Here is a 57,671-nt window from a genome sequence, read left to right on the forward strand (position 1 = left end):
CGGTGACGCGGGCGCCCATGGCTGCCATCGCGACTGAAAATCCGCCGGCGTAACAGTAACCGTCAAATACCGTGGGTGACTCAAAGCGCTCGATCAGGCCAGCCAGCAGGGCGCGGGCGTCGCGCTGGTCGTAAAACCAGCCAGTTTTTTGGCCACTGGTTAGGGTGGTTACAAAACGCAGGCCGTTTTCTTCGAGCGTGATTGCTTCGCCGTCGCCACGCAAGGTTTCGACCGTGTCGGACAAGCCTTCGTGAACACGCTGGGGCGTGTCGCCGCGCAAAATAATGGTTTTCAATTCGACCAGACGGTCCATCGCTTCCAGCAAAGGCGCCCGCAAGGCTTCGATGCCGGCGGTGTTGATTTGCAGACTGACGGCGTCGCCATACAGGTCGGCAATCAGGCCGGGGATGCCGTCCGCTTCGGAGTGGATCCAACGGTAATAGCCGCCTGGGTAGACCACTTCACGGGTTTCCATGGCGCGTGCCAACTTGGCCTCGAACCAGTCGACATCAATGACCGCTTCGGGGTTGGTGTCCAACAGGCGAAAGGCGATCAGCGCGTGGCGGTTGTAGGTTCCCATGCCCAGCAGCTCGCCCTTTTCGGTTTGAAGTTGGCACAGGGTGCCGGGCTCGAGGGTTTTGTTTTCCGCCAGCGCGCGAATTTCATTGCTGAACACCCAGGGGTAGCCCAAGCGGATGCGGCGGTCGGTTCCGGGGTTCAAAGTCAGTGTAGGGCGGGTCATGGTCATTCCTTTAAGTAATGGCACAGGATACTGACTGCACGGAGCTGTGGCGAGTCCGATCTGGCGTCGGCATACTGTAGTTGCAAAGGAGATAACATTGACGACCTATAACGCCGAGAGCATCGAAGTCCTAAGTGGCCTGGAACCGGTTCGCCGCCGTCCCGGTATGTACACCGACACCACGCGCCCCAACCACCTGGTGCAAGAAGTTGTCGATAACTCCGTGGACGAGGCCATGGCGGGCCATGCCGACCGTATCGAGATTGTGTTAGCGGCCGACGGCAGCGTTCGCGTTACCGATAATGGCCGTGGCATGCCGGTTGATATTCACCCCGAGCACGGCGTGCCGGGCATCGAGTTGATTCTGACGCGATTGCACGCGGGCGGTAAGTTCTCCGGTAAAAACTATAAATTCTCCGGCGGTTTGCACGGCGTCGGCGTCAGCGTGGTCAATGCGCTGTCGACGCGGGTCGAAGTGCAGGTCAAAAAAGATGGCAACCTTTATCAAATGGGGTTCGCCAACGGCAACGTGGTCGAGCCGCTGGCGATCGTCGATTCGGTGGCCAAGCGCGCTCGTGGCACGGTGGTGACCTTTTGGCCGGATGTCAGCTTTTTTGACTCGCCCAACTACGCGATCAAATCGCTGAAGCACTTGCTGCGCGCCAAGGCGGTGCTGTGTCCGGGCCTGACCATTGATTTCAAATCCGAATCAAAGCCGGATGACAATGAAGTCTGGTGCTTTCAAAGCGGCCTGCTGGAATATCTCAGCGAAGCACTCGGTGACCAGTACATTGTCCCTGAGGCACCATTCGTCGGTCAGTTCGAAGGCAAAGAAGAAGCCGTCGATTGGGCCCTGACGTGGCTGCCCGAAGGCGGCGACTACGTCACCGAATCCTACGTTAACCTGGTGCCGACGGCGCTGGGCGGCACCCACGTCAACGGCTTGCGTACCGGATTGACCGACGCGTTGCGCGAATACTGTGAATTTCGATCCTTGTTGCCCAAGGGGTTGAAGCTGGCGCCGGAGGATTTGTGGGATCGCTGCGCCTACGTTATCAGCGTTAAAATGGACGACCCACAGTTCGCCGGTCAAACCAAGGAACGGCTGAGTTCGCGCGCGTGTGCCCCCTTTGTCAGTGGCGTCGTCAAAGACGCCTTTAGTTTGTACCTGAACACCAATCCGCAGGTCGGCGATGCGCTCGCCGAGTTGGCCATTTCGGCCGCCCAAAGCCGCCTAAAGGCGCGCAAGAAAGTGGCCCGGAAGCGCATCACCCAGGGCCCCGCGCTGCCAGGTAAGTTGGCGGACTGCTCCGGTGCCGACTCGATGAACGGTGAACTGTTCTTGGTCGAGGGTGACTCGGCCGGCGGCAGTGCCAAGCAAGCGCGCGACCGTGAGTTTCAGGCGGTGATGCCACTGCGCGGCAAAATCTTGAATACCTGGGAGGTCGATTCCAGCGAAATTTTGGCCAGCCAAGAAGTCCACGACATCGCGGTGGCGATCGGCGTTGACCCGGCCAGCGAGAACCTCGATGGATTGCGCTACGGCAAGGTCTGTATTTTGGCCGACGCCGATTCCGATGGCGCCCATATCGCAACGCTGTTGTGCGCGCTGTTTTGCCGCCACTTCCCGGCCCTGGTTAAGGCCGGCCACGTTTACGTGGCGATGCCGCCGCTATACCGCATTGATGCCGGCAAGGATATCTACTACGCCTTGGACGAGGATGAGCGCGTCGGTGTCATGGATCGAATCCAGGCTGAAAAGCGGACCGTTAAAATTGGTGTGACTCGCTTCAAGGGCCTGGGCGAGATGAACCCCTTGCAGCTGCGTGAAACGGTCATGGACCGTGACACTCGACGCTTGATCCAGCTGGTCATGGACGATGAGGTCGACGCCCATGCTGGGTTGGATTTGTTGCTGTCGAAAAAGCGCTCGGCCGACCGTCGGGAGTGGCTCGAATCATCCGGGCACTTGGCGGACCTGGCGTAGTCCTAGTACGCCTTGGTACCAAAGGGAGGTGCGAGTTTCGGGTGGGCGCCTAGACTTTCGGTCAAGTCAACGGAGGCACTATGCTCACTACTCAGCAAAAAGCGGTTCATCGAATGCTTGAAAAGGCTGAAGACCGCTATGGCACGAACCACCCCATATCCGAAGCGCTGCGGCGTCAGGCCGAACGTTTGAAGAAACAAAACCACCGAGTAAACCCCGAACTGACAGACTAGCCCTGTTCACAGTATTCTAGCTGCCTGTCTGAGGGGGGCTTGTGAGCACAACGATTGATTCATCCGGCGTAGAACGTCAAACCCTGCGGGATTACACCGAAAAAGCGTACCGCGACTATTCGATGTACGTGATTTTGGATCGCGCCCTGCCACACCTGGCTGACGGCTTAAAGCCGGTTCAGCGCCGTATTATTTACGCCATGAGCGAGCTGGGTCTGTCGTCACAGTCCAAGCACAAAAAATCCGCGCGTACGGTCGGTGATGTGTTGGGTAAGTTTCACCCCCACGGCGACAGTGCCTGCTACGAAGCCATGGTGCTGATGGCGCAGAGCTTTAGCTTTCGTTATCCGCTGGTTGACGGCCAAGGCAACTGGGGCTCCCCGGACGATCCAAAATCATTCGCCGCCATGCGCTACACCGAGTCGCGGCTGACGCCTTTTGCCAAAGCGCTGTTGGCTGAGTTGGGGCACGGCACGGTCGACTGGCAGCCCAACTTCGACGGGTCGCTTAACGAACCGAGCTTATTGCCCGCCCAGGTCCCCGCGGTGCTGCTCAATGGCGGCACCGGTATTGCGGTCGGCATGGCGACCGATTTGCCGCCTCACAATCTGACGGAAGTGGTGTCGGCTGCGGTCGCGCTGCTTGAAAATCCAGGTCTGGAAGACGATGAGCTGTACCGTCTGATTCCGGGTCCGGACTACCCGACGCCGGCGGAAATCATCACCCCGGCGCACCAGATCCGACAGATCTACGAATCCGGTCGCGGCAGCATTCGAACGCGGGCTATGTGGCACATTGAAGACGGTGAAATCGTCGTCGATACCCTGCCGTGGCAAGCGTCGCCGGCCAAGATCTTGGAACAGATCGCAGCCCAAATGAATGCCAAAAAATTGCCGATGTTGGTCGACTTGCGCGATGAGTCGGCACACGAGACGCCGATTCGATTGGTGCTGGTGCCGCGCTCAAACCGCGTCGATTTGGACGCGGTGATGAATCACCTGTTTGCGACCACGGACTTGGAGCGTAGCTACCGCGTCAACATGAACGTGATTGGCTTGGACGGCCGTCCGCGGGTCATGAGCCTGCGTAAAATTCTGACCGACTGGCTGATCTGGCGCCGCCAAACCACGCGTCGCCGTTTGCAGCACCGCTTGGATAAGGTCATGGACCGGCTGCACGTGCTGGACGGTTTGCTGGTTGCGTACCTGAATATTGACGAAGTCATTCGCATCATCCGCGAGGACGAGGACCCGAAACAGTCACTGATGGACAGCTTTGGGCTGTCGGTCATTCAAGCCGACGCCATTTTGGATCTGAAGTTGCGCCACTTGGCGCGCCTAGAAGAGATGAAAATCACCACCGAGCAGTCGGCCTTGGATGACGAGCGCAACCGCCTGGAGGCCCTTTTGGGGTCGGAGCGTCGCCTCGGCACGCTGATGAAAAAGGAGCTGCTGGCCTGTGTCGATGCATACGGCGACGAGCGCCGTTGCCGACTGGTAGAGCGCAGCGAAGCCCGTGCCTTGCGCACCGAAGAGTTGATGCCGTCCGAACCGATCACCGCGGTATTGTCCGAACAGGGCTGGGTGCGTGCGGCAAAAGGCGGCGACATCGATGGCGCCAGCCTCAATTACAAGTCCGGTGATGGCTTTCAGCACCAGTGCTCGGGCAAGTCCAACATGCAGTTGGCGATTTTGGATTCAACCGGCCGCAGTTACAGCATCCCGGCGCATGGGTTACCCAGCGCGCGTGGCCAGGGCGAACCACTGACGGGCAAGGTTAGTCCGCCGCCAGGGGCGCGCTTTGTCGCACTGGCGTTGGCGGACAATGACCAGCGATGGTTGTTGGCATCCAAAGCTGGATTCGGTTTCGTGACCACGCATGAACAGCTGCTGTCGCGCCACAAAGCGGGTAAGACGCTGTTTACCTTGCCGGAGGGCATTGCGCCTTTCGCACCGGTCCCGGCACAGCTCGAAGGCTGGGTCGCGGTCGCTACCAGCGACGGCTACCTCTTGGTGTTCGACATCATGGAGCTGCCGGAACTGAGCCGGGGTAAGGGCAACAAGCTGGTCAAGTTGGCCAATGGCGCCGCCGTGGTGAGTGTGGCTTTCTTGGCCGGTGAACACAATTTAGTTATCACCGCCGGCAAGCGCAGCATGACCCTGCGCCCGGGTGACTGGGAGGCCTATCAAGGCCTTCGCGGTCGCCGTGGCACGCAATTGCCGCGTGGTTTACAGCGCGTTGACCAGTTGGGAGTCGAGTAATGCAGTTAGTGGTATCGGCCAATTTGAGTGCCGAAATGGCGGCCAACCCGGGGGTTCAGTTTCAGCCGCTGGAGGCCGATCCGGCGCTGGCGCACCAGGCGGCCTACACCGAGCATGACGACCAACTGGCGTTGACGCATGCCGAGTGCTTTCGACTGACCCGCGCCCAGGCGACGACGCCTGTGCGGTTGGCGCTGTTTGATATGGACTCGACGCTGATCCCGTTTGAGTGCATTGACGAGTTGGCGGTTGAAGCCGGCGTGGGTGAGCGCGTGGCCGCCGTGACGGAGCGCGCGATGGCCGGCGAATTGGACTTTGTCGCCAGTTTTCGTGAACGCCTAGGCTGTATCGCCGGGCTGGATGTGGCGGCAGTGGCGCGTATTAACGCGCGTTTGACGCTGATGGACGGGGCCGCGGCCTTGATGGCGGAAGCCCGCGCACGGGGCATTAAAACGGCGCTGGTGTCGGGCGGATTCGAGCCCTTTGCCGGGCCGATCGCCGCGCGCTTAGGCATGGATGAATTTCATTCGAACGTGCTGGACGCCACTGACGGCGCGCTGACGGGATTGGCGGTTGGGCATATCGTTGATGCCACGCGCAAAGCCGAGATATTGAGCGACATGGCTCAGTCCATGGGTCTTGAGCGTGATCAGGTCATGGCGGTGGGCGACGGCTCCAACGATTTAAAAATGATTGCCTTGGCCGGCAAAGGCGTGGCGTTCCGGGCTAAGCCCGCGGTGCGCAAGGCGGCGCCGCTTGCGGTCAATAGCCTGGGGCTGGACGCGTTGATCTGGTTGTGGCGTTGGGCGGATGCACTCTAGCCGCTAGATTTCTTCCTCAAACGCGAAGTTCATAGTGCTCTGGGGTGGCTGCATAAGGTGGCCCTGGACCAAATCAACGCCGGCTTTGTAAAGCAATGACAGAATCGCCGCTTCCTCGACCATCGGCGCGACCGCGCGGGCATCGGCGCGGTGAATCATTTCGACCAGCTCACGTAATTCGATTTGCTTTTGGGCGTCACGTTTGAGGCCTTCAATAAAGGATGGGTCGATTTTGACCCAGTCAAACGGCAGGTCCGCTAGCAGTCGCCCGGGGTCTGGTAGGTTGCCAAATTGTCCGCACGACAGCCCAAATCCAAGTGATTTCAGCGACTGTAAATGCAGCGCGCTGGTCTGTAAGTCGACCGCGATGTCGGTCTCGCGGAACTGTAAGATAAGCTTGGACTTGTCCGGCATGGAGCCGGCCGCGGCTTGAATGCTGTGAACCAGGTCGCCGGCCTGCAGGCTCGCCAGGGTTAGGTTGACGATCAATTGGGTATCCGGATGCATCGGCAAATGGCCCAGCAGTGCCTCGATGCTTTGATCCAACACGTACTGGTCGAGCATGCGACCAACATCACGCCGACCGGCGTCACGAATAAACAACCGTGCCGGTACCGGATTGCCTTGGTCGTCACGCATTTGGGTCAGCACTTCGTAGGTCTCGCCGACGTAGGCATTAAGCGCCACAGCCGGCTGGAAAAGCAGCTCGCATTGGTTGTTCGACAGCGCAGCCGCCAGAGCGCCCAGAGGGTCTTTGAGGGCGATTTCGCTGATGCTGGGTCGGTATAGGACGGCGTCACCAACTGCGGTCTCCACTGCCAAGCCGTAGGTGCGCTGGAGCAACGCCAGCGGATCGTCATCATCCGCGCCAATCGGCACGACACCGGCGCCAACGCTGACCCGCGGCAGGTCCTCGATCAGACTGTCTTTCATCAGCGGCGCCAGTGCTGACTTGCAGCGTTCCAGCGTGTCGGCTGCATCCAGTGACAACGAGACCAAGAAACAGTGGTCGTTGAGTGGCTCCGGCGGCGCGTCAAGTAAGGTTGCTAAGCGCGCTTGGACGGCGGTCATTAGGCTGGCGAAATCAACCAGCGACAGGCTGTGGCGCAGCTGTTCGGCCTGTTTGACTTCGAATGCCGCCAGTGTTTGCGGGGCGCTGGAGCCGATCTGTGTTTGCAGGCTGGCGGTGACCGCATCCAGGCCACTGGCGCGTACGCTGACTCGGGTGTCGGGCAGATCAGAGTATGTCAGCAAGCTGCAGGCTTGCCCTTGGTGAAACAGCGGTTGGTAGTTGACGCCGTCCAATTCTCCCGTGGCCTGGGTCAGGGCTGGCGTCAATACGGCCGTCGGCGCGACCTCGCCCGGGGCACGGCCAATCAGGCTGTGTGCCGGCGTGCCACGCCACTGGGCCCAGTGGTCGTTGGCGTCCAGACATTGATCCTCGCTGACAATGGCATAGGCGACCCGGTGGCGGCTGAGGGTCGCCAGCATTTCGCTGTTGCTGGCATTGCCCAGACTGATGTGGCGCCGGGCTTCGCGCATCAACCCGCGTCGCTTGAGCCCGCGAATGGCGATCGGCACCAGCGCGGCTAAATGGTTGGCTTGGAAGACCGCCTCGGCGCCGGCTTCAATCCAGCTGGCGCATTGGTGGGTGTTGGCGTCGGCAAAGATCACGGTGATCGCGTTGTGTTCGCGGGCCGCGGCCATCAGGGCCGAATCGGGTGGGCCCAACACGGCGATCAGGTCGGCGCTGTGCTCGTTGAGGGCATCGGCGCCGTCGCCAGCACTGGCGACCCAGCGACTGCGCAGCGACAAATCGCGGTCGCGCAAAAGCCCGGCCCACGCGAAACTGGTGGCTTCGCTGGGGGCGACGGCTAAGAAATTGACAGGACCTCGATGCAACATGCCACGCATGGTGCCATCGCGGTGCAACGCAAGATGTGCGCGGTTCGTCAGGACAGGCTAGAATGCGCGCCAAATTTACTCTTTTTGGAGCCGTCTAATGGCCAACTACTCGACCAACGAATTCAAATCCGGCCTTAAAGTGTTGTTGGAAGGCGATCCCTGCTCAATCGTAGAGAACGAATTCGTCAAGCCAGGCAAGGGCCAGGCCTTTAGCCGCGTCAAGCTAAAGAACTTGATGACCGGCCGAGTGTGGGACCGTACGTTCAAGTCCGGCGAGAGTTTGGAAGGCGCGGACGTGATGGACACGGACATGGAGTATCTCTACAACGACGGCGAGTTTTGGCACTTTATGTCGACCGACGGTTCGTTCGAACAGCACGGCTGTGACGCCAAGGCGCTGGGCGACGCGAAGAAATGGCTCAAGGAACAGGAAAAGTACATCGTCACGCTGTTCAACGGCGGTGTGATTGCCGTCGCCGCGCCCAACCACATCGATTTGGTGGTTGCTCAGACCGATCCGGGCATCAAGGGTGACACTGCCCAGGGCGGCTCAAAGCCGGCGACGATGGCGTCGGGCGCCAACGTTCAGGTGCCGCTGTTTATCGAAGAAGGCGAAACCTTAAAAATTGACACCCGCACCGGCAAATACATCAGCCGCGCGTGAGTCTGGACCTGTCGGCGCGCCTTCGGCTGCGCGCCGACACCTTTACCACCGCTCGGGAATTCTTCGCCGGGCGTGGCCTGATCGCGATTGACCCCCCGTGTTTGATGCCGGCCCCGGTGACCGACCCCAGCATTGAAGTGCCGCGGGCGGTTGGCCCGGACGGTCAGCACCTGGGGTACCTGCAAAGCTCTCCTGAATATGCCTTAAAGCGCCTGCTCGCAGCCGGCGCAGGGGATTGCTATGCCTTGACCCCGGCGTTTCGAGTCGACGAGCACGGCCCGCGCCACCGCCTCGAATTTACGCTGCTGGAATGGTATCGCCTGGGCTGGAACGACGCTCAATTGCGCGCCGAGGTCAGCGACCTGATGGGGGTGCTGTTGGGGTGCGGTACTGCCACCGAAATTCGCTACCGCGACGCCTTTATGGCGGCCACGGGCCTGTGTCCGCTGCATGCGCCGCTGCACGCACTGCGCGCCCGTGTCGCCGAGCGCTTTGACTATCAGGGCTCGCCGCTGTCACGGGATGATGCGCTGCAGATGCTGTGTGCACTGGAAGTTGAGCCGGGATTGGGGGCCACTGCACCCGAATTTTTGATCGACTACCCGCCCGGTCAGGCCGCGCTGGCGCGTACCCGGTTAGATGCGCAGGGTGATCGCGTGGCGGCCCGCTTCGAGCTGTTTTATCGCGGGCTGGAACTGGCCAACGGCTATTGGGAGCTGACCTGTGCCGACGAGCAGCGCGCGCGTTTCGAGGCCGACTTGGCCGAACGCCAGGCGTTGGGGCTACCGGCGGTGCCGGTGGACCAGGCGCTGCTGGATGCGATGCCGGGATTGCCTGACTGTGCCGGCGTTGCGCTGGGGATGGATCGGGTCATGCTGTTAAAGGCTGGGCGCAAGGACCTTGCGGAGATTGCCTTGTTCTAACCCATCAAAAGCCGCTATACTCCCGCGCCCCGGATCGTCCGGGGATTATCCACTCCTTGTCTGAGGCACCCGTCGACACGGCGGCAATGGCCAGACTTTAACCCATAGGGAGACGCAAAATGCGGCACTATGAACTGGTGTTGATGTTTCATCCTGATCAGTCGGAACAAGTTCCGGCCATGGTTGAACGTTACACAACCACAGTCACCGAAGCCGGTGGCGTTATTCATCGTCAAGAAGACTGGGGTCGTCGTCAGATGGCTTACAGCATCGATGACGTCCACAAAGCCCACTACGTATTGCTGAACATCGAAGCCAGCAATGAAGTAATGGACGAGTTGACCACGACCTTCCGTTTCAATGACGCGATCATCCGTCACATGGTACTGAAGACCAAAGAAGCGATCACTGAAGTGAGCCCGATCAAAGCTGCGGAAAGCCGCGCTGACCGTCGCGATTCACGTTCTGCTGCACCTGCAGCTGACGCTGACGAATCCACTGAGTCTGCTGACGCGCCTAGCGCTGACGCTGAATCTGCTGACAGCGCCGAGTAAGGAGAAAACCTATGTCACGTTATTTCCGTCGTCGTAAGTTCTGCAAATTTACAGAGGAAGGCATCAAAGAGATCGACTACAAAGACGTCGAAACTCTGAAAGCCTACGTTACTGAGACTGGCAAAATCGTCCCGAGCCGTATCACCGGTACTCGTGCACGTTACCAGCGTCAATTAGCTCGTGCGGTTAAGCGCGCGCGTTTCTTGGCTCTGCTGCCTTACTCTGACGCTCACAACAATTAATCGGCTTTAACGCCAATGCTGCTGGCTCAGACTCGACACAGTGAACAGCGCGCCGCTCTTTTGGGCTTAGCGCTGGGCTTTTTGCCATTTCTGTCATGGGTAGGAGCGGGCATCGCCGCTACGTGGGCGCTTCGGCGCGGCGTACTTGGCGCGCAATGGGCAGTTGCAGGGATATTAGTGCCGGGCTTGGTCCTGGCATGGCAAGGCGACGCATCCAGTTTAGTGGGTGGCGTTGTGTTGCTGGTGTTGATCGAAGCGTTGCGCGCAAGCGCACGTTGGGATCGAGTGCTACAGGTGCTGGTTGGTTTGGGGTTGCTTGCGACCTTGGCGATCGAGCTGCTGTTTAGTGCTCAGTTACCGCTGATCATCGACCTCGCAGGTGAGACCCTGCGGGCAATGGCCGGGGACTGGCTTGACCAGGTTCCGGACGAAACCCTGACGCGTGCGATCACGCAGTTGGTGGTGGGATCCTTGACCATGGTCAGTGTGACCTGGGCGTTGATGGCTCTCTTGGTTGCGCGCTGGTATCAGTCGCGCATCTGGAACCCAGGCGGGTTCGCGCAAGAAGTGCTGGCACTAAGATTGTCTCCTGTATTTGCAAGTCTGCTGGCGGCCGCTGTGGCCTTTGGTGGAATGCTTGGTATAGACGCGGGACGTTATGTTCCGGTGTTGGCGGTCCCATTGATCGCCGCGTCACTGTCACTGATTCACGCGTTTTTGGCGCGTTGGAAAGTGCCAGCTGGCGTGCATGCCATGCCCTATGTGTTGAGCTTGGTGTTGTTAAGCGTGGTAGTACCTATGTTGTTGGTGTTGGCGGTTGCGGATAGTTACTTCAACTTTCGCAAACTCCAAGCCCACAGCACACACGAGGATTCGTAAAATGGAAGTTATTTTATTAGATAACGTCGGCAAGCTGGGCGCTTTGGGTGACAAAGTCACCGTTAAGTCTGGCTACGCTCGCAACTTCTTGTTCCCTCAGGCGAAGGCGGTCCCTGCGACTGCTGACAACCTGACGGCATTTGAAGCGCGTCGCGCCGAGTTAGAAAAAGCTGCACAGGAAGCACTGGACCAGGCCAACGGCCGCGCTCAGACCCTGGAAGGCTTCAGCGTTACCATCAGCTCGAAAGCGGGCGACGAAGGTAAGCTGTTCGGTTCAATCGGTAGCCGTGATATCGCAGAAGCGATCACAGCCGCCGGTCAGGCGATCGAGAAGTCAGAAGTAATTCTGTCTGAAGGTCCTCTGCGTACTGTTGGCGAACATGAAGTTCGTTTGCAGCTGCACGCCGAAGTCAGCCAGAACGTTACGGTTAACGTCGTAGCAGAGTAACGGGTTCGGGACTGGGAGGCAGAGCGCCGCAAGGCTTCCGCCACCCAGCCCGCCCGTTCCTGGTTGCAACACCCACTCTCGTGCCCTAGGGCCGAGGGTGGCAAAAAAGCCCCGCTGACTTGGTCAGCGGGGCTTTTTGTTTTGTCGGTTGCGGAAATGAGTAATTCTCAGCGGCGTTAACCGTAGCCATATCGGCTTGCCTCAAAATAAAGTCCCGAGGCCTAATCGCGTCGGCGGCTGCCTCCCAGCGATTTGGTCTCGGGCTTTATTTCTAGTCGTGAGTCGGCCTCGGGCTTTATTTCTCGGCCCTTCGATCAATCGGCTGCCCCAGGCCCACCGGGTCACTGTCAGAAATAAAGTCCCGACCCCTAATCGCGTCGGCGGCTGCCTCCCAGCGATTCGGTCTCGGGCTTTATTTCTAGTCGTGATTCGGCTCAGACTTTATTTCTAGTCGTGATTCGGTCTCGGGCTTTATTTCTAGTCGTGAGTCGGCCTCAGACTTTATTTCTAGCCGTGATTAGGCCTCGGGCTTTATTTCTAGTCGTGAGTCGGCCTCAGACTTTATTTCTAGTCGTGATTAGGCCTCGGGCTTTATTTCTAGTCGTGATTCGGTCTCGGGCTTTATTTCTAGTCGTGATTCGGCCTCGGGCTTTATTTCTAGTCGCGATTCGGTCTCGGGCTTTATTTCTCGGCCCCTCGATCAATCGGCTGCCCCAGGCCCACCGGGTCTCTGTCCCTTAACCCCGCGGTGAACTCGATGTCCCTTTACCGAAAATAAAGCCCTTCGTTAACCTAGCAGTGAACTCGATGTCCCTTTACCGAAAATAAAGCCCTTCGTTAATCGAGCAGTGAACTCGACGTCCCTTCGCCAGAAAAAAGCCCCTCGCTTAAATCGTGTCGCCGTCCCTAAAATCCGTGGTGAACTCGACATCCCTTCACCAGCAATAAAGCCCGAGGCCGAATCGCTGGGAGGCAGCCGCCGACGCGATTAGGCCTCGGGACTTTATTGCTGGGCCCACTGACCAATAGCCTGCCCTAAACGCACCGGGTCACCGTGCGCTAAGTCGTCCCATTTCAGCGCACCCGGTTGTGTGCACAAAATCACCGTGCTGCCGAGGGCAAAGCGGCCCATTTCGTCACCACGCTTGAGCGACACCGGCGCCGGCGCTTGGTAGTCCCAGCGCTGAATATCGCGAACCGGCGAGACCTGGCCGTGCCAAACCGTGCTGATCGAGGCGACGATCATCGCGCCGACCAACACCATGGCGATTTCGCCGTGTTCAGTGTCAAACACACAGACCACGCGTTCGTTGCGCGCGAACAAACCGGGCACCGCATCGGCGGTCGCATTGTTGACGCTGAACAGCGCCCCGGGTACGTGAATCATCTTTTTCAGGGTGCCGTCGAAGGGCATATGAATCCGGTGATAGTCCTTGGGCGATAGGTACAGCGTGGTAAATTCGCCACCTTGCAGGCGCGCCGCCAAGTCATCATCCGCCAACAGGTCCGCAAGCGAGTAATCTTGGCCCTTGGCCTGTAAAACGCGGCCATTATCGGTGCGGCCTATCTGCGAAACGGCGCCGTCGACCGGGCTGATGCACAGTGCCCGGTCGTCATTGATGACGCGCGCGTCAGGCTTCAAGGAGCGCGTGAAAAAGTCATTGAAGTTGACGAACTCCCGGGCTTCGGTGCGCTCACATTCGTTCATCTCGACCTTAAAGGCGTGGATGAAGCGTTCGATCAAAAAGTTCTTCAGCGGCGACCATTCGGTCGTGGCCAGGAAGCCAACCAAACGTGACAGCAGGTGCTGGGGCAACAGGTACTGCAGGATAATAAATAGTTTAGTGATCAACGTTCTCGACCTTTTCGTGGGTGTTTGGGGGCGACCGCTTCGGCTGCCAATGCCAGGTAGTTGGCGTAACGCAGCTCAGACAGCTCGCCTGATTCGAGTGCGGCATGGACGCCACATTTGGGCTCTTGATCATGCACGCAATCGCGGAATTTACAGGACTCGGCGGCTTGGGCCACGTCTGGAAAGCCAATCAGGATCTGTTCACGGTGCAAGTCCGACAGGCCAAAGGCGCGGATGCCTGGGCTGTCGATTAGCCAGCCTTCGCTGGGCAGCTGATACAACCGTCCTTGACTGGTGGTGTGCTTGCCTTGGCCGCGCTCGTCCAGCTCGCCAACCCGCAGGTCTTGCTCGGGCAGTAACGCCTGGACCAGCGATGACTTGCCGACGCCGGATTGTCCGACCAGTGCACTGACGCGACCGCGCATGCATTCGATCAGTGGCGCCAAGCCTTCGACTGTGCGCGCCGAGGTTTCCAGTACCTGGTGGCCAAGGGCGGTGTAGGTTTCGACGAGTTCTTCGCGCAGGTCCGCCAATTCCGGTGCGACCTCGGTCAGATCGATTTTATTCAACACCACGACCGCTTCGATATCGGTCAAACGGGCAGCAATCAAAAAACGGTCAATCGTATCTGGGCCGGGTGGCGGCATCAGTGCGCCGACGATGAGCAGTTGATCTAAGTTGGCGGCCATGACGCGCTCGCCACCAAATGGGCTGGGTCGTGCTAGGCGCCGAGTTCGCGGTTCAATCGCGGTCACCAATCCCTCGCTGTCGCCGGGAATCCAGGCGACCCGATCACCACACACGATGTCGCTCAGGTTCGAGCGCAGGTGGCAGCGCTGAACGTCACCCAGGCGGCCGTCGATCAGTCGAGCCACTTCGGCTTGGGCGGCGTGGCGGGTAATGACAACACCGGGGATTTCGTCGCCGTCGAGGCCGTCCTCAACACGGTTGGCCTTTTTTTCGCTGCGGGCAAGCCGTTCGGCTTGGACTTTTTCGATGCGCCAGGCTTGGCGGCGGGTCAGCTTACGACCACTCATCGGCGAGATTTGATTTTGTGAACCATACTGAATCCGTATTAGTGAGGTTGCGACATATGCGCGGTTGGATAGGCGCGTGCGTACTCTGGGTTTGGCCCATGGTAGCGCAGGCGGTGGTTTTGGAGAATCAAAGTCAGGCAATAACGTCCGATGCCCAAATTTGGTGGGACGACAGTGGCGAGGTCACGATCAATGACCTGCTGCTCGGCGCGGTTGCGCCGCCGTGGCAAATGAACGATCGCGGTGAGCGCGCGTTCGGATTTCGTCAGTCCGCGGTGTGGTTGCGCTGGCCACTGGCACGTGGAGCCTCGGTAGACGGCGAGCGCGTATTGGTGGCTGAGTATGCGTTGTTGGACGAATTTGATGCGTTCTTAGTCGACGAATACGGGTCGCTGTTGGATCAACAGCGCACGGGCCGCTCGATTGCACTGTCCGAGCATCCGATTGCCAGCCGCAAGTTGGCGATGCCGCTGGCGATACCGTCCGGTGCCAGCACACTGTACGTGCGCGTTAAGAGCGACAGCGCGCTCAAGCTGCGAATGTCGCTGATGCCGACTGGCGAGTTTGCGGCCAAACTGGAGTCGAGCGCGCTGACTGGGGGCATTTTGTTTGGCGTGCTGTTGGCGGGCTGCTTTATCTATTGTTTGATGGGGATTGTGCTGCGGGCCTGGGCGCTGGTGGCGATTGGGTTGTATTTCGTGATGGGCGCAACCTGGCAGGGCATGTTGGAGGGGGCGTTCGCGTTGGCTTGGCCGGCCCACTTGATCATGCCGCGTGAACTGATTCCGATGCTGCTGTTCACCATGGCTGGGTGTGTGCACGCTTACCTGGTGCTGGCACGGCGTGAATTTGGCCGGCGCCCGACGCCGATCGATGCGGCTATTTTTGCCTGGGTGCTGGTCGGTGCTTTTGGTGCCTGGTACATGCCCTATACGCTGGCGACTAAGATCGGCATGTACACCAACGTTGGTATTTGGGTATCGGCGCTCGGCCTCAGCAGCCTAACGCGGGAATTTCCGCTGGAAACCCGGGTTCCGATTATCGCCAGCGCGGTGCTGTTTCTGGTCGGAGCCGGGCTGCTGACACTGGATACGGAAGGGGTCCTGTATCTGGGCGGGATGTCGACCGAGCTGTACGTGGTGACGGCTGTGCCACAGATGTTTTTGCTGACGTTTGGGGTCGCGCTGTTTGCGCGTGAACAGGTGCTGGAGCGGCGTGAGGCGGATGTGGCGCTGGCGCACCAGATCGATTTGGCGGCGGACGCCCGGGCCGAAACCTATGCCGCGGAGCGCCGCCGTGCGGACGATAACGGGCTGGTTCAAGAGAGCATGTCGGCGATTCGCGATGTCGCTAACACCGACCCTTTGACCGGCCTTGCCAACCGCGCCGCCTTGACCAACCACGTGCGCCTGCTCAACCGCTCCGGGATTGAGTCGATTGCGCTGGCGGTGTTCGATTTGGATCACTTCAAACGTCTGAACGACTCACATGGCCATGCCGTCGGTGACGATGCGCTGGTTAGCGTGGCAAAGGTGTTGAGTAATAGCTGTGTGCGACCGCTTGACTTTGTCAGTCGCTATGGCGGCGAGGAATTCGTCATGTTGCTACCCAATACTGGGCTGATCGATGCCGAAAACCAGGTCAAAGCGGTGTTGGAGCGGATTCGGTCCATTCATTTGATGCATGGCGACGTACGCGTTGCCCTGAGTTCCAGTGCCGGCTTGGCCCGCGAGGTGCTTGATCAGGCTGATGTGCCCTTTGAGGGGCTGTTTGCGCGGGCCGACGAGGCGCTATACTCGGCCAAACGTGGCGGCCGTGATCGGGTCGAGCTATCGCTAAAACCCACCAACAGGCTGAGTGCATGAGTGACAATTTAATTTGGATTGATTTGGAAATGACCGGGCTGTTGCCCGAATCGGACCGGATTATTGAAATCGCCACCATTGTCACGGACAGTCAGCTGAACGTCCTGGCCGAAGGGCCGGTGATGGCAATTCACCAAAGTGACCAGCGCCTGGACGGGATGGACGAGTGGAACACCACGCACCATACCCGCAGCGGTTTGGTCCAGCGCGTGCGCCAGTCGCGCGTCGACGAGGCCGAAGCCGAAGCCGCTACGATCGATTTTCTGTCGGGCTTTTTGGAGGCCGGACAAAGCCCCATGTGCGGCAACAGCATCTGTCAGGACCGGCGTTTTCTATACAACTACATGCCAAAACTGGAAGCCTTTTTTCATTACCGCAACCTGGATGTCAGCACCCTTAAAGAGCTGGCCCGGCGCTGGCGCCCCGATGTCACCGCCGGGCTGTCTAAACATGGCGCACACCTGGCGCTGGACGACATTCGCGACAGCATCGCCGAGCTGCGCCACTACCGTGAGCACTTTATCCGCGGCTAAGAGCCCAGCGTAGATGCTCGGCTTGGGCGTCGGTTTCAGGCTGGCAGGCCGCCAGAGCGCCGGCAATGGCCGGGTTGGGTAGGGCGTTCCCCATCGCAATCAATAGATTTTCGCGGAACTTGTCGTAACCGGCGCGGCGGATCGCCATGCCTTGGGTGCGCTGATCAAATTCAACCCGGCTCCATGCCCATAGCGCCAGTAAATCAGGCGATTCCAAGCCGTGGCGTGGGTTGAATTGGTCATCCCCAGTATCGGCATAGCGGTTCCACGGGCAAATCAGCTGGCAGTCATCGCAGCCAAACACGCGGTTGCCCATCGGCTGGCGGAATTCGTCTGGAATCGGGCCGGTCATTTCAATCGTGTGATAGCTAATGCAACGCCGCGCGTCCAGCCGATAAGGTGCGACAATGGCCTGGGTCGGACAGATATCAATGCACGCGGTGCATGACCCACAGCGCGGTTGTTCCGGTTCGTGGGTGGTCGGCAACGGCGCGTCGGTTAAAAAGCCACTGATAAACGACCAGCTACCGGCGTCACGGCTTAGCACCAGCGTGTGCTTGCCAATCCAGCCCAGCCCGGCTTGCTCGGCGAAGTGTTTTTCCAGCACCGGTGCGCTGTCCGCAAAGACCCGAAACCCATGCGGTTGAATAAAGGGTGACAGCGATTGAGCCAGCCCCTTCATGCGCTTGCGCAGGGTTTTATGATAGTCGCGGCCCAAGGCATAACGGCTTAGGTAGGCTTTTTCGGGGTTGCCAATCACCCCCCAGGGGTCGGTGTCCGGCGGCAAATAGTCCGTGACGCCGAGCACAATCCGGCGCGCATCTGGGTGCACCTGTGACAGGTGCGCACGCAGGTCCCGGCCGCGTTCCATCCAGCTCATTTGGCCGTGAAATTCGTCCGCAAGCCATTGATCCAGATGCGCCAAGGCGTCGGATTGATCGAGGGACGCGACGCCGACTCGGCGAAAACCCAGTTCGCCGGCGCGGGCATTAAGTTGGAGTCGGAAGTCGGTCGGATCGTGGGTAAACTGCATGGGAACAGTCTAACGGATAAGGGCCATTTGACGTGAACTTGGACAATGAAAGTGCTGCCGTGGCGTGGGCGCAGTCCTGTGCTCAGGCATTACCGCGGGCGGGGTACATCAGCTTGCGTGGGCCACTGGGCGCCGGCAAAAGTTTCTTTGCGCGGCATGTGATTCAGGCGCTCGGCCACACGGGGGCGGTGCCATCGCCAACCTATACCCTGATCGAAGAATACCCAACGCCGGCGGGGCGCTGTTGGCACCTGGATCTTTACCGGCTGGGCGACGCCGAGGAGCTGGAATTTTTAAACGTGCGTGATGCCATTGACGGTAACGATCTGGTCTTGATCGAGTGGGCTGAGCGTGGCCTTGGGTGGCTGCCGGCGCCAACGCTGGTGCTGGATTTTGACTATGCTGGCGACGGTCGCGTGTGCCGCCCATCGCGCACGGATTGGTTGAGCAATGGGTCGTGACTGCGTACCCTGCTGACATGCAAAAATTGATAGCAATGGCCGCGTTATTGTTGACGTTGGCGGCGGGTTGGGCCCGCGCAGAGGTCCGCGTGACAGATGTCCGCTCGACCACTGAAAATGGCACCACGCGGTTGGTGCTAGAACTGTCTGAGGCGGTCCAGTATCGCAAATTCCACCTGACCGGGCCGAACCGTTTAGTGGTCGATTTAAGCGCCACCTCGACCGGTTTGCCGGCGACGCTGTTTGCACTGTCCAGTGCACAGGTGCGCGGCGTCCGTGCGGCGCGGCGTGGGGATGGCGTGCGCCTGGTGTTTGATTTGGCCGGTGACTTCCCCTCCAAGGCCTTCACCTTGGCCGGGGACGGGGCAGCACCGAATCGCTTGGTCTTGGACATTGCCGGTAATCCGGCTGTTGAATCCAAGGCGGCGCCGGTGGTGGCCAAGGCTGCCGCCCCGGCGGTCCAGCCACAGGTATCGGTGCCGGCTCGGGATATTGTCATCATGATCGACCCGGGTCATGGCGGCAAAGACCCGGGCGCCTTGGCCAAGGGCGGCATTCGTGAAAAAGACGTGGTGTTGGCGATCGCGCGTAAACTGAAGGCCGAATTCGACCGTTTACCGGGCTTTCAAGGCAAGCTGACGCGCAGCGGCGATAGCTTCATCGCGCTGGGCAAGCGGACCCAGCTGGCGCGCGCTGCGGATGCTGATTTCTTTGTCAGTTTGCATGCGGACAGCTTCCCCAAGGATCGCTCTGTTTACGGCGGCGGTGTTTATGCGCTGAGTTTGCGTGGCGCAACGTCGGAGACCGCGCGCTGGTTGGCGAAGCGCGAGAACGCTGTGGATTTATCCCACGGTGTCGATTTGGGCGATGTGGATGACGACCTGCGCAAGGTGCTGCTGAATATGTCGGTCGACTCGGCCATTCGCATCAGCAAGCAAGCCGGCGCCAAGGTCATCAATGAAATGAGCGGTGTCGCGCGCATGCACCGTCGACGCCTGGAACAGGCCAACTTTGTCGTCTTGCGTAGCCCTGATATTCCAAGCCTACTGGTTGAGCTGGGCTTTCTGTCGAATGCCCAGGACGTAAAGCGCCTGACCAACCCGGCCGATCAAGACAAGGTTGCGGCGGCCATCCGTCGCGGCATTGTCAGCTACTTTGAAAGCTCACCACCGGCCAACACCGTGGTCGATCAAAAGAAACGCGCCAAGCCGGACGCCTATGTGGTGGTTCGTGGTGACACGCTGTCTGCGATCGCCAAGAAAAATGGCACGACTTTGGCGGCGATTCGCCGGGCCAATGGGCTCAGTTCGAACGCCATTCGCATCGGTCAGAAGCTGGATATTCCGCGCTCGTGATTAAGGTACTGTCGCCGCGCCTGGCCAACCAGATTGCTGCCGGTGAGGTGGTCGAGCGGCCCGCCAGTGTCGCCAAAGAGCTGATTGAAAACGCCCTGGATGCGGGCGCCACTCGTATTCGCGTCGAGGCCGAGCGTGGCGGCATCGCGTCGCTGGTCATCAGTGACGACGGGCATGGTATCGAGCAACAGCAGCTAGCACTGGCACTGGCGCGTCACGCGACCAGTAAAATTCAGGACCTGGATGACTTGGAGGGTGTCGCCACCCTGGGTTTTCGTGGCGAAGCTTTGGCCTCGATTGCGTCGGTCTCGCGCTTGACGCTGACCAGCGCGGTCGAGGGTGAGACGGGTTTTTGTGTCAGCGCCGAAGGGCGTGACATGGTCGCCGACGTGCGGCCGGCCCCGCGTAATCGCGGCACCACCCTGGAAATTCGGGACCTGTTCTTTAATACCCCGGCGCGGCGTAAGTTTTTAAAAACCGAAAAAACCGAGCAGAACCACATTCAAACCGCGTTATCGCGCCAAGCCATGAGCCGGTTCGACGTCGGCTTTGAGTGGGTCCACGACGGCAAGGTGCATTGGCAACTGCCGCAGGCCGCGACCGAAGCGGCGCGTGCTGCTCGTATTGCCAAACTGGTGGGCCAGCCCTTTATGGACGCGGCCTTGTCGGTTGAAGCTGAAGCCATTGGGCTGCGCCTACATGGCTGGGTCGCAGCGCCAACCTTTAGCCGCTCACAGCCGGATTTGCAGTACCTGTTTGTCAACGGCCGCGTGGTCCGTGACCGCTTGGTCGGGCACGCCATTCGCCAGGCCTACCGTGATGTCATGTACGGCCAACGCCACCCAGCCTATGTGCTGTACCTGGAACTGGATCCGGCCTCGGTCGACGTCAACGTGCACCCAACCAAGCACGAAGTGCGGTTTCGCGATCAGCGGCTGGTTCATGATTTCCTGTTCAAGTCATTGCACCGGCTGTTGGCCCAGGTTCGAACGGACATGCCGTCGGCCTCGGCTGAGTCACTGGACGTGGCGCCGGCGCCCGCGCAATTGCAGACCCAGTCGCCGCTGACGTTTAACCAAAGCGCGGGTGCTCCAAACTACCAACCAGTGCGTCCCAGCGCGGTATCCGAACAGCTACTGGGGCTGGCGGAGTTGGCGGCGCCGCCGGCGGTCTTTGAAGCGCGCGAGCCGGTCGCACTGGCGGACAGTGACGACGAAATACCGCCGCTGGGGTATGCCGTGGCCCAGTTGCACGGGGTCTATTTGTTAGCCCAAAACAGCCATGGACTGGTGCTGGTCGACATTCACGCGGCGCATGAACGGATCACCTATGAAGCCTTGAAAACCGCCCACGATGAGCAACGCCTGGCGTCGCGGCCGTTACTGTTGCCGGTGACCATGGCGGTCAGCGAAACCGAAGCGGAGTTGGCCCAGGAACGCAGTGAGGTGTTCGCTCAGTTTGGTTTTCAGGTCGACTGCTTAGGCCCCGAGACTTTGGCGGTACGCGCGGTGCCGGCGCTGTTGCAGAACGCATCGGCCGAGTCCTTGGTCCGCGACGTGCTGTCGGACTTGCAGCAATACGGCACCAGCGAACGAATTTTGGCCCGCCGCGACGAGCTGTTGGGGACTATGGCCTGTCACGGCAGTGTCCGCGCCAATCGCAGACTGACGGTGCCGGAAATGAACGCGCTGTTGCGCGACATGGAACGCACCGAGCGCAGTGGCCAATGCAACCATGGCCGTCCCACCTGGACGGCGCTCAGCATGCACGAATTGGATCGGCTATTTTTGCGTGGACGCTAAGACGCCGCTGTATGCCCTGATGGGCCCGACGGCGTCGGGCAAGACCGGGATTGCGATTGATTTAGCGTGTCACCACGGCTTTGAACTGATCAGCGTCGACAGCGTGCTGGTGTATCGCGGGCTGGACATTGGCAGTGCTAAACCGAGCGCTGCGGAACAAGCATTGGCGCCGCATGCCTTGATTGATATTCGCGAGTTTTGGCAACCCTATTCCGCCGGTGACTTCCGCGATGACTGTGCGGCGCTGGTACGCGGGATTGTCGATCGCGGCCACAAACCGCTATTGGTCGGCGGCACCCAACTCTATTTCAAAGCGCTGATGGACATGAACCCGGACTTGCCGTCGGCTGATGCGGGGGTTCGTGCCCAGATCCGTGCGCACGCAGCCACCGATGGCTGGCCGGCGTTGCACGCCCAGTTGGCCAAGGTCGACCCGGTTAGCGCGGCGAGGCTGCATCCGAATCACTCAAGTCGGATTGAGCGGGCGCTTGAAGTGCACCGGCTGAGCGGGCGCGCACTGAGTGACTTTCACGTCCCTAGCACCAGCAGCGCCTACGAATTTCGCAGCGTCGCGCTGGTACCGGACGATCGAGCTTGGTTACACCGGCGAATTGCCCAGCGATTTGAATTGATGATGCGAGCTGGGTTCGAAGACGAGGTTCGCGGCTTGATGGCGCACCCGAAATTCGAGCCGTCGCTGACGTCGATGAGCGCGGTCGGCTATCGCCAAGCGATCATGGGCTTGAGTGACGGCAGTGAGCGTGCGCAGTGGGTGGAGCGCGCGGTGATTGCTTCACGGCAACTGGCGAAACGCCAGTTAACCTGGTTGCGCGGGTGGCCGGATTTGAAGGTGGTAGCGGCGGAAACCGCCACCACGGACGCGGTGTTAAGCGCCTTTTCGGATTTTCAGTAGGGCCTTTTCTAGTCCCCATCCCATCGCGCCGACGATGATTAGGATACCCAGTAAGCTGGGCCAAACGGTGCCCCATGTCGCTTCATCAATGCCAAACATATGCGCCTCCCGTGCGTTTCGGTATGGCGTAGTTATAGCGCTGATGAGGCCTCGGTGAATTGACTTAGATCAAGGCTGAGGGTCTTGCTGGGCGGGGCTTTGGGTAGATTGACTTGAGTCAAGCGGCTGGCGGAATTCTTCGACCTGTGGATCGAGTTCGGTGCCGCCCCAGACCTTGGTTCGGCTGCGAAAGGCGGCCCGGCCCAGTAAGTGCGCACCGACCGGTGCGGTTAAGATCATAAAGGCAATAATCAACAGCGCCTTGGCCACAAATCCGGTTTCGGCGACATGTACACAGGCGCCCAAGCCAATCAACCCAACGCCGAGCGTGCCGGCCTTGGTCGAGGCATGCATCCGCACAAATACGTCCGGCATGCGCACAACGCCGGCCGCCGCGACCAGGCAAAAGGCGCCGCCCAACAAAATCAGGCTGCCGGCGACAACATCTAGCATCAACCCGATCATGCGTCGTCCTCAATATGCCCGGAGCGCTCAATAAAGCGTGCAAAGGCGACGGTGGATAAAAACGCCACCAACGCCAGCGCCAAGCCCGCATCCAGGTACGACTCCAGCGCCGACGAGGTCGCAAAAATTACCAGAAAGGCGACCAACAGCATCGAGATTAGGTCAAGGGCGACCACTCGGTCGGCCAGGCTGGGGCCGCGCAACAAGCGCACGGCGGTCAGCACCAGCGCCAGCAATACCATCAGGGCGGCGGCGACACTGGCGAAGCCGACAAATCCGGTCAAGGCAGTGCTGAATATGCTCATCGCAGGGCCTCTATGACGCGCCGCTCCATGCCATCTTTGAGGCTGGCGCGGGCTTGTTCGGCGGACTGGCCAGCAAACATGGTGTGGACCAGTAACGACTTTCGGTCCGCGCTGATATCGACCGACAACGACCCGGGTGTGAGCGAGATTAAATTCGCGGTCAACATAATTTCGGCGTCGGTCGTGGCGTCCAGCGGCATGACCAAAAACTTAGGTCGCGACAACAGCGGCGGCGTGACGACGTCGTAGGCGACCTTGAAGCTGGACACCACCAGGTCGTATAGAAAGAAGCCAATCAAGCCGAACACGCGCTGGATACGGCCGTGATAGTCCGACGGGCCGAAGCTGTGGCGAAACGGCCAGGTCATGAAAAACGCGACGACCATAAACGCCAGCACCGAGGTGACGCTGTTGTCTGACAAAAGGTTGGCCATCAATATGGCCAGGGCCAGGTTGGTGACTAAAGCGATCATGGCTGTGCTCCCAGTACCCGTTCAATGTACAAGCTTGGGTCGGTCAACGCTTGGCTGGCTTGATCGGCGACCTGGATCAGAAATTCGGCACTGATGCCCAGGCCGACCACTAAAAACGCCAGCGCCGTCATCGGCGCGGCGCGGTTAAAGTCCAAGTTCAGTTCCGGCAACGGCGCTTTGGGCTCCTGCCAGAACGCGGCACTGAACAGCCGCATAACCGCATACAGAGTGCCCAAGCTGCCCAGTGCTACGGCAATCACCAAGCCCCAATGCTGTTCGCTGGCAAACGCATCCATTAGCAACACCTTGGGCCAAAATCCCGAGGTCGGCGGGATCCCCGCAACCCCCAGCATAATTAATACAAACAGGCTGCCGACCACGGGGTGTGAACGCCACAGGCCGCCCATTTCGTCCAGGCGTTCGGTACCGGACAGGTACGCCACACAACCCACGGCCATGAACAGCGCGGCGGTTACGATTAGAGTCTGCATCAGGTACAGCAAGGTGCCCTTAAGCGCCGCGACGTCGCCGGCGGCCATGCCCAGGGTCATGATGCCAATGCTGACCATAACCAAAAACGCCAGCACACGGCGCGCCTGGACCTCGTGAATGGCGCCAAACACACCAACCGTCAGGGTCAACACACCGCTGATCCACAGCAACGACTGAATCAGTGGGTGCTGCAGGTCAAATACCAGGGTAAACACGCGCAGCAAGGTGTAGATGCCGACCTTAGTCAAGAGCGCCGCAAACAGGGTCGACGTCGTATGCGCAGGCGTATGGTAGGCCGCCGGCAACCAAAAAAATAACGGGAACATGGCCGATTTGGTGGCAAAGGCGAACAGCAACAGCGCCGCTGCCGTCAGCACTGCAGGTTCACCGCCACGGCCGTCCAGCAGCAGGTGCAGGTGAGCCAGGTTAAGGCCGCCGGTGGCGCCGTAGATCAAGCCGATGCCGGCTAACATGGCGGTGGTCGCAATCAGGTTCAGGCCGACATACTTGACCGCGCCGTCGATTTGGATCGATTTGCCGCCAACCACCAGTAACCCAAACGAGGCAATCAACATCACCTCAAACCAGACGTACAGGTTGAACAGGTCGCCGGCCAAAAAGGCCCCACAGACACCCGCCAACAGGACTTGGGTAAATACCATGTGGCCGTTGCGTTCCTCGCCAAAGGTCAGGTCCGAGTAGCCAAAAATCACCACGCACAGGCTTAGGATGCCCGTCAGCATGACCAAGGTGGCGGACAGTAAATCCGCCACCAAGGTGATGCCGAATGGACCGTCCCAACCGCCCATTTGGGCACTGAGGGGGCCATTTTCCTGGACGTGCAGATACAGCATGGCGCCGACGTAAGCCAGGCAGAAGGTGCCTAGCAACGAGGTCACCCGCATCGCCGCACGCGAATCGCGCAGCAGCAAACACAGTGTCGCCGTCAGTAGCGGGATAATAATGGGGCCGAGCAATAGGGTCATGGACGGTCCTCGGGTTCCGCTTCGCGCATGGCGTCGGCGGCATCCGTTCCGAGCTGTGAATAGGCGCGCAGGGACAGCGCCAGGGTAAAGGCGAACAGGCCAAAGCCGATCACAATTGCGGTCAATATTAGGGCCTGGGGCAAGGAGTTCGCGGCGCCGGCAGCCAGTGTCTTGCTGGCGCTGTCGATCAGTGGTGGCCCGGCGTAGGTCAGGCGTCCGGCGACAAAGATGATCAGGTTGACGGCGTTAGAGATCAGGACCAAACCCAATAAAAAGCGCACCAAGGTGCCCGCCATCATCAGGTAGCTGGCGCCTGCGACCAGTACGCCGGTTACGATGGCCAATAAAATATCCATCAGTCAACGTCCTCGCCCACGGCTTTTTCAAGGTTGAAGTAGATGCCACAGACGCCGCCGATGACGACCAGGAACACGCCGACGTCAAACAATAGGATCGATCCCACCGGAAGTCCGCCTTTGCTGCCGTCTGCGTTATAAACGATCAGCGGCCAAATGCCTTTTAAGAACGCGCCCTTGGCAATCAAGCCCCAGAACCCCGCAACAATGGCTAATAACAGGCCGGTCCCGGCGATCGATAGGGGACGCACGCGCAGGGCGTTTTGGGCGTGGCGTCGTCCTTCGGCTTTGCTGACCAAAATGAACGCAATCGAGGCGATCAGGCCGCCGATAAAGCCGCCGCCGGGATCGTTGTGGCCGCGCAACAGGATGAACACCGCAAACACCAGCAATAGGGGCGCTAAAATCCGGGTAATGGTCGATAAGACAAGTGAGTTCAAAAGTCTTTCACCTCGGGTTTGGATTTCAGCGCGGCGATCGCCGCCAGGGCTGCGATCACCACCACGGATATTTCGCCCAAGGTGTCCATGGCGCGGAAGTCGACCAAAATCACGTTGACCACGTTGCGACCCAGGGCCTGGGTCAGGCTGTTTTGGCCAAAGTAATTACTCAGGGTTAAGTCGATCGGCACGGTCAGCACCGCCAGCATAGCCAGGGTGACGCCGGCGCCTAAGGTGATGGCGATGACACCGGCGATACGGTTGGTGATGCGCTCCAACTTAACCCGCGGTAGGCGCACCAGCGCGACCGCAATGAAAACCACCATCAGCGTGTCGACCAGCAACTGGGTCATGGCGACGTCGATGGCGCCGAACATCACAAACACAATCGAGACCGTGGCGCCAACGATACCCAGCGCGCTGATGGCGATCAGGCGCGACTCGGTTCGCACCACCACCCAGGTGCCGACCATCGCCAGCAGACCAACGATAATGTCGACCCAGCTGAGTGCTAGTGCGGTCGGTGGCAGGGCCAGCGCGCCGTTCAACAGCGCCGCCCACAACGTCAGGCTCATCACTCCAAAGGTCACCCGCAGGTAAAATGTCATGCGCCCGTTTTGCAATTGACGGGTGGTCGCGGCGGCCAGCCGGTGCAGACTGTCGAGCTTCCACTGGTAGAGCTGGTCCATTTCGCCGTAGCGCGCTTCAATGTCCGCCAGCGTGGCGCGAATACGCGGCATCAGTCGGTACATCGCAAAGCCCAATGCGTAGGTTAATAGGCTCATCAACAACGGCCCGTTAATGCCGTGCCACAGCGACAGGTGCAGGCTTTGCTCGCGACCGGTCACGGCGCTCAAGATCGGCGCAATCAGTCTGGTGTCGATTAAGCTTGGCAGGCTGCCAAGGGTCAGCGCCAACAGCCCCATTAGCAACGACCCCCACCAGATGGCGACGCTGATCGGCTTGGCGGAGTCGTGGCTCGGGGAGCCCGTAAACGGGCCCCAAGCAACGGCCAATGCGGTCATCACCATCATCACGTTGGCGGCTAACGCAATCACCGAGACCCACCACGAATGGCCCAGGGTGGCGGCATAGATGAGTTCCTTGCCGAGAAATCCCAGCAACGGTGGAATGCCGGCCATGCTGAGTGCACCCAAGGCCGCACAGGCCCAGGCAATCGGCATGCGTCGGCCCATGCCATGAATTTTGCGCAGGTCCCGCGTGCCGACCTGTTTGTCCATCATGCCGACGCTTAAGAACAGTGCGGCTTTGTACAAGGCGTGGACCAGAATAAATACAATCGCGGCCATTAACGCCTTGTCACTGCCCAGCCCAATCAGCAGCGTCAGGGCGCCCAGCGCCATCACCGTGGTGTAGGCCATCATCAGCTTTAAATCGGTTTGGCGCAGCGCCCACAGCGCCCCCAAAGTCATAGTGATAGCGCCGCAGGAGATCAGCGCGGTCATCCACAAATCCGAGCCGCCCAACGCAGGGTTCAGGCGCAGCATCAAATAAATGCCGGCCTTGACCATGGTAGCCGAGTGCAGGTACGCGCTGACCGGGGTCGGTGCCGCCATCGCATTGGGCAACCAATAATGGAACGGAAATTGGGCCGATTTGGTAAAGCAGCCGACCAGTACGGCCAGCAAAATCAGCGGATAGGCTGCGTGTTCAGTGAAGCCCAGCGCGTTCCATTCCGACAGCCGCCAGGTACCGGTGATCTGGTGCATGGTGATCAAGCCGATCAGCAGCGCTAAACCGCCAAGCCCGGTGATGATCAAGGCTTGCACGGCGTTACGCCGGGCGACATCGCGGTGGTGGTCGAACCCGACTAATAAAAATGAGGTCAGGGTCGTGCCTTCCCAAAACAGGAACAAGCTGATGGCGTCGTCCGCCAACACCAGTCCCAGCATCGACAGCGCGAATAGGCCCATTAGAATTTGCAGGCGATCGCGTCGAGGGTCGGTTTTGAAGTAGTCCGCCGCGTACGACAGTATGATGGCGCCAATGCCGGTAATCAGCAGCGCAAACAGCAGCGACAATCCATCCAAGCGAAAGGCCAGTTCGACGCCCAGCGTCGGTAACCACGGCCAGCTGGCTTCGATCACGCCGCCGGCGGCGATAGTGCTGTATTGGTTGGCGAACCCGACAAACAATAGGGCACTGATCAGGGCGGGTAAAAACCGCAATAACGTCATGGGGATTTCGTTTTTATCGTCATAGACCTTTAGTCTGTATTGAAACGCCACCCTTTGCCAAGTCACGGGTCCACTTAACATGGAGTTGTTTATGGTTACGGTCAGCCAGCCAGGTCAAATCATTGCTCTGGCCCAGCGCGCAGGCGCCGCCACGCTGGACTTTTTTCGCGGCGACTTTGAGGTCTACGACAAATCCGACGACTCGCCACTGACCCAGGCGGATTTGGCAGCGGACGCTATTATCAGTGCGGGGTTGCCGGGCTACCCGATTCGCTCCGAGGAATCGAGCCACGGTGATTTTTCCGCCAGCGAAACCTTTTGGTTGGTCGACCCGGTAGACGGTACCCGCAGCTTCGTCGCCGGCAGCCCGGAGTACACCGTCAATATCGCGCTGATCCACCGTGGTCGGCCGGTTTGGGGCGTGATCGACGCGCCGGCGCTTAACCAAACTTGGTGGGGTGGCCCAGAGCAGGGGGCGTTTTTCAATGGCGACCCGATCCGAGTCACGGCGACCCAATCGCCGCTGCGGGTGTTGGCGTCGCGCAACCATCTCAATGCGCTAACCCTCGACTTTATTGCCGCGTTGCCGGTGCATGAGCGTATCCAGCGCGGCAGCAGTCTAAAGTTTTGTGCCATCGCCATGGGGCAGGCCGACCTGTTCCCGCGCATGGGGCCTTGTTGTGAGTGGGATACCGGTGCGGGCGAGGCGATCTTGATGGGCGCCGGGGGCTCAATCTGTGACTTGGCTGGGCAGCCCCTGGCCTACGGTAAAGCGGATCCGCTTAATCCGTATTTCATTGCCTCAGGTGAAACGAACCCCGTTGACTATTTGCCACAGCGATAGCACCAGCAGCAAGCTGGCAAAGCCGACCACAGATTGGAACACCACGATCGAGGCCATGGCGTGGGCGTCGCCGCCGAGTTTGCGCGCCAGGATGTAGCTGGACGGTGCGGTCGGTGTCGCCAGCAACAGCACGACCACGGCGCCGTAGGCCAAATCCAATCCAGTGGCCATCACCAAGGCCCAGGCAATGGCTGGTTTCAGCAGCAATTGCCCAGCCCCGGCATACAGATTCAAACCGAGGTTGCGGTTGAACTTTTGAATGCTCAGTCCGGCGCCGATCGCTAGCAGCGACAGCGGCAGTGCGGTTTGGCCCAGGCGTTCAAGGGTTTGCCAGCCAAAGGCCGGTAGCGTCAGGTCAATGGCACTGGCGCTGCCGCCGGCCAAACAGGCCAGCAGCAAAGGATTGCGTGCGACCTCGGTAAGCATCCGTTGAAGGTTGAGCGAGCCGCTGCTCAGGCTAACCATTACGCTGACGCACAGCACGTTCACGAACACCACGATGGCGCCGGATAGCAATCCGAGCAGTGCCAAACCCTGGGCGTCAAACAGCGACACCCCAAGTGCGAGCGAAACATACAGGTTAAAGCGTGTGACGCCTTGGAACAGGCTACTGCGGGTGGCGGCAGGTAGGTGCGTCGAGCCCCATAGCAGCGGTGCCAATGCCAGCGTGGCCATGATCAAGATGGTGCCGTACAAGGTCGTCAGCAAATCCGCCCAAGGCAGGTCCGCCAGGTCAGCGCGGGCGATGGTTGAAAACAACAGGGCCGGCATCAGCACGTAATAGACAATGCTTTCGATGCCGCTCCAGACGCCGGATTCGCGCACCAAGGTGCGGCGCAAACCATTGCCCAGCGCCATCATCAACACCAACGGCGCGATGGCGTTGAGCAGGGGTTCGATCACCTAGGCAAACAGGTCAGCGTTACGCACGCAGGTTTGAATGCGGTCCGGGCCGGTCGAGACGATGTCGAAAGGCGCGCCGACCAGGGCTTCGATGCGCGCGACGTAATTGCGCGCCGCCTCGGGCAGTGCGTCGTAGTCCTGCACGCCAAAGGTGATGCCGTCCCAGCCGGGCATGCTTTCGTAGATCGGTGTCGCTTCGTCCAAACGCGAGACGTCGGTTAGGCTTTCAACGCGGGTGCCGTCGGACAGCTCGTAAGCGATACAGATTTTGACTTCTTTGAGTCCGTCCAAGACGTCCAGTTTGGTCAAGCACAACCCGGTGATCGAGCTGACTTGGATCGCTTGGCGAACTGCCACGGCATCGAACCAACCGCAGCGACGTTCGCGACCGGTGGTGGTGCCAAATTCCTGGCCGACGCGGCCCAGGTGTTCACCGATGTCGTCATCCAATTCGGTCGGGAAGGGGCCGCTGCCAACACGTGTGGTGTAGGCCTTGGTGATGCCCAGCACATAGTCCAGGTAGAGCGGACCAAAACCGGAGCCGGATGCGACGCCGCCGGCGGTTGTGTTGGAGCTGGTGACGTAGGGGTAGGTGCCGTGGTCGATGTCCAGCAAAGAGCCCTGGGCGCCTTCAAACAGTAAGTTTTCGCCAGCTTCGCGGGCCTTGTGCAACAGCGCCACCGTGTCGGTAATGCAACCGCGCAGGCGTTCAATTTGGGCCAGTGTTTTGTCCACTTGGCTTTGCAGGTCGCAGGCCTCGGCACCGTAGTAGCTGGTCAGCATGTGGTTATGGTGGTCCAGCATTTCGCGCAGCTTGGCTTCGAAAGTCGCAGGCACCAAGGCATCCGACAAACGCAGGCCACGGCGTGCGACTTTGTCTTCGTAAGCCGGGCCGATGCCGCGGCCGGTGGTGCCGATCTTGGCTTTGCCGCGGCGCGCTTCGCGGGCCTGGTCCAAGGCCACGTGCACATCTAAAATCAACGGGCAGGCCGGCGATATTTTTAGCCGGCTCATGACTTCGACGCCGTTGTCTTGAAGGCCGTCAATTTCTTTTAGCAGCGCATCCAAGCTTAAGACCACGCCGTTGCCGATCACGCAGGTGACGTTGCTGCGCATGATGCCGCTAGGGATCAAATGCAGTGCCGTTTTTTTACCGTCGATGACCAGCGTGTGGCCGGCGTTGTGGCCACCCTGATAGCGGGTCACGATGCTGACTTGATCGGTCAACAAATCAACGATTTTACCTTTACCTTCGTCACCCCATTGGGTGCCTAATACCACCAAGCTTTTGTTCATTGTGCGTTCTCGATTGTCCATTGCGTGCCGGTTTTTCGTAAGCGTCGCGTGCAAGTCGCGGTGCCGTCAAAATCCGTTATGACGATTTCGCCTTGCATGCGCAGGGCGGCGATAGCCTCAGTTAAGCTGGGGTCTTCTAGGTTCGGTGCCGTGATCGGCATGGGGGCTGCCAAGCCCAGTTTGGCATGGCTTTGCCATAGCCGCAGGTCAGCGCTAAATCCGGTTGCTGCGCGGCGGGTGCCAAAGGCCTCGCCGGCCGCGTCATAGCGGCCGCCCTGAGCCAGTGGTGCGGCCTCGTCGGGCGCATACAGGGCAAACACCAGGCCGGTATGGTAGTGCGAGCCACGGCCCTCGGCAAAGTCAAAGTGCAAGTTGACGCGCCCGGCCAGTGCGCCGGCCAAGGTTTGGCATTGGTCCAGGGCGTCGTCGGCGCCGGGGAATGCGTCGCGCAGCGCGTCCAGGCAGTCCGGCCCGCCTTGGGTGTGCATTAGACGCAGCAGCGACGCCTCGACGCTGGGTTCAAGCGCCAACTCGGCCAGTTGGCTGCTGTCTTTTTGGGCCAGCGCACGTTCGGCCTCGCCGGTTTGATCGGCGGCGACCGTCGCAATCGCCAAGCGGTAAAGGTCAACGTGGCCGACGTCTAAGGTCAGGCGCGGCAGACCCAGTGCGTCGGTCAGGTCGAGTAGCAGGCTCAAGATTTCCAGGTCCGCACCCAAACCGTCGTGACCGAACAACTCGGCACCAATTTGGATTGGCGCACGCGAGTCGCCGAGTTTTTGTGGGCGCGCTTTCAAGGTCGAGCCGCAATAGCACAGGCGGTTGATGCCCTCGCCAGTGCGGGCGTCCATGCGCGCCGCCTGGGGGGTCATGTCGGCGCGAATGCCGAGCTGGCGACCGCTCAGTTGGTCCGTGACCTTGAGGGTCTGCAAGCCAAGGTCGCGGCCGACGCCGGTCAGCAACGAGTCCACAAACTCGACCATCGGCGGTATCACCATCTGATAGCCAAAGGTGCGCATACGGTCCAAGCAGACCCGGCGCAGGTGCTCGATCTCGGCGGCGGCGCGTGGGCCGGCTTCGTCAATGCCGTCCGGCAATAACCAGGTTGTCGAGGTCGGCATCAGTTTAGCGCCGTGGCGAGGCGGCGACGGCCAGCGCGTACGTTGGGGTGCTCTTTGCCGAGCAAATCAAACAACTGGATCAACATCTTACGGGCACCGTCATCGCGGTGCTCGCGGTGGTGCATGACCAGTGCCAATAGGCGCTCAATGGCGCTGTCCAATTCGCCCGCCTGGGCTTCTCGGGCCGCCAGTAGGTAGGCGTTTTCCGGGTCCGCTGGATCGGCGTCGAATTGGGCTTTGCAGGCGGCCAAGTCCGGTGCGTCGTCAATCAGCGCATGCAGTGCGGCCTGGGCCTTGATGCGCATGGCGGTGGGGTGGTTGGCATAGTCAACCGGCAGGCGGTCGACAATCGCCGCCGCATCGTCGTTGTCACCGCGCAAATTCAGTGCCGCCGCCAGTTCCAAAAAAGCATCGTGGTTTTCACCGTCCGCTAATACGATCGCGTTGAGCTCGCCAATGGCGGCATCCAACTCGCCGGCGTCAATCAATTCGCGCGCCACGTCCAGCGGATTGAGGCTGGGGGCTTGAATGTGCTTGTCTAAGAATGCGCGAATTTCGCTTTCCGGCAGTGCGCCCATGAAGTGATCTGCGACCTGACCGTCAACCACTAACAAGACCGTCGGCAGCGAGCGCACGCCGACCTGGGAGGCCAGCATTTGATGGGCTTCGGTGTCGACCTTGGCGAGCAAAAACGCGCCTTGGTATTCCGCGGCTAAGGATTCCAGGATCGGTGCGACCTGTTTGCACGGGGCGCACCAGTCCGCCCAAAAATCCACCAGCACTGGCTGGGTCTGGCTGCCTTGCATAACAACGGATTCAAAATCGTCGTCGCCGACATCGACTACAAATGGATTCATGGGCACTCCTTGAAACAGGGGCGCTAGTTTAGGGTTTTTGCGGCGCGGTGTGTAGGGCTATCGCTGGCTGACCAAGCGATCGGTCTTAGTGCCTTTCTCGGCGTACATCCGGTGGTCGGCAATTTCCAGTAGTGCTTGGGCCGATTTTGCGTCCGACGGATAGACCGCGGCGCCGATACTGCAGCCGACCTGAACCCGAGTGTTGCGCCACGACATGGGGTGCTGAACACGCCGACTGATGGCATTGCGAATGGTGGTTAGGTCATCCGCGGTCACGGATTCCAGCAACACACCGAATTCGTCGCCACCCAAGCGGCCGACTAAATCACCATTGCGCACGCTGCGCTGCAGGGCTTCCGCGACACGCTTTAGCAACTCGTCGCCGGCGCGGTGGCCGTGTTCATCGTTGACGGGTTTGAACTGGTCCAAATCCAGCAGCAGCAGCCCAAAGCTATCACCGCTGCGCAGGTGTCGGCTGATCGCGCGGTCCAGTTCGGCTTGGAAGTGGTGCTTTTGGGCCAGTTCGGTTAGTGCGTCATGGGTGGCTGCATGCTGTAGCCGCAGTTCGTGCACTTTGCGGGTGATGGCGTGGCGTATGGTGCGATTGAGCATCTGTGGGGTCAGTTCATTTTTATTGATGAAGTCGGTCGCACCCAATTCCAGCGCCTGCATGTCGATAATGGGATTCTCGTTGCCGGTTACCACCACGATCGGTTTACGGTTGTTAATAAACTGAGCGCGGCGCAACAAATCTATGCCGTTGTCACCGGCTAAATCCAAATCGACAAAGTACAGGTCCGCGTGCTGTTGGGCGATCGCTTCAAAGCCGGTTTGGACATCGTGAATCAGGGTGGTGTGATAGTGATGGCCATCAATTTGCGACAGCCGGCGGGTGAGCGCGAGGCAGTCGTCAAACGAGTCAACAATAATGGATATTCGGTAGTCGGCCATGCGTTAAAGTATAGAAGACTTTACGCAGGCCGAGTGATCCTAGACTGTGAACGGGTTGTGCGTTTTGTGGGTAATATTGGCGCTTAGTTATCTAAACGCCGTCAAAGAAGCTTTTGACCGAGTCAAACCACCCTGAGCTTTTGGGTGAGTGTTTTTTGCCGGTGGTCGATTCGCGAAACTGTGCCAATAGTGCTTTTTGCTCCGCGCTCAGGCCAACCGGGGTTTCGACCACGACCTTGCACAGCAAATCGCCGATCGAGCCACCCCGGACCGGCTTGATGCCCTTGCCGCGCAGCCGGAAAACCTTGCCAGTTTGGGTGCCCTCCGGAATCGCCAGCTTGACCCGGCCACCCAACGTCGGAACTTCCAAGTCACCGCCCAATGCCGCATCGGCGAAATTGATCGGCACTTCGCAGTACAGATTTTTGCCGTCGCGTTCAAAGATCGCGTGCTGTTTAACCGAAACCTGAACGTACAGGTCTCCGGTCTGACCGCCGCCGGGTGCAGCTTCGCCTTCGCCGCTTAAACGAATCCGGTCGCCGGTATCGACCCCTGATGGGATCTTAACGGACAGCGTCTTAGTTTCTTCGTTGACACCACGCCCGCCACAGCTGTTGCATGGGTCGTCGATCACTTGGCCGCGGCCATGACAACGCGGGCAGGTCTGCTGAACGGCAAAGAAGCCCTGTTGCATGCGCACCTGGCCGTGGCCATTACAGGTACCGCAGGTCGTGGGCTTGCTGCCGGGTTTGGCGCCACTGCCGTCGCACGGTTTGCAACTCACCAGGGTCGGTATACGGATTTTTTTCTCGACGCCGCGAACGGCTTCTTCGAGGGTTAGCTCCATCGAATAACGCAGGTCCGCGCCACGCGGCGGGCCCTGTTGACGGCCACGACCACCACCGCCACCAAAGATGTCGCCGAATACGTCACCAAAGATGTCGCCGAAGTCGCTACCGCCGCCGCCACCGCCAAACCCGCCGCCTTGTGAGCCGTCAACAGCGCTGTGGCCGTAACGATCGTAAGCTGCGCGCTTGTCGCCATCGGACAAGACTTCGTAGGCTTCGGACAGTTCTTTGAACTTTTCTTCCGCGCTGGCGTCGCCCGGATTACGATCCGGGTGGTATTTCATGGCTTTTTTTCGATACGCCTTTTTAAGCTCTTTGCCGTCGATATCCTTCGACACGCCCAGAACCTCGTAATAATCGCGCTTTGACAATGTGTTCTCCTGCTGACGGCTACCACCGCCTCACGAGTCAGGCCCGCTTGAGCGGGCCTAGTGCTCGGTTACTTGTCGTCCTTAACTTCTTCGAACTCGGCGTCGACCACGTCATCACCGGCGTCGTTGTGACTGCCAGCATCGGCGGTTTCGGCCTGCGGCTCAGCGGCGTACAGCTTCTCAGCGATTTTCGCTTGGGCCTGCGATAGGGCTTCGGTTTTCGCCTCAATCGCGTCCTTGTCGTCGCCTTTGAGGGCTTCTTCCAGCTCGCTGGCGGCAGCTTCGACCGGCGCTTTATCGTCGTCGGTCAGCTTGTCACCGGCTTCGGTCATGGCTTTGCGCGTGGCGTGGACCAGGCCGTCACCTGCGTTACGTGCGGCTACCAGCTCTTCGAAACGCTTGTCGTCCGCGGCATTGGCTTCGGCGTCAGCGACCATTTGTTCGATTTCATCGTCACTCAAGCCAGATGAGGCCTTGATCACGATGGACTGCTCTTTATTGGTCGCCTTGTCCTTGGCCGAGACGTTCAAGATGCCGTTAGCGTCAATGTCGAAAGCCACTTCGATTTGGGGCATGCCGCGGGGTGACGGCGGGATATCGCTCAAGTCAAACTTACCCAGGCTCTTGTTGGCACCGGCTTGCTTGCGCTCGCCCTGCAGCACATGGATCGTCACCGCCGGTTGGTTGTCCTCGGCGGTCGAGAACACCTGGGTTTTCTTGGTCGGGATGGTGGTGTTCTTTTCGATCAGCGGCGTCATTACGCCACCCATGGTCTCGATGCCCAAGCTCAGCGGCGTCACGTCGAGCAGCAACACGTCTTTGACGTCGCCCGACAGCACCGCGCCTTGCAAGGCGGCGCCAACGGCAACCGCTTCGTCCGGGTTGACGTCTTTGCGCGGCTCTTTGCCAAAGAACTCTGCGACCTTGGCTTGAACCATCGGCATGCGGGTCTGTCCGCCGACCAAAATAACGTCGTCGATTTCACCAACGCTCAGGTCTGCGTCTTGAAGTGCCTGTTTGCAAGGTTTGAGGCTGTCGATGACCATGTCTTCAACCAGCGATTCGAGCTTCGAGCGCGTAACTTTGACGTTCAGGTGCTTGGGGCCGGTCGCGTCAGCGGTGATGTACGGCAGGTTGACGTCAGTTTGCTGGCTGGATGACAGCTCGATTTTGGCTTTTTCGGCCGCTTCTTTAAGGCGCTGCATGGCCAGCGGGTCGCCTTTCAGGTCCATGCCGGTGTCGCCTTTGAAGGCCGCGGCCAAAAAGTCGATCAGGCGCAGGTCAAAATCTTCGCCGCCCAGGTGCGTGTCGCCGTTGGTGGCCAGTACTTCGAACTGCTTTTCGCCATCGACGTCAGCAATTTCAATGATCGACACGTCAAAGGTACCACCGCCCAAGTCGTATACCGCGATGGTGCGGTCGCCGGCGTCTTTGTCCATGCCATAGGCGAGTGCCGCTGCGGTCGGTTCGTTGATGATGCGCTTAACATCCAAGCCCGCAATACGGCCGGCGTCTTTGGTGGCTTGGCGCTGGGCGTCGTTGAAATAGGCCGGTACCGTGATGACCGCTTCGGTCACGGCGGTGCCGAGGTAGTCTTCGGCTGATTTTTTCATCTTTTTCAAGATTTCAGCAGACACCTGCGGCGGTGCCATTTTTTGGCCGTGGGCTTCGACCCAGGCGTCGCCGTTGTCGTTCGGAATAATTTTGAACGGCACCAGGCTGATGTCTTTTTGGACAACGTTGTCCTCGAAGCGGCGGCCGATCAGGCGCTTGACTGCGTACAACGTGTTGGTCGGGTTGGTCACGGCCTGGCGCTTAGCGCTCTGGCCAACCAAAATTTCGTCGCCGGTGTAGGCCACCACCGAGGGGGTGGTGCGATCGCCTTCGGCGTTTTCAATGACCTTGGGTTTGTCGCCGTCCAATACCGCTACGCAGCTGTTGGTGGTGCCCAAGTCGATACCAATAATTTTAGCCATTTTGTTTACTCTCCGTGTTGTGTCGCCGACCCTTGTCCGTGTTAGGTATGTCGAGGCGACGTAATTTTATTTCAATGGGTTAATGGGACTAGACGCTATCGTCGACGCTGGGGGCGCCTTGGCTAACCACCACCATGGCGGCGCGCAGGACGCGATCATTCAGGGCGTAGCCTGTTTGAACCACATCGACGACCGTGTTTGCCGGGACCGGTGCCGGCACCATGCTGATCGCTTGGTGGCGTGCCGGATCGAACAACTCATCGACTGGGTTGATGGGGGTCAGTCCGTTTTTCGCAAGGGCTTGGGTGTACAACTCAAAGGTTGCCTCGATGCCCTCAAGCATCGCGCTGTCGAAGCCTTCCATAACACGTGCAGCTTCCAGCGCGCGCTCAAAGCTATCGGCCACTGGCAGCATTTCGCGAACCAGTTTCTCGGCGCCGAACTTGCGTGCTTTTTCAACGTCAGCTTCGGCGCGACGGCGCACGTTTTGCGACTCGGCGGCCAACCTAAGCTGAGTATCTTTTAACTGTTGGATCTGCTCCAGCAGTGCCTGGGTATCGCCGGTATCGCCGGCATCGTCGGCATTTTCAGGCGGCTCGCCGGCTTGTTCGGCGTTTTGGTCGATGTCATTCGGTTCTGGCGCGTGTTCGTCGCTCATAACTTCATCCCTAAAATAAGTTGCTCGCGGTTAATGGGATGCCTCAAGAGAGTTTCAATAGTTGAGTTAAGAAAAACCGCCGAGTTCGCACTTTTGTGCCGGGTTTCGATGGCACTAAAGGGAAGGCTGAGGTAGAATGCGGCCGTTTTGTGTGGCGCTCGCCCGCAACTACCTAGGCCATTTTGCGATCCACGAAATGGCCGGGTTAATTGGCTTAACTGTCGGAGCTTTTCATTGACTGAAATTGGTTGCTTGGTACTGGAAGACGGAAGCGTCTTTCACGGGAGCGCACTAGGCGCACACGGCGAATCTATCGGGGAAGTGGTGTTCAACACCGCGATGACCGGTTACCAAGAGATTCTGACCGATCCATCCTATTGTAAGCAGATGGTCACGCTGACCTATCCGCATATCGGCAACACCGGCGTTAACAGCGAGGACGAAGAGTCCGAGAAAGTCTGGGCGGCGGGTCTGATTGTCCGTGAACTGTCGCCACTGGTCAGCAGCTACCGTTCCCAGGGTGACCTTAATAGCTACATGCGCGATCGCAACGTGGTCGGTATTCACGATATCGATACACGCCGGCTGACGCGCTTGCTGCGCGACAAGGGCGCCCAGCGCGGTGTCATCCTGTCCGGTGATGCATTGGCGGCGGCCGGTGATGATCTGGTCGGCTATGCGCTGGGTCGAATCGCGACCTTCGCCGGTCTGGCCGGGTTGGATCTGGCGCGTGTCGTCAGCACCCAAGCCAGCTACCAATGGCATGAAGGCACCTGGGAAAATCTTAAAGGCTTTCCGACCATTACCGACAGACGCTTTAACGTCGTGGCCTATGACTTTGGCGTTAAGCGCAACATTTTGCGTTTGCTGGCCGAGCGCGGCTGTGACTTGACGGTGGTGCCGGCACAAACTCCGGCCGCCGAGGTATTGGCAATGAGCCCCGATGGCGTGTTCCTGTCGAACGGCCCGGGCGATCCGGAACCCTGCACCTATGCCATCGAGGCGGTTAAAGCGATCATTGCTGCCGGCGTGCCGGTGTTTGGCATTTGCTTGGGCCACCAGATTCTGTCGCTGGCCTCGGGTGCTAAAACGATGAAGATGAAAACTGGCCACCACGGTGCTAACCACCCGGTTAAGCATGAAGCCGGTGAGCGCGTTTTCATTACCAGCCAAAACCATGGATTTGCGGTTGACGACTCGGCACTGCCGGACGTGCTGACCGTGACCCACCGCAGTTTGTTTGACGGCACGGTCCAGGGCGTTCGACGCACCGACGTTAAAGCCTTTGGCTTTCAAGGCCACCCCGAAGCCAGCCCAGGACCGCACGATATCGTGACCCTGTTTGACCAATTCATCGCAGACATGGAGGCCGTGTAGTGCCGAAACGTACGGACTTAAAAAGCATTCTGATTATTGGCGCGGGCCCGATCATCATCGGCCAGGCCTGTGAGTTCGACTATTCCGGTGCCCAGGCCTGTAAGGCGCTGCGCGAGGAGGGTTACCGCGTCATTTTGGTCAACTCGAACCCGGCCACCATCATGACCGATCCGACCATGGCCGACGCGACCTACATCGAGCCGATCAACTGGAAGACGTTGGAACGCATCATCGACAAAGAGCGCCCCGACGCAATTTTGCCGACCATGGGCGGCCAGACTGCACTGAATACCGCGCTGGACTTGGCGGCCAACGGGGTGTTGGAAAAATACAATGTCGAGTTGATCGGTGCCAGCGTCGACGCCATCGACAAGGCCGAAGACCGCGACCGCTTTGACAAGGCCATGCGGGCTATCGGCCTTGAATGCCCGAAATCACGCATCGCGCACAGCATGGACGAGGCATTGGCCGCGGTTGAGCTGCTGGGTTACCCCAGCATCATCCGGCCGTCGTTTACGCTCGGCGGATCCGGCGGCGGTGTCGCCTACAACCGCGAAGAGTTTGAGGAAATCTGTGCCCGCGGCTTGGACTTGTCACCGACCAACGAGCTGTTGATCGACGAGTCGCTGTTGGGCTGGAAAGAGTACGAAATGGAAGTCGTGCGTGACCGCAACGACAACTGCATCATTGTGTGCGCGATCGAAAATTTCGATCCCATGGGCGTTCACACCGGTGACTCCGTCACGGTAGCCCCGGCCCAGACCCTGACTGACAAAGAATACCAAGTCATGCGCGACGCCAGCATCGCCGTATTGCGCGAAATCGGTGTTGAAACGGGTGGGTCAAACGTCCAGTTCGGTATGAACCCGGCGGACGGTCGCTTGGTCGTCATCGAGATGAACCCGCGCGTGTCGCGCTCGTCCGCACTGGCGTCCAAGGCCACGGGCTTCCCGATTGCGAAAGTCGCCGCCAAGTTGGCGGTGGGTTACACGTTGGACGAGTTGGACAACGAAATCACCGGTGGCGCGACCCCGGCCAGTTTCGAGCCGACCATCGACTATGTTGTGACCAAAATTCCGCGCTTTACCTTTGAAAAATTCCCGCAGGCCAAGCCGGTCCTGACTACGCAGATGAAATCGGTCGGCGAAGTCATGGCGATTGGCCGCAACTTCCAAGAATCGATGCAAAAAGCGTTGCGCGGTCTTGAAGTCGGCGTCAACGGCTTTGACTCGTTCTGGGAAGAAGGGCGCACCACCGACGAGCTGCGTGGGCTTTTGAGCGAGCCGGGTCCGGACCGTGTCTGGCACATCGGTGACGCCTTCCGCCAGGGCTTTAGCCTGGAAGACGTGTACAACCTGACTAAAATTGATCGCTGGTTCTTGGTCCAGATCCAAGAGATTATCAGTATCGAAGGCGGCCTGGGCTCCAAAGCCCTGTCTGCAATTGATGCGCTGGAAATGCGGGCGCTCAAGCGCAAAGGCTTCAGCGACAAACGCCTGGCTGATTTGTTGGGCGTCAGCCAGCGCGAAGTGCGCCGCCGCCGTCACAGCCAAGACGTGCGTCCGGTCTACAAGCGCGTCGACACCTGTGCCGCGGAATTTGACGCGTCGACGGCCTACATGTACTCCACGTACGACGAAGAATGCGAAGCCAACCCGACCGACCGTGACAAAATCATGGTCTTGGGTGGCGGTCCGAACCGCATCGGTCAGGGCATCGAGTTTGACTATTGCTGTGTTCACGCGGCCCTCGCCATGCGCGAAGACGGCTACGAAACCATCATGGTTAACTGTAACCCTGAAACCGTATCGACCGACTACGACACCTCGGATCGCCTGTATTTCGAGCCGCTGACGCTCGAAGACGTGCTCGAAATCGTCGACATTGAAAAACCTAAAGGCGTGATCATTCAGTTCGGCGGCCAGACCCCGCTGAAATTGGCCCGTGCATTGGCCGACGAAGGTGTACCGATCATTGGTACCTCACCGGAAGCGATCGACCGTGCCGAAGACCGCGAACGTTTCCAGCAAATGGTCGAACGCTTGAAGCTGCGTCAACCGCCCAATGCGATTGCACGCTCGACCCAAGAAGGCGTGCTGCTGGCCAAAGACATCGGCTTCCCCTTGGTCGTCCGCCCGTCCTACGTGTTGGGTGGCCGTGCCATGGAGATTGTCTATTCCAGCGCCGACCTCGAACGCTACTTAAAAGACGCGGTGGTCGCCAGCGACGACAGCCCTGTGTTGTTGGATCGGTTCCTGGACCAAGCGATCGAAGTTGACGTGGACTGTGTCAGTGACGGCCATCAAGTGGTCATCGGCGCGATCATGCAACACATTGAACAGGCAGGCGTGCACTCGGGTGACTCGGCCTGTTCGCTGCCGCCCTACAGTTTGGCGGCACATATCCAAGACGAGATCCGTGATCAGGTCAAACGCATGGCGGTTGAGTTGGGCGTGATTGGTTTGATGAACGTGCAAATGGCGGTTCAGGGCGAGGACATCTTTGTCATCGAAGTGAACCCGCGTGCATCGCGCACCGTGCCCTTTGTGTCCAAGGCGATTGGGCCGAGTTTGGCCAAAATTGCGGCCCGCTGCATGGCCGGTCAAAGCCTCGAATCCCAGGGCTTTACCCAGGAAATCATTCCGCCGTATTACTGCGTCAAAGAAGCGGTCTTCCCGTTTGCCAAGTTCCAGGGCGTTGACCCGATCTTGGGGCCGGAAATGAAGTCAACTGGCGAAGTCATGGGCGTCGGCGAGAGCTTTGACGAAGCCTTTGCCAAAGCCACTGCCGGAGCCGGCGAAGTGGTGCCGAGCGAGGGCCGTGCGTTCGTCAGTGTTCGTGATGGCGATAAGCCGGGTGCGGTAGAGCTGGCACGCAAGCTCAAGTCGATTGGTTTTGCGGTCTGTGCGACCCGCGGCACTGCCGCTGCGATGGCCGCAGCTGGGGTCGAAGTCGAGTTGGTCAACAAGGTTAACGAAGGCCGTCCGCACATTGTCGACATGCTGAAATCCGACCAAATCCAGTTCGTGGTCAACACCACTGAAGGCCGTCAGGCGATCAACGACAGCGCCCAAATCCGGCGCGCGGCACTGGGCAACAAGGTTTGCTACACCACGACCTTGCAGGGCGGCGAAGCCTTGGTTCGTGGTTTGGTGTTCGGCGAAGAGCGCGAAGTGCGCTCGTTGCAGTCGCTGTACGCGCGCTCGCTGTAATGGCCGTCGCGATTCCGGGCATCATGGGCCGCATGGGCAAAGTATTAGCCCAAGCGATTCACGAGCATGATGCGCTGACGCTGGCGGGGGGCACCGTGCGCCCGGGTTCGGAATTCGTCGGCCAAGACGCCGGTGCGCTGATTTTGGGGCGTCGATGTGATGCGCCGATCGCAGCCTCGTTGTCTGATTTGTCCAGCGTATCTGGGCTGATCGATTTCACCACGCCGGAGCTGCTGCAATCGCACCTGGACTGGTGTGTGTCGGCGCATGTGCCTGCGGTGATCGGGACGACCGGGTTAAATGCGGAGCAAAAGGCCGCGATTGGTGCCGCTGCGACCCAGATTGCGGTGGTGTTTGCGCCGAACATGAGTGTCGGTGTCAACGTCATGTTGCAATTGTTGCGAGTGGCGGCTGAGTTGGTCGGCGAGCACTCGGATATCGAAGTCATCGAAGCCCACCACCGCCACAAAAAAGACGCCCCATCCGGCACCGCCGTGCGCATCGGCGAAGTGTTGGCCGACAGCATGGGCTGGGATTTGGATGACGTGGCGGTTTACGGTCGTGAAGGCATCACGGGCGAGCGTCCGCATCGCCAAATCGGTTTCGAAACCATCCGTGCCGGTGATGTGTTTGGTGACCACACGGTGTTGTTCGCCGCCGATGGTGAACGCTTAGAAATCACCCACAAGGCCTCCAGTAGGATGACCTTTGCGACCGGGGCGGTGCGCGCCATGGCCTGGGTACAGGGCAAACCGCCTGGGTTGTACGGCATGGACGACGTGATCGGCTTGGATTGATGCCATCTCGGCACGGCTGATTGCCGGCTGGGCGCCTTTCGGGCGCCCCGAGCGCTGACTAGACTTGGCGCAACCAAATTAGGAGAGTCCCTGTGAACGTATTATTAGTCAATTCGTCAGCCCGCGCTGAAGCCTCAACCTCACGTCAAATTGTTGCCAAAGTGGGCGAGCAGTTCGCTGCCAGCGGTGCACAGTTGGTGTCGCGCGATTTAGCGCACAGTTTGCCGCACGTGAACGAGGCGTGGGTCCAGTCCGGCTTTACCGACCCCAATGACTGGACCGACGCGATGCGTGACGCCGCCGGCGTGTCGTCGCAAATCGTCGACGAAGTGATGGCCGCCGACGTGCTGGTGCTGGGCGTGCCTATTTACAACTTTGGCGTGCCTGCCGCATTCAAAGCTTGGGTTGACCAGGTCTGCCGTGCCGGCCGCACGTTCCGCTATACCGAAAACGGCCCCGAAGGGCTGCTGAAAGGTAAGCGCGCCATTGTGGTGGTCAGTTCGGGCGGCGTGCCAATCGACAGCCCTGTTGATTTTGCGACCCCGCACGTGCGCCAGGTGCTTAACTTCATCGGCATCACGGACATCCAAGTGATCGGTGCCGACGGCCAGATGACTGGCGAGGGCAAGGTTGAGGCGGCGCTGGAGCAGGCAGCAGCGGTCGCATAGTACCTTAGGGCTAGGAATCTAAGCCGGGTCCTCGAACCCGGCTTTTTGTTTTTGGACAACCTAGGGTTGCGGTACTAGTCTGTGAACAACGTCACATTTTGGATCAAATCACGATGAAACTTATCTTTGCCCTGTGTCTTTCGTTGGCGAGTTTGGCGGCATCCGCCACTAGCTTGACCATTATTTCCAAAGATGGTGTTCGTGACGTGGTTGAAACAGCCGTATTGGCCGAACGTTTTCCCGGTCAGGCCTTTACCACCACCAACCCCTGGGTGCCGACGCCAGTCGAATACGCTGGCATTGATCTGGCCGCATTGCTGACCGCCTATGGATTGGACGATGTCCCGGTGCGCTTGGGTGCGGTTGATAACTACTCGGTGATCATGCAGCCGGGCGAGTTGGCCGGGTTGAAGCAAAGCGTGCTGGCGATTAGCAAAGACGGCGTGCCGCTGAGTCGGCGCGATTTTGGTCCTGCTTGGCTGATGGTGAATTTTGACGCTTACCCTGAAATTAATGTCGAACGCACGCGCAACCTAAGCGTCTGGCAACTCAACGAGATCAGTGCCGAGTAATGCGCGCCTTGCCGCTGCGGGTCTATATCGGCTGTTTGCTGGTGGTCTTGGGGGTCGTGGTCGCCGGTGTATCGCATTGGATGTTGCAACAGCGCCTGTTAGCTCAGTCCGGCAGCATGGCGGCCGAACGGTCCGGCGAACTGTATTTGAGCTCGCTGAAAAGCGAGGTCGAGGTCAGCCGCATGGCCACCGCGATTTCGGCCATGCGAATATTCCCCAGTCAGCCTAATTTCCATAGGCTGGGCGAAGCCTTAGATGTGATTTTTTCCCGCCATCGGCTGGCAACCTTGTCCTTTTCCAGCGACGGCTGGGTCGGCAGTGAGGCCATGAGCTATACGTTGAGCCAAGCGGAACGCGTTATGGAGCGCTTAGATGCTGAGTTAGCCGTCGAGTCCTTGGATTTGTCCGCCGCGTGGCGCTCACAAGCCGAGTTGGCGGTCTTGTTTAACGAAGTCAGTCGCCTTTCGCTTGAGCGGCACAGCCGCGTCAAACGCGACCTTGTGCGCGAAACCGAGCGTTTTTCACAGAAGTGTTCGAGTTTTATTATTTTGGCCTTGGGGTCGGTAGTGGTTGGACTGCTGCTGTTGGGCACCTTGATTGCCGGCAGGGTACGTACCGATGCGGTAGGCGATCATGAGTTGGTATAACCGCCTGACGGTGCGCGTCTGCGCACTGTTGTTTGCGCTCTTGGTACTGGTGTTTGGGTTGTTTGGCTTTTTCGTCGACAACTCCCTGAGTTCGCAAGAGCCGAACCTTCAAGAATACCTCGATGAAGGGCGCACACTGACGCTGGCGAATGAGTCGGCGCGTTCGACTTTAGACATCGTCACAGTCAACGCGTTGGTCATTGCGGATGCGTTTGAGGCCGGCGGGTTGCCCGCCTTGGAACGCGTAGTCGCCTCGATTGCGAGTGATCCATGGATTCGGCAGGTTAGTGTTTATGGCACCGAGGGCGAAGTGCTGGCCGAAACTCGCCCGACCAGCAAAGACTACTCGCTGGATTTCGATGTCAGTTCGGCGTTCCGTCGCACCCAGGTGCCGCTGTTTCGGGTCGGTGATGATGGACGTGATGTCAGCGCCTGGGCACCGGTGTGGGGCGACGACGCTAACTTGGGGGCGGTCTATATCAACCGGGTCGTGCGCGATCATTCGTTTATCGCTGACACTCTGGACGAACAGGTGATGCAGGTTTGGAAAGACCTGTCGGCGACACTGCTAAACGGTTTGACCCGTGGCGGCGGCTTGGCGCTGTTGGTAACCATGCTGGCGGTGGTTCAGTTATCACGTGAAATTAGTCGGCCGTATCGCCGCTTAGAGGCCGCGTTTGATAGTTTGGGCAGCGGCCGTCGTGTGCGATTGCGCACGACCGAGGGCCCAGCCGAAGCGCGTCGACTGTCGGACCGTTTCAACCACATGGCGGGCGCGCTTGAAACTGCCAATGACAAAGTGCGTGAACTGGCGTTCACCGACGGTGTAACCGGTCTGCCGAACCGTGCGGCGGTGATGGAGCGACTGGAGCGGCTGTTGTCGGATCAGTCAGAGGCGGCGCTGTTATTCGTTGACTTAGATGATTTCAAGCGTGTTAACGATGTGTTTGGTCATGAAGTCGGGGACATTACCTTGTCGGCCGTAGCGGATCGATTGCGCGGGATACTGCGCCAAAACACCCGCGGCGGCCGCCCTATGGATATGGTCGCGCGATTGGGCGGGGATGAATTTGTGGTGTTGATAACCCCGCCGCCATCGGCGAGTGATTTGGGTGCGATTGCGGATCGCTTGATCAAATCAGTGTGTGCCGTGATCGAAATTGAAAACCGCGATATTTTTGTCGGTGCCAGCGTCGGCATTGCGATCGCGCCGCATCAAGGCACGCGGGCCGACACCTTGCTGCGCCATGCGGACATGGCGATGTATGAAGCCAAAAGCCACGGCAAGCGCCAGTATTCGGTGTTCGACAAGGGTTTGGAAACCGATGTCCGCCGTATGGCGCTGGTTGAAACGCATTTGCGAACGGCGGTGGAAAACGGTGAGTTGCGCGTGGAATATCAGCCGATTATGGACGGTAGCCTGCGTCGTGCCGGCTACGAGGCGTTGGTTCGTTGGACCAGCCCGACCTTGGGCCCTATTTCACCCGGTGAGTTCATTCCGGTCGCCGAAGCTTACGGCATGATTGAAGCGATCGATTTGTGGATCGCCCAGACTGCGATCAATGAGATGGCCAGTTATGTGGATGAGGCCGGGTTTGCGCCGTTTTTGTCCCTCAACATGAGTGGGCATCACTTTGTCGCCGGGACCTTTACCAAAGAGTTACTGGGCGTCGTAGCCGAGTCGGGCATCGAGCCGTCACGGTTGCACGTCGAAATCACCGAGGCCGCAATTTTGCAAGACGAGTCGATTGCTTTGGGCATCGTTCGCCATATACGTGGCGCCGGCGTCAAAGTGTTTTTGGACGACTTCGGCACGGGCTATTCCAGCCTGTCACACCTGGCCAATTTCGATTTGGACGGGATCAAAATCGATGTCAGCTTTGTGCGTGGCATCCCGGATAATCCAGGCTCGGTCAGCTTGACGGCCGGACTGATCGCGTTGGCGCACAACCTCGAACTAGAGGTCGTTGCGGAAGGCGTCGAAATGCCGGTTCAGGCTGAGTTTTTGTTGGGTGAAGGCTGTGATTACCTGCAAGGGTGGTTGTACGCCAAGGCGGCGCCATTGCCGCGTCATCAATCCGGACGCGGCACTCTGGTTGAGGCCTAGCGAAAGGGAATTCGAGGGCCATGGGTCCGAGCCTTTGAACGCCAACATTTATAATGTTGGCCGGCATTGTGTCGATAAGCGCCCAGCGAGTCCGCAGGACGAGATGATTGGCGCACGTGCGTAGCGCCCGACAGACTGCAAAGTCACTTCACAGCCGTCTAAAGGCACCATCGGGCCATGTCAGCCCCCAAGAATCAAAGACTTACACAGCTTCAGTTCACTAACAAGGGAGCAGGATTGTCTACAGTTTCTACAACACTGCCTGTGCAGGCTCTACAGGGCTATGCAGCCCTTCTCACCAACATAGCCCCTAGAGCTGCTATATGCCCTTTATTAGCTCGATATGACAGGGTATGAATGTGTTTAAGATAGGCTCTAAAGGCTCATATAGAGGCTCTATGAAGCTCACAGAGGGCTGTTTAGCATACCTAGACGCTATAGGGGGCGGGGGGGGATTAGTCGCAATGGATTATTACTGTACCTGCCCAGATACATCAGAAGGCTATTCTGAACCCTAGCAGCTCGTCTGTGACGCTAGTGTGAGAGACTGAATAGGTGCTTTAAGGTAAAGGGATTTACTGAGCAGGTATAGTTGCCATCACTACAACAGTGGGACTGCTCTGGTGTATGGATTCAAGGAATAAAAGGGGTCGGTACTAGTACGTATATATACTAGAGATGACCCCCAATGCTAATTCTCAGGTGTTCGGTTCAAGGGCGAAGTCCGCAACATCTTGCAGCGATGAGCCAATCCGGTGCGGATTGACGCCCAAAACGGCCAGAAGTGAGTTATCGGGTTTGGTGCTGAATCAAAAACCATCAACTAAAATGCAGCGGGTCTTGCCAGAATTCGATTAAGCTTGCTTGTCCGGGAGAAATCGAGATGGATCTTTTATCCAAGAGAACTAAACTAACATGACAGAGGACAAATAAGTGCCCCTAAAAGCCATCGCATTCGACGCCTATGGAACCCTATTCGATGTCTATTCGGTAAGTTCCCTGGTCGAAGATCTGTTCCCCGGAAAAGGCCCACAACTGGCCACTATTTGGCGCGACAAACAAATCGAATACACCCGCTTGCGCACCCTGTGCGACAAATACGCAGACTTCTGGCAGGTAACAGGCGACGCACTGGATTATGCCTGTGCGGCACTTGGCCTCGAACTGACACCTGGCTCACGGGACCGCCTGATGGGTCAATACGCCGAGCTTTCGGCATTTCCCGAGAACGCTGAGCAATTGCTGCGCCTCAAGAACGCCGGGATCACCTTGTCGATACTGTCAAACGGAACGCCATGGATGCTTGATCAAGCCATCAAGGCCTCCGGGCTTGAGGGATATTTCGAGCATGTATTAAGCGTCGATGCCGTAAAACGTTTCAAGACGGCGCCTGAAGCGTATCAAATGGGACCGGATGCTTTGGGCTGTGATGCGAAAGAAATCCTGTTCGTTTCTTCGAACTGCTGGGACATCTGTGGAGCAACGTGGTTCGGCTACCGCACCATCTGGCTCAATCGATACGGGCTGCCGCTGGACCGCTTGGGCGTCAATCCGCACCGGATTGGCTCATCGCTGCAAGATGTTGCGGACTTCGCCCTTGAACCGAACACCTGAGAATTAGCATTGGGGGTCATCTCTAGTATATATACGTACTAGTACCGACCCCTTTTATTCCTTGAATCCATACACCAGAGCAGTCCCACTGTTGTAGTGATGGCAACTATACCTGCTCAGTAAATCCCTTTACCTTAAAGCACCTATTCAGTCTCTCACACTAGCGTCACAGACGAGCTGCTAGGGTTCAGAATAGCCTTCTGATGTATCTGGGCAGGTACTAACGATATCAAAGTCCGCTTCAGCCCCCTCCCGGTGTACCTAACGATCCCTGATGCGAATTCGGCAGCGGCAATAAAAACGCCAAGCGCCAGCATTCTTGGGGCAGTAGTCAAACCAGTAGACAAACCTGTGCCGTTGATAGTGAACCGAAGCTGTGTAAGTCTCTGATTGTTCGTAGACGTAGGCGATTTTTGGTGCCTTGGGTAGGCATCATTGGTTGTCGGGCGCGCCAGCTTAGATTTCATAAGTCTCGCAAGCACCTGATTCGTCTGCATAACTCACCCAAGACTCAGGTGGCAGTAGACGGCGGTTGTCCAACCAGCGCCCGCTCCAGTTGGCAATGAGTGAGTTCTAAGTCGTATCCATCCCCGTAACCTTGTCCGATGCTTTGGACCGCCCATCCACCGAGCTGATCAATCATATCCACGGGTGTGCTGATGGCTCGAAGACGATCACGAAAGCTGTGTCGAAAAGCGTGGAGTACGCAATCATTGCCGGCTACCTGCTTCACCCATTTATTTAGTGCGGCAGACGCTGAGTTGCTGTTGCAAGTTGTTGGTCCTGTATACCTTGGAAAACAGTAATCGCTGGGTGTTTCCATGATGCGCTGAACGGCCCGCAGAGCTACTCCAACAAGCGGTATTGACCTGCTGCTGGTGGGCGTCTTTAGCGGTCTCCAAGGGTGGTTGCAGACGCTTACAAACGGTACCGGGCCATCGAGTCTGATGTCTGTTTTATGCAGGCCGACAGCCTCAGCAAGTCGAAGGCCTGTATCGCTAATCAGTGCCACAAGGTGCCGAAGGTCGTCGTCCACATGAAGGCACTCACGCTGGATCTTCCGTATGTCATTTAACCCAATAGCGTGACGCTTTTTGGCATCGGATGGCGGTATGTAGATGCCGTTGAATGGATTCTTAATACTCAAGCCCAGTTCGCTGATGGCGAAGTTGGCAATCGCTTTTACTGACGAAAACACTCGGGATACCGACGATGTGCTCAGACCCTGTTCTTGTATTAGCCAGCCTCGGAATTGCGTTGCATCAGCCGTGCTGTACTTATCCAAACTCTTTACGCCTGTCGCTTTGTTCAAATAGGCAACGTTGCGGCGAGCGGACTGATAGAAAAGGGCACTGCGGCCAACACCTTTCGTATCCAAGTACAACGATAGGGCGTCTTCCATCGTCGGCATGCCAGCCGTGACCGATAGTGAGTCATTGAGAAGATGCGAAGCAGGGACATCCAAGTCCTTGATCCTGAGCTTTAACCAGTAGTCTTCTAACTTGGCCAATACGGCTTTCGATGATTGTAATGCATGTATGCGAGTCTTCGTTTTCAGGCATAGGACAATGCGTCGCTTGGCGTAGTAGTGACGAAGATCTGAGGGGACTTGCTTGCTGAAGTAGTAAACACCGGATTTGAGGTAGGTGTACTTCGGATTTGTATACTGCATTGTCTACTGCCACCTGAGTATAGGGTGAGTTATGCAGACGAATCAGGTGCTCGCGAGGCTTATGAAATCTAAGCTGGCGCGCCCGACAGGGTGAAAAGGGAATTCGAGGACCATGGGTCCGAGCCTTTGAACGCCAACATTTATAATGTTGGCCGGCATTGTGTCGATAAGTGCCCAGCGAGTCCGTAGGACGAGATGATTGGCGCGCCCGACAGGAATCGAACCTGTGACCTTCGGCTTCGGAGGCCGACACTCTATCCAGCTGAGCTACGGGCGCGGTGCCGGCGCAGTATAGCGAATGGCGTGGACATTGCTAGTTGCGGTATGTTGTTCGATTGGCTTTGGAGAACCCCAACATGACCGCCCCTTGGATTTTAGATACGGACCCCGGCATCGACGATGCATTGGCGTACGCCTACCTGTTGGGCTGCGATGACGTTGAACTGCTCGGGCTTAGCTGTGTATTCGGTAACGCTTCGGTTGAACGCACGGCACGCAACGCGCTGCAGCTGCGTCAAATGATGGGGCAACAGCATTGGGTGGCTGCGGGGGCGGCGGTTCCAATGGTCCAGCCGCCACGACCACCGGCGGATTTCGTCCACGGCGTGGAAGGACTGGGTGGTGTCGATTTGCCGCGGCCGACTCAGGCGCCGTCGGCGGATGCGGTTGAACGAATGATCGCCGAGATTCGGTCGGCGCCAAAGGCGGTGGTATTGGCGGCGGTCGGGCCACTGACCAACCTAGCGTTGGCGCTGGATCGGGCGCCGGATATTGTCGAGCGTGTCGCCAGTGTCGTGATCATGGGGGGTACTTTGGATGCCCGTGGCAACGTCAGTCCGTGGGCCGAAGCGAATATATGGAACGACCCGCATGCCGCCCAGCGGGTATTGCAGGCCGGCTGGCCGGTTACCTTGGTTGGGCTGGACATCACCTTGCGTATTCAGCTGACCGAACATGACTTTGAGGTGCTTGGTGCCAGTGCGCCGGCTGGCGTTCTTAAGGCGGCAGCCCACAGCTACATCGACTTTTATCGGTCGCAAGGGTTTGACGGTTGTCAGTTGCATGACCCAGCCGCGGTGATTGCGCAGCGCTTACCCGCGTTGTTCGAGTTTGAGACTGTCGGTTTGGATGTGGTGCTGGAAGGCGAGCGGGTAGGTCAAGTGATCCGCGCGCCTGAGCAACCCCGTGTGCGGGTTGCCGTTGGCGGCGATATCGCGGGGATCAAAGCCGAATTTTTTCGTGGTGCGTGCGCCGGATTAGGTCTTGCTAAATAAGGACTTGGCCATGCCCATTAAGGCCGATGTGTCGGCCGGCTTGTCACCACTGACTAAGCTGAGCAGGGCCTCGGCATCCATTGAGGTCAGCTGTTCAATCGCTTTAACGACCAGTGCCTCCGGCTCTATGCCGACTTTTGCGGCCAGGGTATGCAGCTGTGAAGTCAGTTGCTCGGGTATTTGAATGTCCATGATACGTCCTCGGTTGGTTGGCCAATTAGGCTGTGCTAATCAGAACCGTAGCGCTATTGCCCTAATCTAGTACTGAGGCTTTGGGTGTGGACTGGTTCGCGGGTATCGATTGGTGAGGCGCTTGTGGCTATACTGCGCTCACGAAATTTTTTGGGGCCAGACGGCCAATCAGAGGACTGCAGATGATTAAGACAATTTTTGGGTTTTTAGCCGCCGCTGTGATCTCGCTGAGCGCCTATGCCTTGACCGCCAAAGACCAGGCCATCGTGGATCGCATCGGCCATACCGCCTCGGTTTGCGTCGCGGGCGACCCCTGTGCCGGCACCGGCGGTGCTGCTGCCGTCACGGTCGCCAGTGCGGCGCGCGCGGGTGATGCGGTCTACAACGCCGGTTGTGCGGCTTGTCATGCATCGGGCGCCGCGGGCGCACCTAAGACAGGCGACGCCGCCGCATGGTCAGCACGCGTTGATCAGGGCGTGGATACCTTGGTCAGCCATGCCTATAACGGCTACAACGCGATGCCGGCCAAAGGCCTGTGCGCGGACTGCTCGGAAGACGAGATCCGTAACGCCGTTGATTACATGCTGTCACAGCTGTAACCCAACAGCGGATCAAAAACAGCCGGCACTGTTCGCAGTTGGCCGGCTTTTTTGTGCGCCGGCGTTAGTTTCCCAACCCAGCAAGTTCGTCGGTCAAGGCGGCTCGGTCCAGCGGCCGTGACGGTTTGGGCTGCGGCATCGGGCGTGTCAGTTCGGGGATGTCCCCCAGCTCGCTGGCGTCACACAGCGCCCAATCACAACCCGCCATGATGGCCGCGCGGCCCTTGCCAATGACCACCCCGCTGTAGCCGGTGACCGTATCGGCCCAGGTCAGGGCGTGTGCGGAGTGTTCCAGCGGGCTGGAGTCGATAGCGCGATAAATGTGTTCCGATGCCAGCACGAACGGCGCCATCGGGCCCAACTCGCGCACCGGCCGTGTTGCGTCAAGTATCAAGTCGCCGGGCGAAAGCTCGATCGCCCCCTGACCGTGCAGCCCCGCGGGATGACCCGGGTAGGGCGTCAGCATCGGCATGACCCCAGACGCGGTCAGTCCCATGGCCCAGGCCCGCCCCAGCGCAACCACCGCGTCGGCATCGTCGGACAGTCCGCCGAGCGCGACGTCGGGCCCCAATACCAAGTTAATTCCAATCTCGGTGCAGGCTTGGCCGCACAAGGCACCGGCGATCCAAGCCGAGCGAATGCCTGCTTGGCGTGACTGTCGGTAGCGTCGACCCAGTTCGCTCGGTGCCACGGGCTTTGCCAACAGCGCGGGGTCAATCGCGATCCAGGGTGCGGGCGCTGGGCTGACTGGGGGCGCGGCGTGGGTTAGCAAAACCCCCGCGCACGGCGGCCCGATGTAGGGCTGGCGTGGGTCGTGTCGGACTAATGCGCGTTTCATGAATCCCCCGATAGGCTGGCGCGTAAGCTGGCGAATACCGATTCGCCCATGGCGCGGTTTTGTTCCGGGCTGACCGGGTCTCGGCCCTCCCAATGACGGTGCTCTTCGGGCAGCTCATCCAGAAAACGCGACGGCGAGGTCTCGATTTTTTCACCGCCCATGCGCCGGGCTTTACAATAAGTTAGGGTCAATTCGCGCATGGCACGGGTGACGCCAACGTAGGCCAGTCGCCGCTCCTCCTCGACCGTGTCCGCTTCGATGCTGCCGCGGTGCGGCAAGATGTTTTCTTCGCAACCAATTACGGTCACAAACGGGAATTCCAAACCCTTGGCGGCGTGCAAGGTCGCCAGTTGGACGCGGTCGCTGTCGTCCTCTTCTTCCTGGCGCTCCAGTAAGTCGCGCAACACCAGTTTACGGATGGCGGCCTCGACGGCGGTCTCGTCGGCGGCTTCGCTGTCGTCCTCGTCGCCCTCCAATTCGACCAGGGTGTCTTCTTCGGGGTCGCGCGCGATGTCTTTGCGAATGGCGTCGATCAAAAACTGGAAGTTTTGGACCCGGCGCTCGCCCTGGGCTTCCGAGCTGGATTCCTGGCGCAGGTGGTCTTCGTACCCGATCTCGACAAACAGCTCCATAATGGCGCGCAACCCGTTGCCCTCGTCCAGCGCTTGGCGTTTCTCCCAGATCATCTCGGAAAAGTTACGCAATCGCTCCAGCTGAGCGTCTTTGAGCTTGCTTTGAATGCCCAGCTCGTCAATGCACGCGAGCATGGGCTTTTCGCGATCCATGGCGTACCGGCCAAGGCCCTCGAGGGTGGCAATGCCGATGCCGCGGCGCGGCGTATTGACCACGCGCAGTAAGGCATTGTCATCGTCCGGGTTAAGCAGCAAGCGAAGGTAGCTCATGGCGTCGCGCACTTCGGCGCGGGCAAAGAAGCTGGTGCCGCCGGTCATTTTGTAGGGAATTTTGAAGCGTTGCAGTGCCATTTCCAGCGGTCGCGCTTGGTGGTTTGAGCGGTACAGCACTGCGTAGTCGCGGTATTTTTGTTTGGTTCGAAGCCGGTGGTCCAGTATCGAGCCGGCGACGCGTTCAGCTTCGGCTTCTTCGTTGGCACAGGCCAAAATGCGGATGTCGTCGCCTTCGCCCTTGTCCGACCACAGGGTTTTCTCGTGTTCGTGGGGGTTGTTAGCAATCAGGGTGTTGGCGGATTTTAGAATGCCGTTGGTCGAGCGGTAGTTTTGCTCGAGTTTGACGACTTTTAAACTGGGGTAATCGTTGCTCAGCTCGAACAGGTTTTCCGGGCGCGCGCCACGCCAGGCATAAATGGATTGGTCATCGTCGCCGACCACCGTCAGCGCCTCGCGCGGGCCGACCAACTGTTTGACCAACCGGTATTGGGCGCCGTTGGTGTCCTGATATTCGTCCACCAATAAATGTCGGATCTTATTTTGCCAGCGCGTACGGATGACCTCGTCGTTTTCCAGCAACCAGGTCGGCAAGGCAATCAGGTCGTCAAAGTCGACGCTGTTGCAAGCACGCATATAGCGCTGGACCTTTTCGTAGATGTTGGCGAACTGAACGTCTTCTTCGGTTTCCGCGAAGGACAGCGCTTGGGCTGGTGACACTAGATCGTTTTTCCATTCGCCCATGCGGTGTTGGACGCGTTTAGCTAAGTCCTTGTCGCCCTCGTTGGTCGCCATCATTAGGTCGGTTATGACGTTTAGCACATCCTCGCCGTCCAAAATCGAGAAGCCACTTTTCATGTTCAGAGCGCGCGCTTCGCGGCGGATGAAGTTGAGTCCAAAACTGTGAAAAGTGCCGACGCTGAGACCGCGGCCTTCGCCTTTTTCGAGTAGCCCGTCGACCCGCTCTTTCATTTCGCGAGCGGCCTTGTTGGTAAAGGTCACGGCATAGATTTTGCTGGCCGGGTACTCCAAGGTTTGAATCAGATAGGCGATCTTGCGTGTGATCACGCTGGTCTTGCCTGAGCCGGCGCCCGCCAACACCAGAAGCGGGCTGCCAGTGTGTTTGACGGCTTCGCGTTGACGCGGATTTAGGCTTGATAGATTCAACGGGCTCTCCTTAGCGGGGCGGAAGTTTAGCACCGCTGGGCTGCTGTGGCGTGGTCGTTGTCTGCCCATTGGCGTCAGTGAAGCGTTATAGGCTCGCGACTTTTACAGGCACAGTTTGTGCGTTGCCCCTCATTTGAAATTCCGGTCATGGCCTAGGGTGGACGCTTGCACAAAGGAGCGCCGATGGGGTCACCGGATTACGCACGACTGTTACAGCAGCCCAAGGTCATGTGGGTTGGCGCGCCGGAGCGTGGGGCACTCATTGAGCGCCTGTTGCCGGACCTGACTGAACCCTTTGAATTGTTGGTTAACAGCCCATCGCAAGCACTCGAGTGTTCTCGGGTCCCAGCCGACGTTCAGGTGGTGATGTTGGATTTGGCGGACATGGAGCAGCCCTGGCTGGCGCAGGTGTTGGCGTTTTGCGATGAAGCGGCGCACGCGGTGGTGATCGGCATCAGTGATCAGGCGTTATCGGTGCTGCCCCGCGGCGTCAGCGATTTTGCAGTGCTGCAACGGTTGGATGCCTGGGCACTAGAACGATTGGTGTCGCTGGCGGTATTGCGCCGGGCCGAGGCCTTTTCAGAACGCAGCCGTGACCTGGACGCCCTGACCGGTGCGGTCAGCCGCGCCACCCTGGGACGGCGTTTGGAATCGCTGCTGGCCCAGCCGCTGGACCGCGAACGGCCGATGCTGCTGGCGCTGATCGACATTGACGAGTTGGCCAAAATCAACGATTTGGGCGGCGAACGGGCCGGCGATCAAGTGTTGGCCCGGATGGGGCGCCAGTTACGCCAGACCTTGCTGGTGCGCGACACCATTGCGCGCGTCAACGGCGGCACGTTCGCGGTGTTAAGCCCGAGCATTAAGGGCTCATTGGCGGTCTTTCGTGTCGTCGAAAAAATTCATCAGGCACTGGCCTCGGCACTGGAACTGCCGTACCGCGGCGCTCCAGCCAGCTATTCCATGGGCGTGGTGGTGTTCCCGGATGCGGGATTAAAAGCCGTGGACGTGATGCCCGCGGCGGAACTGGCCTTGCGTCAAGCCAAGCGCCAGCACGGTATTTCGTGCCGCTATTTTACCGCCGGCATGGGCCAGCTTCACGAGCGTCAACAAAGCGTTGAAATCGCCCTGCGTCGAGCGTTACGTCGCGAAGAATTTGCCTTGGAGTACCAACCCCAAGTGGATGCGGTCAGCGGTCGTATTCAGCGGGTCGAGGCGCTGATCCGGTGGGACCACCGCGACCGCGGCAAGTTAGCGCCGGGCGAGTTTTTGAGTATCGCCGAAGACAGTGGCCTGATGACCAGCATCGGTCATTGGGCGACACACTGCCTGTGTGCGCAGTTGGGCGTACACAGCGACTTGGCGGTGGCGATTAACTTGAGCCTGGCCCAGCTTAATGACCCGACTTTTGTTGACACGACCCTGCGTATTTTGGCGCAGGCGGGGTTTGCGGCGGATCGTATTCAGTTTGAAGTCAGCGAGGCGACGATCCAGTTCAATGCTGCGGAAACTGGACGCCGTATTCGTCAATTGTCCGAGGCCGGCATGGGGTTCGCGTTGTCGGGGTTTGGCGACGGTCATATCAACCTGATGCAATTGGATCGGCTGCCAATCTCGACTTTGAAATTAAGCCGCCAGCGCGTCGCCGAGATGGGCACGGTTGAGGGCCATCGTGTGGCCGGGGCCTTGATCGGGGTAGCCAAACAGCTGGAACTGAAGATCGTCGCTGAGGGCGTCGAAACGGCGGCGCAGTTAAGCCAGCTTTCGAGTTTTGGGGTGGATGCGTTGCAAGGTTTTTTGTTCAGTCCTGCGGTTGATGCATCGGCACTGCAGTCTCAATTGGGTCAGGCCGATGGCACACGCTTGAACTTGATTCAGGCGTTGCGT

Annotated in this window: 52 protein-coding genes and 1 tRNA gene (2 of these 53 cut by a window edge); 28 read left to right on the forward strand and 25 right to left on the reverse strand. The window is 59.0% G+C overall.

Translation table 11 applies throughout. The features are described 5' to 3' along the window. Window positions 1-742 carry the 5' portion of a class I SAM-dependent rRNA methyltransferase gene (locus tag GH975_RS01725; protein ID WP_170272510.1) on the reverse strand. Its footprint begins 440 nt before the window's first position, so 742 of the gene's 1,182 nt are visible here — the first part of the coding sequence; the start codon lies at window positions 740-742; its stop codon lies beyond the left edge, outside the window. A 91-nt stretch (window positions 743-833) separates the two neighbouring features. Between GH975_RS01725 and parE the strand changes: the two genes are divergently transcribed. The 4 genes from parE to serB all read left to right on the forward strand — a co-directional run bounded on the left by parE (window position 834) and on the right by serB (window position 6,044). Then, window positions 834-2,729 (forward strand): DNA topoisomerase IV subunit B, encoded by a 1,896-nt coding sequence (parE, locus tag GH975_RS01730; RefSeq protein WP_153714753.1) that lies wholly within the window; start codon window positions 834-836, stop codon window positions 2,727-2,729. An 80-nt stretch (window positions 2,730-2,809) separates the two neighbouring features. Beyond that, the gene (locus tag GH975_RS01735) at window positions 2,810-2,962 is read left to right on the forward strand and encodes a hypothetical protein (protein ID WP_153712855.1); all 153 of its coding nucleotides are present in this window, start codon (window positions 2,810-2,812) and stop codon (window positions 2,960-2,962) included. Window positions 2,963-3,003: 41 nt separating this feature from the next. Beyond that, complete coding sequence (gene parC / locus GH975_RS01740) at window positions 3,004-5,223, forward strand: DNA topoisomerase IV subunit A (protein ID WP_153712856.1); 2,220 nt, start codon at window positions 3,004-3,006, stop codon at window positions 5,221-5,223. Beyond that, complete coding sequence (gene serB, locus GH975_RS01745; protein ID WP_153712857.1) at window positions 5,223-6,044, forward strand: phosphoserine phosphatase SerB; 822 nt, start codon at window positions 5,223-5,225, stop codon at window positions 6,042-6,044. Before parC ends, serB begins: the two co-directional genes overlap by 1 nt. A gap of 3 nt (window positions 6,045-6,047) precedes the next feature. Here the strand turns inward: serB and GH975_RS01750 are convergent, their stop codons facing one another. Beyond that, window positions 6,048-7,958: an EAL domain-containing protein gene (locus GH975_RS01750; RefSeq protein WP_153712858.1), complete on the reverse strand. Its 1,911-nt coding sequence runs from the start codon at window positions 7,956-7,958 to the stop codon at window positions 6,048-6,050. Window positions 7,959-8,046: 88 nt separating this feature from the next. On the opposite strand from GH975_RS01750, the gene efp reads away from it, so the two are divergent. From efp to rplI, 6 genes are all read left to right on the forward strand, one after another. Beyond that, window positions 8,047-8,613: an elongation factor P gene (gene efp, locus GH975_RS01755; protein WP_153712859.1), complete on the forward strand. Its 567-nt coding sequence runs from the start codon at window positions 8,047-8,049 to the stop codon at window positions 8,611-8,613. After that, on the forward strand, window positions 8,610-9,536 hold the full coding sequence (gene epmA, locus GH975_RS01760) for an EF-P lysine aminoacylase EpmA (protein ID WP_153712860.1): 927 nt from the start codon (window positions 8,610-8,612) through the stop codon (window positions 9,534-9,536). Before efp ends, epmA begins: the two co-directional genes overlap by 4 nt. 119 nt (window positions 9,537-9,655) lie before the next feature. Continuing rightward, window positions 9,656-10,090 (forward strand): 30S ribosomal protein S6, encoded by a 435-nt coding sequence (rpsF, locus tag GH975_RS01765; protein ID WP_153712861.1) that lies wholly within the window; start codon window positions 9,656-9,658, stop codon window positions 10,088-10,090. An 11-nt stretch (window positions 10,091-10,101) separates the two neighbouring features. Next, window positions 10,102-10,332 carry a 30S ribosomal protein S18 gene (rpsR, locus tag GH975_RS01770; protein ID WP_153712862.1) on the forward strand — a complete coding sequence of 77 codons (231 nt, stop codon included), beginning with the start codon at window positions 10,102-10,104 and terminating at the stop codon, window positions 10,330-10,332. A 177-nt stretch (window positions 10,333-10,509) separates the two neighbouring features. Then, window positions 10,510-11,211 (forward strand): hypothetical protein, encoded by a 702-nt coding sequence (locus tag GH975_RS01775; RefSeq protein ID WP_153712863.1) that lies wholly within the window; start codon window positions 10,510-10,512, stop codon window positions 11,209-11,211. A gap of 1 nt (window position 11,212) precedes the next feature. After that, a complete protein-coding gene (gene rplI, locus GH975_RS01780; protein WP_153712864.1) occupies window positions 11,213-11,659 on the forward strand; it encodes a 50S ribosomal protein L9 in 447 nt (148 codons plus the stop codon). Between the two features lie 1,003 nt (window positions 11,660-12,662). On the opposite strand, the gene asd is transcribed toward rplI, so the two are convergent. Both asd and rsgA read right to left on the reverse strand, forming a co-directional pair. Beyond that, window positions 12,663-13,511 (reverse strand): archaetidylserine decarboxylase, encoded by an 849-nt coding sequence (asd, locus tag GH975_RS01785; RefSeq protein ID WP_153712865.1) that lies wholly within the window; start codon window positions 13,509-13,511, stop codon window positions 12,663-12,665. After that, window positions 13,508-14,548 carry a ribosome small subunit-dependent GTPase A gene (rsgA, locus tag GH975_RS01790; RefSeq protein ID WP_153712866.1) on the reverse strand — a complete coding sequence of 347 codons (1,041 nt, stop codon included), beginning with the start codon at window positions 14,546-14,548 and terminating at the stop codon, window positions 13,508-13,510. Before rsgA ends, asd begins: the two co-directional genes overlap by 4 nt. A 119-nt stretch (window positions 14,549-14,667) precedes the next feature. On the opposite strand from rsgA, the gene GH975_RS01795 reads away from it, so the two are divergent. Both GH975_RS01795 and orn read left to right on the forward strand, forming a co-directional pair. Then, the gene (locus GH975_RS01795; RefSeq protein WP_170272511.1) at window positions 14,668-16,413 is read left to right on the forward strand and encodes a sensor domain-containing diguanylate cyclase; all 1,746 of its coding nucleotides are present in this window, start codon (window positions 14,668-14,670) and stop codon (window positions 16,411-16,413) included. After that, window positions 16,410-16,946 (forward strand): oligoribonuclease, encoded by a 537-nt coding sequence (orn, locus tag GH975_RS01800; RefSeq protein ID WP_153712868.1) that lies wholly within the window; start codon window positions 16,410-16,412, stop codon window positions 16,944-16,946. The genes GH975_RS01795 and orn overlap by 4 nt, the downstream gene beginning before the upstream one ends. Here the strand turns inward: orn and queG are convergent. Next, window positions 16,933-17,979, reverse strand: coding sequence for a tRNA epoxyqueuosine(34) reductase QueG (gene queG / locus GH975_RS01805; protein ID WP_153712869.1), 1,047 nt, complete (start codon window positions 17,977-17,979; stop codon window positions 16,933-16,935). The two genes, orn and queG, sit on opposite strands and share 14 nt — an antisense overlap. Window positions 17,980-18,011: 32 nt before the next feature. On the opposite strand from queG, the gene tsaE reads away from it, so the two are divergent. From tsaE to miaA, 4 genes are read left to right on the forward strand one after another with little or no spacing between them, the layout of a single operon-like run. After that, window positions 18,012-18,440: a tRNA (adenosine(37)-N6)-threonylcarbamoyltransferase complex ATPase subunit type 1 TsaE gene (tsaE, locus tag GH975_RS01810; RefSeq protein WP_153712870.1), complete on the forward strand. Its 429-nt coding sequence runs from the start codon at window positions 18,012-18,014 to the stop codon at window positions 18,438-18,440. Between the two features lie 35 nt (window positions 18,441-18,475). After that, window positions 18,476-19,795 (forward strand): N-acetylmuramoyl-L-alanine amidase, encoded by a 1,320-nt coding sequence (locus tag GH975_RS01815; protein ID WP_170272512.1) that lies wholly within the window; start codon window positions 18,476-18,478, stop codon window positions 19,793-19,795. Then, entirely contained in the window at window positions 19,792-21,597 is a 1,806-nt protein-coding gene (mutL, locus tag GH975_RS01820) for a DNA mismatch repair endonuclease MutL (RefSeq protein WP_153712872.1), read from the forward strand. The genes GH975_RS01815 and mutL overlap by 4 nt, the downstream gene beginning before the upstream one ends. Then, complete coding sequence (gene miaA, locus GH975_RS01825) at window positions 21,587-22,510, forward strand: tRNA (adenosine(37)-N6)-dimethylallyltransferase MiaA (protein ID WP_246164743.1); 924 nt, start codon at window positions 21,587-21,589, stop codon at window positions 22,508-22,510. Before mutL ends, miaA begins: the two co-directional genes overlap by 11 nt. A gap of 168 nt (window positions 22,511-22,678) precedes the next feature. On the opposite strand, the gene mnhG is transcribed toward miaA, so the two are convergent. From mnhG to mbhE, 7 genes are read right to left on the reverse strand one after another with little or no spacing between them, the layout of a single operon-like run. Further along, on the reverse strand, window positions 22,679-23,074 hold the full coding sequence (mnhG, locus tag GH975_RS01830; protein ID WP_153712874.1) for a monovalent cation/H(+) antiporter subunit G: 396 nt from the start codon (window positions 23,072-23,074) through the stop codon (window positions 22,679-22,681). Continuing rightward, window positions 23,071-23,379, reverse strand: a complete 309-nt coding sequence (locus tag GH975_RS01835) for a monovalent cation/H+ antiporter complex subunit F (protein ID WP_153712875.1) — start codon at window positions 23,377-23,379, stop codon at window positions 23,071-23,073. Before GH975_RS01835 ends, mnhG begins: the two co-directional genes overlap by 4 nt. Then, window positions 23,376-23,852, reverse strand: a complete 477-nt coding sequence (locus GH975_RS01840) for a Na+/H+ antiporter subunit E (protein ID WP_153712876.1) — start codon at window positions 23,850-23,852, stop codon at window positions 23,376-23,378. The genes GH975_RS01835 and GH975_RS01840 overlap by 4 nt, the downstream gene beginning before the upstream one ends. Then, window positions 23,849-25,330: a proton-conducting transporter transmembrane domain-containing protein gene (locus GH975_RS01845; RefSeq protein WP_153712877.1), complete on the reverse strand. Its 1,482-nt coding sequence runs from the start codon at window positions 25,328-25,330 to the stop codon at window positions 23,849-23,851. Before GH975_RS01845 ends, GH975_RS01840 begins: the two co-directional genes overlap by 4 nt. Further along, window positions 25,327-25,686: a Na+/H+ antiporter subunit C gene (locus GH975_RS01850; protein WP_153712878.1), complete on the reverse strand. Its 360-nt coding sequence runs from the start codon at window positions 25,684-25,686 to the stop codon at window positions 25,327-25,329. The genes GH975_RS01845 and GH975_RS01850 overlap by 4 nt, the downstream gene beginning before the upstream one ends. After that, complete coding sequence (locus tag GH975_RS01855; RefSeq protein WP_153712879.1) at window positions 25,686-26,126, reverse strand: MnhB domain-containing protein; 441 nt, start codon at window positions 26,124-26,126, stop codon at window positions 25,686-25,688. Before GH975_RS01855 ends, GH975_RS01850 begins: the two co-directional genes overlap by 1 nt. Then, window positions 26,123-28,324, reverse strand: coding sequence for a hydrogen gas-evolving membrane-bound hydrogenase subunit E (mbhE, locus tag GH975_RS01860; RefSeq protein WP_211365823.1), 2,202 nt, complete (start codon window positions 28,322-28,324; stop codon window positions 26,123-26,125). The genes GH975_RS01855 and mbhE overlap by 4 nt, the downstream gene beginning before the upstream one ends. A gap of 91 nt (window positions 28,325-28,415) precedes the next feature. On the opposite strand from mbhE, the gene GH975_RS01865 reads away from it, so the two are divergent. Then, entirely contained in the window at window positions 28,416-29,168 is a 753-nt protein-coding gene (locus GH975_RS01865; protein ID WP_153712880.1) for a 3'(2'),5'-bisphosphate nucleotidase CysQ family protein, read from the forward strand. Here the strand turns inward: GH975_RS01865 and GH975_RS01870 are convergent. The 8 genes from GH975_RS01870 to grpE form a co-directional block, all read right to left on the reverse strand. Beyond that, entirely contained in the window at window positions 29,127-30,071 is a 945-nt protein-coding gene (locus tag GH975_RS01870) for an AEC family transporter (RefSeq protein ID WP_153712881.1), read from the reverse strand. The two genes, GH975_RS01865 and GH975_RS01870, sit on opposite strands and share 42 nt — an antisense overlap. Further along, window positions 30,072-31,367, reverse strand: coding sequence for an adenylosuccinate synthase (locus GH975_RS01875; protein WP_153712882.1), 1,296 nt, complete (start codon window positions 31,365-31,367; stop codon window positions 30,072-30,074). Further along, window positions 31,364-32,485 (reverse strand): ATP phosphoribosyltransferase regulatory subunit, encoded by a 1,122-nt coding sequence (locus GH975_RS01880; RefSeq protein WP_153712883.1) that lies wholly within the window; start codon window positions 32,483-32,485, stop codon window positions 31,364-31,366. The genes GH975_RS01875 and GH975_RS01880 overlap by 4 nt, the downstream gene beginning before the upstream one ends. Then, window positions 32,485-33,342 carry a thioredoxin gene (gene trxA, locus GH975_RS01885; protein WP_153712884.1) on the reverse strand — a complete coding sequence of 286 codons (858 nt, stop codon included), beginning with the start codon at window positions 33,340-33,342 and terminating at the stop codon, window positions 32,485-32,487. Before trxA ends, GH975_RS01880 begins: the two co-directional genes overlap by 1 nt. Before the next feature lie 57 nt (window positions 33,343-33,399). Continuing rightward, a complete protein-coding gene (locus GH975_RS01890) occupies window positions 33,400-34,293 on the reverse strand; it encodes a GGDEF domain-containing protein (RefSeq protein ID WP_153712885.1) in 894 nt (297 codons plus the stop codon). 91 nt (window positions 34,294-34,384) lie between these two features. Continuing rightward, a complete protein-coding gene (gene dnaJ, locus GH975_RS01895) occupies window positions 34,385-35,512 on the reverse strand; it encodes a molecular chaperone DnaJ (protein ID WP_153712886.1) in 1,128 nt (375 codons plus the stop codon). 68 nt (window positions 35,513-35,580) lie between these two features. Further along, window positions 35,581-37,488, reverse strand: coding sequence for a molecular chaperone DnaK (gene dnaK / locus GH975_RS01900; RefSeq protein ID WP_153712887.1), 1,908 nt, complete (start codon window positions 37,486-37,488; stop codon window positions 35,581-35,583). An 88-nt stretch (window positions 37,489-37,576) separates the two neighbouring features. After that, window positions 37,577-38,146, reverse strand: a complete 570-nt coding sequence (gene grpE / locus GH975_RS01905; protein WP_153712888.1) for a nucleotide exchange factor GrpE — start codon at window positions 38,144-38,146, stop codon at window positions 37,577-37,579. Between the two features lie 234 nt (window positions 38,147-38,380). Here grpE and carA point away from each other — a divergent pair, with 234 nt between their 5' ends. The 8 genes from carA (at window position 38,381) to GH975_RS01945 (ending at window position 49,140) form a co-directional block, all read left to right on the forward strand. Next, window positions 38,381-39,523 carry a glutamine-hydrolyzing carbamoyl-phosphate synthase small subunit gene (gene carA / locus GH975_RS01910; RefSeq protein ID WP_153712889.1) on the forward strand — a complete coding sequence of 381 codons (1,143 nt, stop codon included), beginning with the start codon at window positions 38,381-38,383 and terminating at the stop codon, window positions 39,521-39,523. Next, window positions 39,523-42,735 carry a carbamoyl-phosphate synthase large subunit gene (carB, locus tag GH975_RS01915; RefSeq protein ID WP_153712890.1) on the forward strand — a complete coding sequence of 1,071 codons (3,213 nt, stop codon included), beginning with the start codon at window positions 39,523-39,525 and terminating at the stop codon, window positions 42,733-42,735. The genes carA and carB overlap by 1 nt, the downstream gene beginning before the upstream one ends. Next, on the forward strand, window positions 42,735-43,532 hold the full coding sequence (dapB, locus tag GH975_RS01920) for a 4-hydroxy-tetrahydrodipicolinate reductase (RefSeq protein WP_153712891.1): 798 nt from the start codon (window positions 42,735-42,737) through the stop codon (window positions 43,530-43,532). The genes carB and dapB overlap by 1 nt, the downstream gene beginning before the upstream one ends. Before the next feature lie 92 nt (window positions 43,533-43,624). Continuing rightward, entirely contained in the window at window positions 43,625-44,200 is a 576-nt protein-coding gene (locus GH975_RS01925) for an FMN-dependent NADH-azoreductase (protein ID WP_211365824.1), read from the forward strand. Window positions 44,201-44,313: 113 nt separating this feature from the next. After that, window positions 44,314-44,772, forward strand: a complete 459-nt coding sequence (locus GH975_RS01930; protein WP_153712893.1) for a hypothetical protein — start codon at window positions 44,314-44,316, stop codon at window positions 44,770-44,772. Further along, on the forward strand, window positions 44,772-45,419 hold the full coding sequence (locus tag GH975_RS01935; protein ID WP_153712894.1) for a hypothetical protein: 648 nt from the start codon (window positions 44,772-44,774) through the stop codon (window positions 45,417-45,419). Before GH975_RS01930 ends, GH975_RS01935 begins: the two co-directional genes overlap by 1 nt. Then, window positions 45,406-47,526, forward strand: a complete 2,121-nt coding sequence (locus GH975_RS01940) for a putative bifunctional diguanylate cyclase/phosphodiesterase (protein ID WP_153712895.1) — start codon at window positions 45,406-45,408, stop codon at window positions 47,524-47,526. Before GH975_RS01935 ends, GH975_RS01940 begins: the two co-directional genes overlap by 14 nt. 933 nt (window positions 47,527-48,459) lie before the next feature. After that, entirely contained in the window at window positions 48,460-49,140 is a 681-nt protein-coding gene (locus tag GH975_RS01945) for a haloacid dehalogenase type II (protein WP_153712896.1), read from the forward strand. A 511-nt stretch (window positions 49,141-49,651) separates the two neighbouring features. Here GH975_RS01945 and GH975_RS01950 read toward each other — a convergent pair. Continuing rightward, window positions 49,652-50,812 (reverse strand): DUF6538 domain-containing protein, encoded by a 1,161-nt coding sequence (locus GH975_RS01950; RefSeq protein ID WP_153712897.1) that lies wholly within the window; start codon window positions 50,810-50,812, stop codon window positions 49,652-49,654. Window positions 50,813-51,012: 200 nt separating this feature from the next. Beyond that, window positions 51,013-51,089: transfer RNA gene (locus GH975_RS01955), tRNA-Arg, on the reverse strand. 79 nt (window positions 51,090-51,168) lie between these two features. On the opposite strand from GH975_RS01955, the gene GH975_RS01960 reads away from it, so the two are divergent. Next, entirely contained in the window at window positions 51,169-52,086 is a 918-nt protein-coding gene (locus GH975_RS01960) for a nucleoside hydrolase (RefSeq protein ID WP_153712898.1), read from the forward strand. Here the strand turns inward: GH975_RS01960 and GH975_RS01965 are convergent. Beyond that, entirely contained in the window at window positions 52,069-52,278 is a 210-nt protein-coding gene (locus tag GH975_RS01965; RefSeq protein ID WP_153712899.1) for a hypothetical protein, read from the reverse strand. The two genes, GH975_RS01960 and GH975_RS01965, sit on opposite strands and share 18 nt — an antisense overlap. 182 nt (window positions 52,279-52,460) lie before the next feature. Here GH975_RS01965 and GH975_RS01970 point away from each other — a divergent pair, with 182 nt between their 5' ends. Next, window positions 52,461-52,877: a c-type cytochrome gene (locus GH975_RS01970; RefSeq protein ID WP_153712900.1), complete on the forward strand. Its 417-nt coding sequence runs from the start codon at window positions 52,461-52,463 to the stop codon at window positions 52,875-52,877. A gap of 64 nt (window positions 52,878-52,941) precedes the next feature. On the opposite strand, the gene GH975_RS01975 is transcribed toward GH975_RS01970, so the two are convergent. Together GH975_RS01975 and GH975_RS01980 are read right to left on the reverse strand one after the other, a co-directional pair. After that, entirely contained in the window at window positions 52,942-53,715 is a 774-nt protein-coding gene (locus tag GH975_RS01975) for a glycoside hydrolase family 3 protein (protein WP_153712901.1), read from the reverse strand. Then, complete coding sequence (locus GH975_RS01980) at window positions 53,712-55,853, reverse strand: UvrD-helicase domain-containing protein (RefSeq protein ID WP_153712902.1); 2,142 nt, start codon at window positions 55,851-55,853, stop codon at window positions 53,712-53,714. The genes GH975_RS01975 and GH975_RS01980 overlap by 4 nt, the downstream gene beginning before the upstream one ends. A 114-nt stretch (window positions 55,854-55,967) precedes the next feature. Between GH975_RS01980 and GH975_RS01985 the strand changes: the two genes are divergently transcribed. Continuing rightward, window positions 55,968-57,671, forward strand: partial view of a putative bifunctional diguanylate cyclase/phosphodiesterase gene (locus GH975_RS01985; protein WP_153712903.1) — the 5' portion only. Its footprint extends 9 nt past the window's final position; 1,704 of the gene's 1,713 nt are visible here — the first part of the coding sequence; it begins with the start codon at window positions 55,968-55,970; the stop codon falls past the right edge of the window.

This window comes from Litorivicinus lipolyticus, assembly GCF_009650135.1.
Classification (GTDB): domain Bacteria; phylum Pseudomonadota; class Gammaproteobacteria; order Pseudomonadales; family Litorivicinaceae; genus Litorivicinus; species Litorivicinus lipolyticus.

Excerpts from the sequence above, each read along its gene's own strand:
- GH975_RS01935 (WP_153712894.1), top strand. The coding sequence starts at position 44,772 with ATGCGCGCCTTGCCGCTGCGGGTCTATATCGGCTGTTTGCTGGTGGTC.
- GH975_RS01950 (WP_153712897.1), bottom strand. The coding sequence starts at position 50,812 with ATGCAGTATACAAATCCGAAGTACACCTACCTCAAATCCGGTGTTTAC.
- GH975_RS01845 (WP_153712877.1), bottom strand. The coding sequence starts at position 25,330 with ATGACCCTATTGCTCGGCCCCATTATTATCCCGCTACTGACGGCGACA.
- orn (WP_153712868.1), top strand. The coding sequence starts at position 16,410 with ATGAGTGACAATTTAATTTGGATTGATTTGGAAATGACCGGGCTGTTG.
- rpsR (WP_153712862.1), top strand. The coding sequence starts at position 10,102 with ATGTCACGTTATTTCCGTCGTCGTAAGTTCTGCAAATTTACAGAGGAA.
- queG (WP_153712869.1), bottom strand. The coding sequence starts at position 17,979 with ATGCAGTTTACCCACGATCCGACCGACTTCCGACTCCAACTTAATGCC.
- GH975_RS01960 (WP_153712898.1), top strand. The coding sequence starts at position 51,169 with ATGACCGCCCCTTGGATTTTAGATACGGACCCCGGCATCGACGATGCA.
- GH975_RS01815 (WP_170272512.1), top strand. The coding sequence starts at position 18,476 with ATGGCCGCGTTATTGTTGACGTTGGCGGCGGGTTGGGCCCGCGCAGAG.
- GH975_RS01930 (WP_153712893.1), top strand. The coding sequence starts at position 44,314 with ATGAAACTTATCTTTGCCCTGTGTCTTTCGTTGGCGAGTTTGGCGGCA.
- GH975_RS01890 (WP_153712885.1), bottom strand. The coding sequence starts at position 34,293 with ATGGCCGACTACCGAATATCCATTATTGTTGACTCGTTTGACGACTGC.
- grpE (WP_153712888.1), bottom strand. The coding sequence starts at position 38,146 with ATGAGCGACGAACACGCGCCAGAACCGAATGACATCGACCAAAACGCC.
- GH975_RS01750 (WP_153712858.1), bottom strand. The coding sequence starts at position 7,958 with ATGCGTGGCATGTTGCATCGAGGTCCTGTCAATTTCTTAGCCGTCGCC.
- mbhE (WP_211365823.1), bottom strand. The coding sequence starts at position 28,324 with ATGACGTTATTGCGGTTTTTACCCGCCCTGATCAGTGCCCTATTGTTT.
- GH975_RS01835 (WP_153712875.1), bottom strand. The coding sequence starts at position 23,379 with ATGAGCATATTCAGCACTGCCTTGACCGGATTTGTCGGCTTCGCCAGT.
- GH975_RS01880 (WP_153712883.1), bottom strand. The coding sequence starts at position 32,485 with ATGCCGACCTCGACAACCTGGTTATTGCCGGACGGCATTGACGAAGCC.
- rsgA (WP_153712866.1), bottom strand. The coding sequence starts at position 14,548 with ATGAGTGGTCGTAAGCTGACCCGCCGCCAAGCCTGGCGCATCGAAAAA.
- GH975_RS01850 (WP_153712878.1), bottom strand. The coding sequence starts at position 25,686 with ATGGATATTTTATTGGCCATCGTAACCGGCGTACTGGTCGCAGGCGCC.
- trxA (WP_153712884.1), bottom strand. The coding sequence starts at position 33,342 with ATGAATCCATTTGTAGTCGATGTCGGCGACGACGATTTTGAATCCGTT.
- rplI (WP_153712864.1), top strand. The coding sequence starts at position 11,213 with ATGGAAGTTATTTTATTAGATAACGTCGGCAAGCTGGGCGCTTTGGGT.
- GH975_RS01980 (WP_153712902.1), bottom strand. The coding sequence starts at position 55,853 with ATGGGCAGACAACGACCACGCCACAGCAGCCCAGCGGTGCTAAACTTC.
- GH975_RS01940 (WP_153712895.1), top strand. The coding sequence starts at position 45,406 with ATGAGTTGGTATAACCGCCTGACGGTGCGCGTCTGCGCACTGTTGTTT.
- GH975_RS01970 (WP_153712900.1), top strand. The coding sequence starts at position 52,461 with ATGATTAAGACAATTTTTGGGTTTTTAGCCGCCGCTGTGATCTCGCTG.
- GH975_RS01965 (WP_153712899.1), bottom strand. The coding sequence starts at position 52,278 with ATGGACATTCAAATACCCGAGCAACTGACTTCACAGCTGCATACCCTG.
- dnaK (WP_153712887.1), bottom strand. The coding sequence starts at position 37,488 with ATGGCTAAAATTATTGGTATCGACTTGGGCACCACCAACAGCTGCGTA.
- GH975_RS01840 (WP_153712876.1), bottom strand. The coding sequence starts at position 23,852 with ATGATCGCTTTAGTCACCAACCTGGCCCTGGCCATATTGATGGCCAAC.
- GH975_RS01865 (WP_153712880.1), top strand. The coding sequence starts at position 28,416 with ATGGTTACGGTCAGCCAGCCAGGTCAAATCATTGCTCTGGCCCAGCGC.
- rpsF (WP_153712861.1), top strand. The coding sequence starts at position 9,656 with ATGCGGCACTATGAACTGGTGTTGATGTTTCATCCTGATCAGTCGGAA.
- GH975_RS01975 (WP_153712901.1), bottom strand. The coding sequence starts at position 53,715 with ATGAAACGCGCATTAGTCCGACACGACCCACGCCAGCCCTACATCGGG.
- efp (WP_153712859.1), top strand. The coding sequence starts at position 8,047 with ATGGCCAACTACTCGACCAACGAATTCAAATCCGGCCTTAAAGTGTTG.
- GH975_RS01735 (WP_153712855.1), top strand. The coding sequence starts at position 2,810 with ATGCTCACTACTCAGCAAAAAGCGGTTCATCGAATGCTTGAAAAGGCT.
- mnhG (WP_153712874.1), bottom strand. The coding sequence starts at position 23,074 with ATGATCGGGTTGATGCTAGATGTTGTCGCCGGCAGCCTGATTTTGTTG.
- dapB (WP_153712891.1), top strand. The coding sequence starts at position 42,735 with ATGGCCGTCGCGATTCCGGGCATCATGGGCCGCATGGGCAAAGTATTA.
- serB (WP_153712857.1), top strand. The coding sequence starts at position 5,223 with ATGCAGTTAGTGGTATCGGCCAATTTGAGTGCCGAAATGGCGGCCAAC.
- GH975_RS01875 (WP_153712882.1), bottom strand. The coding sequence starts at position 31,367 with ATGAACAAAAGCTTGGTGGTATTAGGCACCCAATGGGGTGACGAAGGT.